This window comes from Amycolatopsis viridis, assembly GCF_011758765.1.
GTDB classification, from domain to species: Bacteria; Actinomycetota; Actinomycetes; order Mycobacteriales; family Pseudonocardiaceae; genus Amycolatopsis_E; species Amycolatopsis_E viridis.
Genome location: NZ_JAANOU010000001.1, coordinates 1 through 55,249 on the forward strand (window position 1 = coordinate 1; position 55,249 = coordinate 55,249).

General features: G+C 72.0%; 60 protein-coding genes (1 of these 60 cut by a window edge). 22 read left to right on the forward strand and 38 right to left on the reverse strand.

What is annotated here, in order from left to right:
* Both FHX46_RS00005 and FHX46_RS00010 read left to right on the forward strand, forming a co-directional pair.
* Positions 1-631, forward strand: a 631-nt coding sequence (locus FHX46_RS00005) for an aminoacyl--tRNA ligase-related protein (protein WP_167109616.1), incomplete at its 5' end; no start/stop codon positions are given.
* Between the two features lie 135 nt (positions 632-766).
* Complete coding sequence (locus tag FHX46_RS00010; RefSeq protein ID WP_167109617.1) at positions 767-1,534, forward strand: DUF2382 domain-containing protein; 768 nt, start codon at positions 767-769, stop codon at positions 1,532-1,534.
* A 147-nt stretch (positions 1,535-1,681) separates the two neighbouring features.
* Here the strand turns inward: FHX46_RS00010 and FHX46_RS28330 are convergent, their stop codons facing one another.
* Complete coding sequence (locus FHX46_RS28330; protein ID WP_313885968.1) at positions 1,682-2,176, reverse strand: SDR family NAD(P)-dependent oxidoreductase; 495 nt, start codon at positions 2,174-2,176, stop codon at positions 1,682-1,684.
* Between the two features lie 199 nt (positions 2,177-2,375).
* On the opposite strand from FHX46_RS28330, the gene FHX46_RS00020 reads away from it, so the two are divergent.
* Positions 2,376-2,882, forward strand: a complete 507-nt coding sequence (locus FHX46_RS00020; RefSeq protein ID WP_313885969.1) for a MarR family winged helix-turn-helix transcriptional regulator — start codon at positions 2,376-2,378, stop codon at positions 2,880-2,882.
* Between the two features lie 8 nt (positions 2,883-2,890).
* Here FHX46_RS00020 and FHX46_RS00025 read toward each other — a convergent pair whose 3' ends face one another.
* From FHX46_RS00025 to FHX46_RS00040, 4 genes are read right to left on the reverse strand one after another with little or no spacing between them, the layout of a single operon-like run.
* On the reverse strand, positions 2,891-3,796 hold the full coding sequence (locus FHX46_RS00025) for a haloalkane dehalogenase (protein WP_167109618.1): 906 nt from the start codon (positions 3,794-3,796) through the stop codon (positions 2,891-2,893).
* A gap of 23 nt (positions 3,797-3,819) precedes the next feature.
* Positions 3,820-4,272 (reverse strand): DUF350 domain-containing protein, encoded by a 453-nt coding sequence (locus FHX46_RS00030; protein ID WP_167109619.1) that lies wholly within the window; start codon positions 4,270-4,272, stop codon positions 3,820-3,822.
* Between the two features lie 43 nt (positions 4,273-4,315).
* Positions 4,316-5,482 carry a glutathionylspermidine synthase family protein gene (locus tag FHX46_RS00035; protein ID WP_167109620.1) on the reverse strand — a complete coding sequence of 389 codons (1,167 nt, stop codon included), beginning with the start codon at positions 5,480-5,482 and terminating at the stop codon, positions 4,316-4,318.
* Positions 5,483-6,103: a hypothetical protein gene (locus FHX46_RS00040; protein ID WP_243871197.1), complete on the reverse strand. Its 621-nt coding sequence runs from the start codon at positions 6,101-6,103 to the stop codon at positions 5,483-5,485.
* A 62-nt stretch (positions 6,104-6,165) separates the two neighbouring features.
* Here FHX46_RS00040 and FHX46_RS00045 point away from each other — a divergent pair, with 62 nt between their 5' ends.
* The 3 genes from FHX46_RS00045 (at position 6,166) to FHX46_RS00055 (ending at position 8,769) form a co-directional block, all read left to right on the forward strand.
* Positions 6,166-7,101 (forward strand): septum formation family protein, encoded by a 936-nt coding sequence (locus tag FHX46_RS00045; RefSeq protein ID WP_208399937.1) that lies wholly within the window; start codon positions 6,166-6,168, stop codon positions 7,099-7,101.
* Between the two features lie 4 nt (positions 7,102-7,105).
* Positions 7,106-7,456 (forward strand): metallopeptidase family protein, encoded by a 351-nt coding sequence (locus FHX46_RS00050; protein WP_167109621.1) that lies wholly within the window; start codon positions 7,106-7,108, stop codon positions 7,454-7,456.
* A 101-nt stretch (positions 7,457-7,557) separates the two neighbouring features.
* Positions 7,558-8,769, forward strand: a complete 1,212-nt coding sequence (locus tag FHX46_RS00055; protein ID WP_167109622.1) for an MFS transporter — start codon at positions 7,558-7,560, stop codon at positions 8,767-8,769.
* Here FHX46_RS00055 and FHX46_RS00060 read toward each other — a convergent pair.
* Positions 8,756-10,330 carry an AMP-binding protein gene (locus FHX46_RS00060; RefSeq protein ID WP_167109623.1) on the reverse strand — a complete coding sequence of 525 codons (1,575 nt, stop codon included), beginning with the start codon at positions 10,328-10,330 and terminating at the stop codon, positions 8,756-8,758. The genes FHX46_RS00055 and FHX46_RS00060 overlap by 14 nt on opposite strands.
* Positions 10,331-10,425: 95 nt before the next feature.
* On the opposite strand from FHX46_RS00060, the gene FHX46_RS00065 reads away from it, so the two are divergent.
* Entirely contained in the window at positions 10,426-10,824 is a 399-nt protein-coding gene (locus tag FHX46_RS00065) for a hypothetical protein (protein WP_167109624.1), read from the forward strand.
* 8 nt (positions 10,825-10,832) lie between these two features.
* Here FHX46_RS00065 and FHX46_RS00070 read toward each other — a convergent pair whose 3' ends face one another.
* The 3 genes from FHX46_RS00070 to pheA all read right to left on the reverse strand — a co-directional run bounded on the left by FHX46_RS00070 (position 10,833) and on the right by pheA (position 13,162).
* On the reverse strand, positions 10,833-11,483 hold the full coding sequence (locus tag FHX46_RS00070) for a DUF4232 domain-containing protein (RefSeq protein ID WP_313885970.1): 651 nt from the start codon (positions 11,481-11,483) through the stop codon (positions 10,833-10,835).
* Positions 11,484-11,636: 153 nt separating this feature from the next.
* Positions 11,637-12,254, reverse strand: a complete 618-nt coding sequence (locus FHX46_RS00075) for a histidine phosphatase family protein (RefSeq protein ID WP_167109625.1) — start codon at positions 12,252-12,254, stop codon at positions 11,637-11,639.
* The gene (gene pheA / locus FHX46_RS00080) at positions 12,251-13,162 is read right to left on the reverse strand and encodes a prephenate dehydratase (protein WP_167109626.1); all 912 of its coding nucleotides are present in this window, start codon (positions 13,160-13,162) and stop codon (positions 12,251-12,253) included. The genes FHX46_RS00075 and pheA overlap by 4 nt, the downstream gene beginning before the upstream one ends.
* A 97-nt stretch (positions 13,163-13,259) precedes the next feature.
* Between pheA and FHX46_RS00085 the strand changes: the two genes are divergently transcribed.
* The 3 genes from FHX46_RS00085 (at position 13,260) to FHX46_RS00095 (ending at position 15,262) form a co-directional block, all read left to right on the forward strand.
* On the forward strand, positions 13,260-13,874 hold the full coding sequence (locus FHX46_RS00085; protein WP_167109627.1) for a macro domain-containing protein: 615 nt from the start codon (positions 13,260-13,262) through the stop codon (positions 13,872-13,874).
* 162 nt (positions 13,875-14,036) lie between these two features.
* Complete coding sequence (coaA, locus tag FHX46_RS00090; RefSeq protein WP_167101623.1) at positions 14,037-14,969, forward strand: type I pantothenate kinase; 933 nt, start codon at positions 14,037-14,039, stop codon at positions 14,967-14,969.
* Positions 14,970-15,109: 140 nt separating this feature from the next.
* Positions 15,110-15,262, forward strand: a complete 153-nt coding sequence (locus tag FHX46_RS00095; RefSeq protein ID WP_208399938.1) for a hypothetical protein — start codon at positions 15,110-15,112, stop codon at positions 15,260-15,262.
* Here the strand turns inward: FHX46_RS00095 and FHX46_RS00100 are convergent.
* The 4 genes from FHX46_RS00100 to FHX46_RS00115 all read right to left on the reverse strand — a co-directional run bounded on the left by FHX46_RS00100 (position 15,259) and on the right by FHX46_RS00115 (position 19,299).
* Positions 15,259-16,734 carry a hypothetical protein gene (locus FHX46_RS00100; RefSeq protein ID WP_167109629.1) on the reverse strand — a complete coding sequence of 492 codons (1,476 nt, stop codon included), beginning with the start codon at positions 16,732-16,734 and terminating at the stop codon, positions 15,259-15,261. The genes FHX46_RS00095 and FHX46_RS00100 overlap by 4 nt on opposite strands.
* Positions 16,735-16,786: 52 nt before the next feature.
* Positions 16,787-17,791: a hypothetical protein gene (locus FHX46_RS00105; protein WP_167109630.1), complete on the reverse strand. Its 1,005-nt coding sequence runs from the start codon at positions 17,789-17,791 to the stop codon at positions 16,787-16,789.
* 33 nt (positions 17,792-17,824) lie between these two features.
* The gene (locus FHX46_RS00110; RefSeq protein ID WP_167109631.1) at positions 17,825-18,868 is read right to left on the reverse strand and encodes a hypothetical protein; all 1,044 of its coding nucleotides are present in this window, start codon (positions 18,866-18,868) and stop codon (positions 17,825-17,827) included.
* A gap of 83 nt (positions 18,869-18,951) precedes the next feature.
* On the reverse strand, positions 18,952-19,299 hold the full coding sequence (locus FHX46_RS00115; RefSeq protein WP_167109632.1) for a DUF3024 domain-containing protein: 348 nt from the start codon (positions 19,297-19,299) through the stop codon (positions 18,952-18,954).
* A gap of 55 nt (positions 19,300-19,354) precedes the next feature.
* On the opposite strand from FHX46_RS00115, the gene FHX46_RS00120 reads away from it, so the two are divergent.
* From FHX46_RS00120 to FHX46_RS00135, 4 genes are all read left to right on the forward strand, one after another.
* Complete coding sequence (locus FHX46_RS00120) at positions 19,355-19,678, forward strand: nucleotide pyrophosphohydrolase (RefSeq protein ID WP_167101641.1); 324 nt, start codon at positions 19,355-19,357, stop codon at positions 19,676-19,678.
* Positions 19,679-19,771: 93 nt separating this feature from the next.
* On the forward strand, positions 19,772-21,655 hold the full coding sequence (locus FHX46_RS00125) for a DNA/RNA helicase domain-containing protein (RefSeq protein WP_313885971.1): 1,884 nt from the start codon (positions 19,772-19,774) through the stop codon (positions 21,653-21,655).
* A gap of 48 nt (positions 21,656-21,703) precedes the next feature.
* Positions 21,704-22,330 carry a response regulator gene (locus tag FHX46_RS00130; RefSeq protein WP_167109633.1) on the forward strand — a complete coding sequence of 209 codons (627 nt, stop codon included), beginning with the start codon at positions 21,704-21,706 and terminating at the stop codon, positions 22,328-22,330.
* Between the two features lie 429 nt (positions 22,331-22,759).
* A complete protein-coding gene (locus FHX46_RS00135; protein WP_167109634.1) occupies positions 22,760-23,077 on the forward strand; it encodes a hypothetical protein in 318 nt (105 codons plus the stop codon).
* Here the strand turns inward: FHX46_RS00135 and FHX46_RS00140 are convergent.
* From FHX46_RS00140 to FHX46_RS00155, 4 genes are read right to left on the reverse strand one after another with little or no spacing between them, the layout of a single operon-like run.
* Positions 23,064-24,233, reverse strand: a complete 1,170-nt coding sequence (locus FHX46_RS00140) for a GAF domain-containing sensor histidine kinase (RefSeq protein WP_167120925.1) — start codon at positions 24,231-24,233, stop codon at positions 23,064-23,066. The two genes, FHX46_RS00135 and FHX46_RS00140, sit on opposite strands and share 14 nt — an antisense overlap.
* Before the next feature lie 8 nt (positions 24,234-24,241).
* The gene (gene cydD / locus FHX46_RS00145) at positions 24,242-27,490 is read right to left on the reverse strand and encodes a thiol reductant ABC exporter subunit CydD (RefSeq protein ID WP_167109635.1); all 3,249 of its coding nucleotides are present in this window, start codon (positions 27,488-27,490) and stop codon (positions 24,242-24,244) included.
* Positions 27,487-28,494 carry a cytochrome d ubiquinol oxidase subunit II gene (gene cydB / locus FHX46_RS00150; protein ID WP_167109636.1) on the reverse strand — a complete coding sequence of 336 codons (1,008 nt, stop codon included), beginning with the start codon at positions 28,492-28,494 and terminating at the stop codon, positions 27,487-27,489. The genes cydD and cydB overlap by 4 nt, the downstream gene beginning before the upstream one ends.
* A gap of 9 nt (positions 28,495-28,503) precedes the next feature.
* Complete coding sequence (locus tag FHX46_RS00155; RefSeq protein ID WP_167109637.1) at positions 28,504-29,982, reverse strand: cytochrome ubiquinol oxidase subunit I; 1,479 nt, start codon at positions 29,980-29,982, stop codon at positions 28,504-28,506.
* A gap of 154 nt (positions 29,983-30,136) precedes the next feature.
* Between FHX46_RS00155 and FHX46_RS00160 the strand changes: the two genes are divergently transcribed.
* Together FHX46_RS00160 and FHX46_RS00165 are read left to right on the forward strand one after the other, a co-directional pair.
* A complete protein-coding gene (locus FHX46_RS00160; RefSeq protein ID WP_167109638.1) occupies positions 30,137-31,009 on the forward strand; it encodes an NmrA/HSCARG family protein in 873 nt (290 codons plus the stop codon).
* A 99-nt stretch (positions 31,010-31,108) separates the two neighbouring features.
* Complete coding sequence (locus tag FHX46_RS00165; RefSeq protein ID WP_313885972.1) at positions 31,109-31,711, forward strand: TMEM165/GDT1 family protein; 603 nt, start codon at positions 31,109-31,111, stop codon at positions 31,709-31,711.
* A gap of 4 nt (positions 31,712-31,715) precedes the next feature.
* Here the strand turns inward: FHX46_RS00165 and FHX46_RS00170 are convergent, their stop codons facing one another.
* Positions 31,716-32,306 (reverse strand): TetR family transcriptional regulator, encoded by a 591-nt coding sequence (locus FHX46_RS00170; protein WP_167109639.1) that lies wholly within the window; start codon positions 32,304-32,306, stop codon positions 31,716-31,718.
* Between the two features lie 88 nt (positions 32,307-32,394).
* Here FHX46_RS00170 and FHX46_RS00175 point away from each other — a divergent pair, with 88 nt between their 5' ends.
* The gene (locus FHX46_RS00175) at positions 32,395-33,579 is read left to right on the forward strand and encodes an FAD-dependent oxidoreductase (RefSeq protein WP_313885973.1); all 1,185 of its coding nucleotides are present in this window, start codon (positions 32,395-32,397) and stop codon (positions 33,577-33,579) included.
* A gap of 10 nt (positions 33,580-33,589) precedes the next feature.
* Here the strand turns inward: FHX46_RS00175 and FHX46_RS00180 are convergent, their stop codons facing one another.
* The 3 genes from FHX46_RS00180 to FHX46_RS00190 all read right to left on the reverse strand — a co-directional run bounded on the left by FHX46_RS00180 (position 33,590) and on the right by FHX46_RS00190 (position 36,207).
* Positions 33,590-34,225, reverse strand: a complete 636-nt coding sequence (locus FHX46_RS00180; RefSeq protein WP_167109641.1) for a helix-turn-helix domain-containing protein — start codon at positions 34,223-34,225, stop codon at positions 33,590-33,592.
* A complete protein-coding gene (locus FHX46_RS00185; RefSeq protein ID WP_313886269.1) occupies positions 34,225-35,079 on the reverse strand; it encodes a hypothetical protein in 855 nt (284 codons plus the stop codon). The genes FHX46_RS00180 and FHX46_RS00185 overlap by 1 nt, the downstream gene beginning before the upstream one ends.
* Positions 35,080-35,148: 69 nt before the next feature.
* Positions 35,149-36,207: a hypothetical protein gene (locus FHX46_RS00190; RefSeq protein WP_167109643.1), complete on the reverse strand. Its 1,059-nt coding sequence runs from the start codon at positions 36,205-36,207 to the stop codon at positions 35,149-35,151.
* A 91-nt stretch (positions 36,208-36,298) separates the two neighbouring features.
* Here FHX46_RS00190 and FHX46_RS00195 point away from each other — a divergent pair, with 91 nt between their 5' ends.
* On the forward strand, positions 36,299-37,075 hold the full coding sequence (locus FHX46_RS00195; protein WP_167109644.1) for a DUF2470 domain-containing protein: 777 nt from the start codon (positions 36,299-36,301) through the stop codon (positions 37,073-37,075).
* 16 nt (positions 37,076-37,091) lie between these two features.
* Here FHX46_RS00195 and FHX46_RS00200 read toward each other — a convergent pair whose 3' ends face one another.
* Positions 37,092-37,550 (reverse strand): PPOX class F420-dependent oxidoreductase, encoded by a 459-nt coding sequence (locus tag FHX46_RS00200; RefSeq protein WP_167109645.1) that lies wholly within the window; start codon positions 37,548-37,550, stop codon positions 37,092-37,094.
* Positions 37,551-37,621: 71 nt separating this feature from the next.
* Here FHX46_RS00200 and FHX46_RS00205 point away from each other — a divergent pair, with 71 nt between their 5' ends.
* From FHX46_RS00205 to FHX46_RS00215, 3 genes are all read left to right on the forward strand, one after another.
* Positions 37,622-38,374, forward strand: a complete 753-nt coding sequence (locus FHX46_RS00205; protein ID WP_167120929.1) for a CPBP family intramembrane glutamic endopeptidase — start codon at positions 37,622-37,624, stop codon at positions 38,372-38,374.
* Between the two features lie 50 nt (positions 38,375-38,424).
* Positions 38,425-39,615, forward strand: coding sequence for an arginine deiminase (locus FHX46_RS00210; protein ID WP_167120931.1), 1,191 nt, complete (start codon positions 38,425-38,427; stop codon positions 39,613-39,615).
* A gap of 112 nt (positions 39,616-39,727) precedes the next feature.
* Complete coding sequence (locus FHX46_RS00215; protein ID WP_167109646.1) at positions 39,728-40,279, forward strand: ferritin; 552 nt, start codon at positions 39,728-39,730, stop codon at positions 40,277-40,279.
* 74 nt (positions 40,280-40,353) lie between these two features.
* On the opposite strand, the gene FHX46_RS00220 is transcribed toward FHX46_RS00215, so the two are convergent.
* From FHX46_RS00220 to FHX46_RS00235, 4 genes are all read right to left on the reverse strand, one after another.
* On the reverse strand, positions 40,354-41,172 hold the full coding sequence (locus FHX46_RS00220) for a hypothetical protein (RefSeq protein WP_167109647.1): 819 nt from the start codon (positions 41,170-41,172) through the stop codon (positions 40,354-40,356).
* On the reverse strand, positions 41,169-41,672 hold the full coding sequence (locus FHX46_RS00225; RefSeq protein WP_167109648.1) for a SigE family RNA polymerase sigma factor: 504 nt from the start codon (positions 41,670-41,672) through the stop codon (positions 41,169-41,171). Before FHX46_RS00225 ends, FHX46_RS00220 begins: the two co-directional genes overlap by 4 nt.
* 141 nt (positions 41,673-41,813) lie before the next feature.
* On the reverse strand, positions 41,814-42,164 hold the full coding sequence (locus tag FHX46_RS00230; RefSeq protein ID WP_167109649.1) for a DUF952 domain-containing protein: 351 nt from the start codon (positions 42,162-42,164) through the stop codon (positions 41,814-41,816).
* Positions 42,164-43,039 carry a DUF5926 family protein gene (locus FHX46_RS00235; RefSeq protein ID WP_167109650.1) on the reverse strand — a complete coding sequence of 292 codons (876 nt, stop codon included), beginning with the start codon at positions 43,037-43,039 and terminating at the stop codon, positions 42,164-42,166. Before FHX46_RS00235 ends, FHX46_RS00230 begins: the two co-directional genes overlap by 1 nt.
* 184 nt (positions 43,040-43,223) lie before the next feature.
* On the opposite strand from FHX46_RS00235, the gene FHX46_RS00240 reads away from it, so the two are divergent.
* On the forward strand, positions 43,224-44,390 hold the full coding sequence (locus tag FHX46_RS00240; RefSeq protein ID WP_167109651.1) for a cytochrome P450: 1,167 nt from the start codon (positions 43,224-43,226) through the stop codon (positions 44,388-44,390).
* Here the strand turns inward: FHX46_RS00240 and FHX46_RS00245 are convergent.
* The 12 genes from FHX46_RS00245 to FHX46_RS00300 all read right to left on the reverse strand — a co-directional run.
* Positions 44,387-45,259 carry a DUF4328 domain-containing protein gene (locus tag FHX46_RS00245; protein WP_167109652.1) on the reverse strand — a complete coding sequence of 291 codons (873 nt, stop codon included), beginning with the start codon at positions 45,257-45,259 and terminating at the stop codon, positions 44,387-44,389. The two genes, FHX46_RS00240 and FHX46_RS00245, sit on opposite strands and share 4 nt — an antisense overlap.
* 47 nt (positions 45,260-45,306) lie before the next feature.
* On the reverse strand, positions 45,307-45,657 hold the full coding sequence (locus FHX46_RS00250; protein WP_167109653.1) for a rhodanese-like domain-containing protein: 351 nt from the start codon (positions 45,655-45,657) through the stop codon (positions 45,307-45,309).
* Between the two features lie 99 nt (positions 45,658-45,756).
* Entirely contained in the window at positions 45,757-47,367 is a 1,611-nt protein-coding gene (locus tag FHX46_RS00255; RefSeq protein WP_167109654.1) for a solute symporter family protein, read from the reverse strand.
* Positions 47,364-47,714: a DUF485 domain-containing protein gene (locus tag FHX46_RS00260; RefSeq protein ID WP_167109655.1), complete on the reverse strand. Its 351-nt coding sequence runs from the start codon at positions 47,712-47,714 to the stop codon at positions 47,364-47,366. Before FHX46_RS00260 ends, FHX46_RS00255 begins: the two co-directional genes overlap by 4 nt.
* 277 nt (positions 47,715-47,991) lie before the next feature.
* On the reverse strand, positions 47,992-49,773 hold the full coding sequence (locus FHX46_RS00265; protein ID WP_167109656.1) for a sodium/solute symporter: 1,782 nt from the start codon (positions 49,771-49,773) through the stop codon (positions 47,992-47,994).
* 43 nt (positions 49,774-49,816) lie between these two features.
* Complete coding sequence (locus tag FHX46_RS00270) at positions 49,817-50,314, reverse strand: hypothetical protein (protein WP_167109657.1); 498 nt, start codon at positions 50,312-50,314, stop codon at positions 49,817-49,819.
* Positions 50,311-51,135 carry a LytR/AlgR family response regulator transcription factor gene (locus tag FHX46_RS00275; protein WP_167109658.1) on the reverse strand — a complete coding sequence of 275 codons (825 nt, stop codon included), beginning with the start codon at positions 51,133-51,135 and terminating at the stop codon, positions 50,311-50,313. Before FHX46_RS00275 ends, FHX46_RS00270 begins: the two co-directional genes overlap by 4 nt.
* 95 nt (positions 51,136-51,230) lie before the next feature.
* Positions 51,231-52,082, reverse strand: coding sequence for a S49 family peptidase (locus FHX46_RS00280; protein ID WP_167109659.1), 852 nt, complete (start codon positions 52,080-52,082; stop codon positions 51,231-51,233).
* Entirely contained in the window at positions 52,079-53,353 is a 1,275-nt protein-coding gene (locus tag FHX46_RS00285) for a sensor histidine kinase (protein WP_167109660.1), read from the reverse strand. Before FHX46_RS00285 ends, FHX46_RS00280 begins: the two co-directional genes overlap by 4 nt.
* A gap of 86 nt (positions 53,354-53,439) precedes the next feature.
* Positions 53,440-54,291 (reverse strand): Fpg/Nei family DNA glycosylase, encoded by an 852-nt coding sequence (locus tag FHX46_RS00290; RefSeq protein ID WP_167109661.1) that lies wholly within the window; start codon positions 54,289-54,291, stop codon positions 53,440-53,442.
* 2 nt (positions 54,292-54,293) lie between these two features.
* Complete coding sequence (locus FHX46_RS00295; RefSeq protein ID WP_167109662.1) at positions 54,294-54,734, reverse strand: DUF983 domain-containing protein; 441 nt, start codon at positions 54,732-54,734, stop codon at positions 54,294-54,296.
* A gap of 85 nt (positions 54,735-54,819) precedes the next feature.
* Positions 54,820-55,249: the final stretch of a sigma-70 family RNA polymerase sigma factor gene (locus tag FHX46_RS00300; protein ID WP_167109663.1), read on the reverse strand. It continues 1,043 nt past the right edge of the window; only the last 430 of its 1,473 coding nucleotides appear in the window; its start codon lies off the right edge, out of view; the stop codon is at positions 54,820-54,822.

A 55,249-nucleotide genomic window follows, 5' to 3' on the forward strand; every position in this document is an offset into this window, starting at 1 on the left:
CGGTGTGGCCGACCGGGAACTGTTCCTCATCCCGACCGCCGAGGTGCCGCTGGTCAACCTGCACGCCGGGGAGATCCTGCCGCTGGAGGACCTGCCGCTGCGGTACACCGCGCACACCCCGTGCTTCCGCTCCGAGGCCGGTTCGTACGGCAAGGACACCCGCGGCCTGATCCGGCAGCACGAGTTCTCCAAGGTCGAGCTGGTGCAGTTCGTCGAGGAGGAACGTTCCCGCGCGGCGCTGGACGAGATCCTGTCGCACGCCGAGGCACCGTTGCAGCGGCTCGGGCTGCCGTACCGGGTCATCAAGCTCGCGGCGGGCGACACCGGCTTCTCCGCGCAGATCACGTTCGACGTCGAGGTGTGGCTGCCGAGCCAGGGCACCTACCGGGAGATCTCCAGCGCGTCGGACACCGGCACCTTCCAGGCGCGCCGGGCCGGCATCCGCGGCAAGGGCAAGGACGGCAAGCGTGCGCAGATCGCCACGCTGAACGCATCCGGCCTGCCGATCGGCCGCACCCTGGTGGCCGTGCTGGAGAACAACCAGCAGGCCGACGGGTCGATCCGGATTCCGGAGGCGCTGGTGCCCTACACCCGGTTCGAGGTCATCAACCCGGACGGCACCACCGCCTGAACCGGGTCAGCCGTCCACGTTGGACAACATGACCGACGGCCCCTCACGTGAGTGACGCCCGATGGTGTCAGTTTCGCACCCCCGTCCGACCGTCTACACCCATGGCGGCTCTAAAAAACGCGGAAGGAGCGAGCCATGACTGGCACCATGCGTCCGGAAGAGCTCATGGAGAACGCGGTGGTGGACTCCCACGGCCGCAAGATCGGCAAGGTCGGCACGGTCTACGTCGCCGACGACACGCAGCAGCCGGAGTGGGTCACCGTCCGCACCGGCATGTTCGGGCACAAGGAGAGCTTCGTGCCGCTCCAGGGCGCGACGATGCACCGCGACGGGCTGCACGTGCAGGTCACCAAGGAAAAGGTCTCCGAGGCGCCACAGACGGAAGGCGACCGGCACCTGTCCGAGCAGGAGAGCGCCGAGCTGTACCGGTTCTACGACATGCCGGCGCCGCGCGGCAGCCAGGAGAACCGCGGCCGGGGTGAACGCACCAAGCCACCGCAGCCACAGCAGCAGCAGACGGCGACGACCCGCGGCGGCGAGTCGATGACGCGCTCGGAGGAGCGGCTCAACGTCGGTACGGAGCGCGTCGAAACCGGCCGGGTGCGGCTGCGCAAGTACACCGTTACCGAGGAGCAGCACGTCAAGGTTCCGGTGACGCACGAAGAGGTGCGGGTGGAGCGCGAGCCGATCACCGAAGGCGACCGCACCGGCGCGCGGATCGCCGACGAGGAGCAGGAGGTCACCCTGCACGAGGAGCGGCCGAAGGTGGAGAAGGAGACCGTGCCGGTCGAAAAGGTGCGGCTGGCCAAGGAAACCGTGCGCGACGAGCAGACCGTCGCCGGCGAGGTGCGCAAGGAGCGCGTCGAGGTGGAAGACGACACCAAGCGGCGCAAGAACCGCTGACCCGCCCCCCGGTGTGGCGTCGCGCGGACGCCACACCGGGGCACGCCGGTCACGCGAACCGGGTGTCGAGGGAGATCGCCTCCCAGCGGTCGAGGTCGGCGAGCTGAGCGGTGAGTTTTTCGCGGATGTGCGGGTGACCGCCTCCGGTCACAGCGGCAGCCGCAGGGGCGAATCCACGTCCTGCACCGCCCGGATGATCGCCTCCGCGGCGCGCGCCGGGTCGTTCGGCTGCTTGCCGTCCTGCTCGGCGAAGCGCGCTCGCAGCGCACCGGCCGGTGTCCCGGCGTAGTCGTCGATCGGGTCGGCGTAGCGCATCGAGCGGCCCGCGAAGTCCGTGCGGAACGGGCCGGGTTCCACGATCGTGACCCGGATGCCCAGTGGTGCGACCTCACCGGCGAGCGCCTCGGACATCCCTTCCAGCGCGAACTTCGAGGTCGCGTACGCCGTGTGGCCGGGGTTGCCGACCACCCCGCCCACCGACGAGAGCTGCACGATGTGTCCGGAGCGCCGTGCCCGCATGTGCGGCAGCACCGCCCTGGTCACCGCGGCCGCCCCGAACAGGTTCGTCTCCAGCACGGCGCGGAACTGCTCTTCCGACAGTTCCTCCAGTGCGCCGACCAGCCCGTGCCCGGCGTTGTTCACCAGACGTCGATCCGGCCGAACTCGGCCACCGCGGTGTCCACCGCCGCGTCGATCGACGCGCGGTCGCCACCACCCGGTCACCCCGGTCGAGCACCGCTTCGGCGAGCACCCGCCCGAACCCGCTGCTCGCCCCCGTGATCATCCACACCTGATAGTTTGACATACAAATCAAACTAGCTTGAGCATCAAGGGGTGTCGAGTGGATTCGGTGACGCGCGAGCTGGCCGGGTGGATCGGGCAGATGCCCGCGGGCGTGGACCCGGAGGTGGAGGCGGCGCGGCAGCGGATCGGCCGGCTGTCCCGCCAGTTCCGGCAGGTGCTGGACCAGGCGGCGGCCGAGCACGGCATGACCGTCGGCGACTGGGAGGCGCTGTCGGTGCTGCGCCGGACCAGCCCGGTGTGCACCCCGAAACAGCTGGCCGCAGCGTTGAACCTGACTTCGGGCACGGTCAGCGTGCGGCTCGACCGGCTGATGCGCGCCGGGCTGATCGAGCAGGTCGCCGCCGACGACGGCCGCAGCCGCCCGGTGCGGCTCACCCGCAAGGGCCACGCCCGCTGGCGCGCCGCGACGGCCGCCCGCACCCGCTACGAGCGGGAGCTGTTCGACGGCGTGGACCTCGCCGCCCTGAACTCGCTGCTGGCGCCGCTCCTGGCTCGCTTCGAGACCGAGTTCGGCCTCGTCTCCGGGCACGACCAGGTGGGGTAGCGGACCCCTCAGCCCGTGACGAACTCGGCGATGACGCGGCCCAGTTCCGCGCCCTGGTCCTCCTGCAGGAAGTGCCCGGCGTTCGACAGGGTCCGGTGGTCCTGGCCGGCGGCGCCTCGCATGGCGCGTTGCAGGACCGGCGCCATCGGGCCGGTGATCGGGTCGCTGTCACCGAACGCGCACAGGAACGGGATGTCCAGTTCGGACAGTGTGGCCCAGGCGCGGCGGTTGGCCTCGCTCGCCGGGTCGTCGGGCCGCGTCGGCACCAGCCCGGGCATCGCGCGTGGACCGGCCTTGTACGTCTCGTTCGGGAACGGCGCGTCGTAGGCGGCGCGTTCGGCGTCGCTCAGCGTGGTCCGGCAACCGGACTGCACGAAACGGCCGATGTCGAGCACCGGCGCTTTCCGGACCGCGTCGTGGAAGGCCCACCACTCGCGCGGCATGTCCTGGTCGCCGGTGGGCAGTCCGGTGTTGGCCGCGACCACGCGCGCGAACCGGTCCGGGTTCTCGGCGACCACGCGCAACCCGATCAGGCCGCCCCAGTCCTGCCCGACCACGGTGATGTCCCGCAGGTCGAGCGCGTCGAGGGCGAACGCGCGGATCCACTCGACGTGCCGCGCGTAGGTGTGGTCGGCGACGTCGACCGGCTTGTCGGAGCGGCCGAAGCCGATCAGGTCCGGTGCGATCGCCCGGATGCCGGCGGCCGCCAGCACGGGCAGCACCTTGCGGTACAGGAACGACCAGCTGGGCTCGCCGTGCAGGAGCAGCACGACGGGGCCGTCGAACGGGCCGGCCTCGACGTAGGAGATCCGGACGATGCCGTCGTGCTCGCTCTCCAGGTCGGCGTAGAGCGGCGGGTGGTCGAAGTCGGGGAGGTCGGTGAACCGGTCTTCGGGAGTCCTCAGCAGGCGCACACACCCACCCTAGGGGCTGGCCGTCAGCTGATCGAGACCGCGACGACCAGGCCCAGCGCGAGGTGTGCGGCCGCGACCACGATGCTGGCCGGGGCGAACACCTCGCTCTCGATCGTGCCGCGCACGTCGATCCGGGTCGACCACTCCAGCAGCCGCACCGCGAGCACCTGCACGACGATGCCGAGCAGGCCGTAGACCAGCGACGTGATCAGGCCCTCGGTCAGGTCGCTGGCCGAGTTGAAGATCGCGACGACCACGATGAACGCCATCGACAGCATCCCGGACGCGGTGACGACCACCGCGTTCGGCAGCCCGCGCCGCACCAGGTCGGACAGCTTGCCGGGGGTGGTCCAGTCGATCGCGTAGAAGCCGACCAGCATCAGCAGCAGGCCGATGACGCCGTACAGCAGGATCGCGCCGATCCCGCGCACGAGTTCGGATCCGAACGTGCCGGACAGCGCGAGGGTCGAGGTCACGGGGTCTCCCAGTTCAGTGGCGGATTTGCTCGCGGGTGGTTTATCACGTTTGCGGGATGCGGTGTGGGACGAACGCGGCACCGTCGTCGGTGACGAGACCGGCGGTTTCCCGGATTCCCAGGCCGGCCGCGTTGTCCCCGACGATCCACGCGCCCAGCGCCGGGCGGAACCCGTCGAACTCGGGCAGCGGGTCGAACGCCTGGTAGACGTAGCCCTCGGCGCCGTAGACGCCGCCCGTCTCGGTCTCGTAGCCGGGCGCGACGATCTGCACGTTCGCGCCCTCGCGGCCCAGCTTCGGCTTGCGCACGTACTCGGTGAGGATGCCGGGCTGGTCGGCGAACGCGGGCAGCAGGTTCGGGTGACCCGGGTAGTTCTCCCACAGGATCGCCAGCAGCGTCTTGTTGGACAGCAGCATCTTCCACAGCGGCTCGATCCACAGCGTCCGCGGCAGCGACTCGGCGGCGAAACGGCCGAACTCCTCCTCGACCACCCATTCCCACGGGTAGAGCTTGACCACGGTGTTCATCGGCGCCTCTTCGAGGTCGACGAACCGCTGGAGCACCGGGTCCCAGCCGATCTCCTCGATCGCCAGCCCCACCGTGTCCAGGCCGGCCTCGGCGGCGGTCTCCTGCAGGTAGGACGTCGTGATGTGGTCCTCACCGGTGGGGTCGGCGCTGGACCAGGTGAAGTACAGCTCGTTGGTGGGCAGCTGCCCGCGGATCTCCTGCCAGCGTTCGACCAGCCGCTCGTGCACCGAGTTCCACTGGTCGTCGTCCGGGAACACCGCGGTCTTCCAGTGCCACTGCAACACCGACGCCTCCAGCAGCGAGGTCGGCGTGTCGGCGTTGTACTCCAGCAGCTTCGCCGGGCCGCGGCCGTCGTAGCGCAGGTCGAACCGGCCGTAGACGTGCGGGTCGCGGCGCTTCCACGACTCCGCGATGTGCGGCCACACCCATTCCGGGATGCCGAACTCGCGGTAGCGCTCGGTCAGCACCACGTTGTCGACGGCCTCCAGGCACATCGAGTGCAGCAGCTCGACGTCGGCCTCCAGGCTGAGCACCTCGTCCATCTCCAGGACGTAGTGCACCGACTCGTCCCAGTACGGCCGCTCGTGGCCGGAGCCGTAGCGGGCCGGGGTGCCGAACACCAGGCCCTGCTCCTCGACGATGCGCTGCCAGTCCCGCCGAGGCTGGGCGGTCCCCCTTCGCACCTAGGATCCCCCGCTCTTCCCGCCACCACCGCTGGTCTTGCCGCTGATGCCGAAACCGCCGCGCTGGACGGTCTTGCCGGAGCTGGTCTTGACCGTGGTGTTGCCGGACGGCTTGGTGTAGGTGCCGCCGGACACGGGCTGGCCGATCGCGCCGGTGCCGCCGTAGTTGTAGCGGTACTGCCTGTAACCGCCGCCGTTGGGGAGCGGGATGAACCAGAACCCGGTGGCCGAGTTGTAGTACCCGCCGTGGCTGGTGGCGTAGCTGTCGTCGCAGTACTCGTCGGGCTGGACCGTGTTGCTGCCGTCGGTGCAGACGGCGTTGACCGTCTCCCCGGTGCCCGCGACGTACCAGGTCGCCACCACGGCGACCAGGCCGACCGCCACGCCACTGCCGATCAGCACCTTGCGGCGCGTGGCGGCCTTGCGCGTCGCCTCGGCGTGCGCCTGCTTCGCGGCGGCCACCCTGCGGTTGTGTTCCTCCTCCGCCTTGCGCCGGGCGCGTTGCTCGGCCAGCGTCGGTTCGCGTGGTGTGGTCGTCGACGGGTCCTGGAACCGCATCGAGCCACGCGGGGGCTGTTCTTCCGGGGGCTCTGCGGCGCCCGGCGCACCGTCTTCTGTCATCGCGCTAACCCTAACCACCCGAGGGGTGTCCCGTCCCGCAGACGCAGGCATTATGGGACCCGATGCTGGGACATGGAGTGGAAAAGATCACGCTGCGCACCCGCCTGATCATGGCGGGTGCGTTTCTGGGCGCGATCGTGGCGCTGTCGCTCGACGTCGCCTTCTCGTGGGGCGGCCCGGTCAGCGGCGGCGGGAAGCCCGACGAGTCCCCGGAGGCGAAGGCGGCGTTCACCGCGGCGCCCGGCAGTTGCGTCACCTGGGCCGCCCAAGACATCTCGGACATCCGCGTCGTCCCGTGCGCCCAGCCGCACCTGTACGAGGTGACGGGCGTGGTGAACATCGGCGACAAGTACCCGCCGAACGCGCCCGCGCCGACGGTGGACCAGTGGCGGGACATCGCGCTGGAGCGGTGCACCGCGGGGGTGGAGAACTACCTGCACCAGCCCCTCGACCCGTTCGGCCGGTTCACGGTGAGCGCGTTGCGGCCCGGCAACGACGAATGGGCCGACGGCGACCGCGAGATGCGGTGCGTGCTGCAGTGGGCCGCTCCGGGCGGCAAGCTGGAGCCGATCACCGGCGCGGCGGCGGGCCAGTCGCAGTCGGCGGTGTGGGAGCCCGGCACCTGCCTGGCGCTGGCCGACAAGACGGTCGGCAACCCGATCGACTGCGCGCAGCCGCACTCGTACGAGATCGTCGCGACGCTGGACCTGAAGACGAAGTTCACCGGTGGCTATCCGGCCCAGAACGACCAGAAGACCTGGCTGGACACCGCGTGCAACAAGGCGGTTCAGGACTACGCGGGACAGGTCGACCTGGCCGCGCAGAAGCTGATCCTCACCTGGGACATCCGGGAGCAGGAGAGCTGGGCCGCCGGGTCGACGCTGGTGAACTGCAAGGTTGGCGCGAAGCTCCCGGACGCGAGCGGTCTCGCGCCGGTGACCGGCAGCATCCGCAAGGCGGGCACGTCCGCCACCCCGTCGTCGCGCCCGGGCGGGTAGCGGCATGCCGGTCGAGATGTCGCAGGCCCGGTTCGAGGAACTGGTCGCCGACGCGCTGGACGCGGTGCCGGAGGAACTGGCCGGCGCGATGGACAACGTGGTCGTGCTGGTGGAGGACCACAACGAGGAGGCGCCGGACATCCTGGGCCTGTACCACGGTGTCGCGCTGACCGAGCGCACCAGCGACTACGGCGGTGTGCTGCCCGACCGGATCTCCATCTACCGCACGCCGATCCTGCGGATGTGCGACAGCGAGGAGCAGGTGGTGGAGGAGGTGCTGATCACCGTGGTGCACGAGATCGCCCACCACTTCGGCATCGACGACAGCCGGCTGCACGACCTGGGCTGGGGCTGACCCGGCGGACGCCGTCGGGGATACTGATCAACTCGCTTTCCGCGGTCCTTCCGTGGCAGCATCGGAAGCACTGGGGAATCGGAACACCACCGAGGGTGATCATGGCGGACCGGCGGCTGACTTGGCTGCTGTCGGCCAACGCGGTGGGCAACCTCGCCGACGGCATCGGCAAGGTGGCCTTCCCGCTGCTGGCCGCGGCGCTCACGCGCGATCCGGTGCTGATCGGCGCCCTGTCGGCGACCCAGTTCCTGCCGTGGCTGCTCTTCGGCGTGTTCGCCGGCACCCTCGCCGACCGGGTGGACCGCAGGAACGCGGTGCTCCTCGCCAACGCGTCGCGCGCGGTGGTCGTCGGCCTGACCGCCCTGTCCGTGGCCACCGGGACGATGTCGATCTGGCTGATCTACGTCGCCGCGTTGCTGCTGGGCGTGGCGGAGACCGTCGCGGAGAGCGCGGGCAACGCGATGATCCCCGCGCTGGCCCCGCCGGCCCAGCTGGAGAGCGCGAACAGCAAGTTCCAGGCCGCGGAGATCCTCGGCCAGACGTTCCTCGGCGGGCCGGTCGGCAGCCTCACCTTCGCGGTGTTCGCCGCGTTCCCGTTCCTGCTGAACTCGGCGGGGTTCGCGATCGCCGCCGCGCTCCTGATCGGACTGGCCGGCAGCTTCCGGCCGAAGGCGCCCGCCGAACCCACCCGGTTGCGCACCGATCTGCTCAGCGGGCTGAAATGGCTGGTCCGTCACCCGGTGCTGGGCCGGCTGGTGATCATCGCCGGGCTGATCAGCTTCACGAGCGAGATGGCACAGGCCCAGCTGGTGCTGTACGCGCTCCAGGACCTGCACCTGAGCGACGCCGCGTTCGGGTTGTTCACCTTCGTCGGCGGCATCGGCGGGCTCCTCGGCGCCGCCGGCGCGGCGCGGCTGGTGCGGCGGACCGGGCGGCGGCCGGTGCTGGTGGCCGGCATCTTCGCGGGTGGCCTCGGGTTCGGCGCCATGGGCTTCGTGCACCAGCCGATCGCCTCGGCCGCCCTGTTCGGCCTGTTCGCGGCGGCGGTGGTGACGGTCAACGTGGTCCTGGCGACCGCCCGCCACACGCTCGTGCCCAGCGAGCTGCTGGGCCGTGTGCTCGGTGTGTGGCGGACGGTCGTCTGGGGCTCGATCCCCCTCGGCGCCGTGGTCGGCGGCGCGTTCACCCAGCTGCTCGGCAGCGCGAGCGCCACGTTCGCGCTGTCCGGGGCCACGCAGGTCGCGCTGGCCGTGCTCGCCGCGCTGATGCTGCGGCGGTTCTCGATCGACCGGGAGGCGGTCAGTTCTTCCTGAGCAGGAACCGTTGCAGCTTGCCGCTCGGGGTCTTCGGCAGCTCGTCGACGAAGTGCACCTGCCGCGGGTAGGCGTGCGCCGCGAACTTCGTCTTCACCAGCTGCTGCAACTCGGTGACCAGCGCCTCGCCCGGTTCCGCGCCCGGCCGGAGGACGACGAACGCGGCCAGCACCTCGCCGCGCAGCTCGTCCGGCAGGCCCACCACGGCCGCCTCGGCGACGGCGTCGTGCTGCAGCAGCACGCTCTCCACCTCGAACGGCCCGATCCGGTAGCCGGCCATCAGGATGACGTCGTCATCGCGCGACGCGAAGGTGAAGTAGCCGTCCGGCGACTTCGTGGCGACGTCACCGGTCAGGTACCAGCGGCCGTCGGCGGAGAACCGCTCCGCGGTGCGGTCGGGCGCGTCACGGTAGCCGGTGAACCACATCAGCGGGCTCTCGTGCAGGTCGATCGCCACCCGGCCCTGCTCGCCGGGCGCGGCGATCTCGTCGGCGTCCGGGCGCAGCACCTCGGCCTGCCACCCGGGCAGCGCCCGGCCCATCGAACCGGGCCGCAGCTCGCCGTAGACGTCCGGGTGCCAGCCGTTCGCGATCACCATGCCGAGCTCGGTCTGGCCGTAGTGGTCCCGGATCGGCACCCCGAACGCCTTCTCGGCCCACTCGATGACGTCCGGGTTCAGCGGCTCCCCGGCCGACGAGCAGTGCCGCAGCCGCAACCCGTCCGGCACGGGCGCGTCCGCGTTGCGCAGGGCCCGGTACACCGTGGGGCCGGCGGTGAAGTTGGTGACGCCGAACCGCTCCAGCACCGCGTACGTCAGTTCCGGCGCGAACCCGGCGTGCAGGAGCAGACTGCGCTGCCCGAGCGCGAGCGGGCCGATCACCGCGTAGTAGAGGCCGTAGGCCCAGCCGGGGTCGGCCGCGTTCCAGAACACGTCCTCGGGCCGCTGGTCCAGGCCGTACTCCTGGTACATGCGGATCGCCGCGAGCGCGCGGGCCCGGATCGGCACGCCCTTGGGCGCCCCGGTGGTCCCGGACGTGAACAGCTCGACGATCGTCCCGTCGCCGCCGACGGCCACCGGCTCCGGCTGCGGGTCCGCACGCAGCAGGTCGGCGAAGGCCAGGTCGTTGCCGCTCGCCTCGCCGGTGACGATCACCCGCCGCTCGCCGGGCACCTGGTCGAGCTTCGCGCGCTGGTTCGGGTCGGTGATCACGACCCGCACGCCACCGACGCGCGTCTCGATCGCGGGCGGCGCGAACGCGGTGAACAGCGGCACCTGTACCGCGCCGAGCCGCCAGATGCCCAGGACCGCGACGACGAAGTCCGCCGACTTCGCCATCAGCGTGGCGACCCGGTCGCCACGCCCGACACCCAGCTCCGCCAGGGCGGTGGCGAAGCGGGCGGAGGCGTCCCGGAGCTCGCCGAAGGTGAGGTCCCGGCTGGTCAGGTCGGATTCGACGACGGTGAACGCCACGTCGCCGTCCGGGTGGTCGTCGCACAGCAGCCGCGCCACGCAGGCGTCCGGCCGGTCGTAGCGGGACAGCAGGTCCGCGATGCTCGTCATGCCCGTATGTTTCCCTCCGGGCGGCGCGGCTGCCACCCCCGGATGGGGGCCGATCGGCGTCTGGTGCGCGCGCCCGGTCGGTGCTGGAATGTCCTATGCGGATCAGCGAGGAGCCGCTGGCGGGGCGCCGCCGCCTGGTGCTGGCGGCCGTCGCCGGGTTCGCGTTGGGCGCCGGGCTGATCGGGGTGCTGTGGGCGTCGGCGACCGCGGTGAGCGACCCGACCGCGGACGCGAAGGCCGCGTGCGCCGCCCTGGACCGGGCGCAGCCGTTGCCCGAGGGCCGGGTGGACCGGGGCTCGCTCAACCCCGCCGTGCTGCAGCACGTCATGGCGGCCGACGACCTCGCCGCGGCCGCCGCCGAGCTCAGCGCCACCTACCACGACCTCGCCGACCACATCGACGGCGTGCGCCGGATGGTGCTCAGCCTCAACTTCGCCGACCCCAACGGCCGGCACCACCTCGCGCAGGCGCAGGCCATCTGCGGCACGATCTGAGCGGCGCGCTACTGCCCGCCGCTGCCCTTCTGGATGGTCTTGACGGTCAGCTGGTCGCCGGGGATCTTGTCGCTCGCGCAGCCGGTCGTCTGCAACGGGACGAACACCGACGCCGTCTCCTGTGGCGGGTACACCCGCAGGCCGCGCACCGCCTGCGGCTGGCAGGTCACCGTGTCGTAGTTCTGCACGTTGACGAATCCGACCTCGGCGTAGCCGCTGTCCCCGTTGTTCAACGTGAAAGCGCCGCCCTTGTCGCCCTGCCGGACCGCGGCCGGGCCGACCTGGTGCCCGTCCTCGCCGGCGACGTACGAGACGCCCGGGAAGCCCTGGATGACGCACGGGTGGTTGCTGACGTTGGTGAAGATCAGCGGGCGGTACACCGTGCCGGCGCCGGCGTCACCGTGTCCCAGGCTCAGCTTGAGCTCACTCGACTTGCACAGCGTCTCGCCGGTCTTCGTGCTGGTCGCCGAATCCGGCGGGGTGGTCGCGGCCGGAGCCGAGGAGGACGGGCTGCTCGACGAGGTGGGATCGGACGTGGTGGGCGGAGACGGCTGCGGCTGGGCGTTGTCCGTTCCGGTGGTCCCGCACCCGGCGAGAACCGCCACCAGCGCCGCCGTCGTCACCCCCAGCCCGATGCGTGGGGAAGTCGCTCGAACCACGGTCTATCGCCTCCCTGTGCCGATCGGAGCACTACCCGGAAGACGTGCGGCGCACACCCGCGGTTGCGCCCCGTCACGCCCTGTCCCGACCATCCGCCGCCACATGGGGTGAAACTACAACAACACAGCGTCCGCGACCGGGTGTCACGTCCCCTACATGGGCATTCCCACCCAGCTCAGGCACTGCCAGCAGCCGTCCGCGGTGGGCTCCAGTTCCACGATGCCGGTGTTCGGAATCAGCCCCTGGTCAGCGAGCTGGGGCCGCACGTTCGGCGCCAGCCATTCGGCGCCGAGCCGGATCAGGCCACCGTGCGAGACCAGCACCACGACTCCCGCCGATCGGGTGAAATCGTGCCGCTCGGCGAGCCGGGCGATGGCGGTGGTGAACCGCTCCCGGGCCTGCTCACCGCTCTCCCCGCCGGGCATCGCGACCTGCAGCTCACCCCGCGTCCAGCTGCGCGCCACGCTGAGGTACTGCTCGAGCGCGGCCGGGTCGTTGCGGCCCTCCAGGTCGCCGACCACGATCTCGTGCACGCCGGCGACCGGCTCGACCTGGAGGCCGAGCGCCTGCGCGAGCGGGGCGGCGGTCTGCTGCGCGCGGGTGGCGTACGAGGCGTAGACGGCCTCCACCGGCTCGGTGGCGAGCTTCTCCGCCAGTTGCCGGGCCTGCTCGTGGCCCAGCTCGGTCAGGGACGGCCCGGGCAGGGCCGTGTCCAGCTTCTTGGCGATGTTGGCCGGGGTCTGCCCGTGCCGGACCAGGTACAGCTTCACGCCGTTTCCCCTCTCTGCACCGCGGCGACCCACGCGGCGGCCTCGGTGAAGTCCTCGTTGCGGGCGACCGGGTCGATCGTCGCCGGAACCCCGTCGGCGCGGGCGAACGAGCCGAGGAACCGGACGTCGCAACGGCGGCGCAGCGCGGCGAGCGCGTCGGCGATGCGCGGCTCGGCTGCATGCCCCTCGAAGTCGATGAAGAACCGGTACTCGCCGAAGTTCTGCTTGTTCGGCCGGGCGTCCAGGCGCGTCAGGTTGATGCCGCGCGTCGCGAGTTCGGTGAGCAGCTCGGCCAGCGCGCCGGTGCGGTTCACCGCCGCGGCCACGAGCGAGGTCCGGTCGGCACCCGTCGGTTCCGGCACCGCCACCGGGGGTTTGCGCATCAGCAGGAAACGCGTGCGGGCGTCGGGGACGTCGGCAACCCCGGTCGCGAGCACCTTGAGCGGGTAGTGCTCGACGGCCACCGGCGCGGTCACGGCCGCGTCGAATTCCCCGGCCTGCACCGCGACCGCGGCCGCGGCGGTGGAACCGGCGGCCACCGCGCGGGCGCCGGGGAGGTTCTCCGCCAGCCACTGCTGCACCTGCGCGAGCGCGTGCGGATGGCTCGCTACGGTGCGGATTTCCGTCACGTCGTCACGCGTGAGGATGCTGAAGTGCACTGGCAGCAACGCTTCCGCGACACCGATCAGCGGTTCGCCGACGGCGAGGCTGTCCAGCGTCGCGGGAACCGCGCCCTCCACGGAGTTCTCCACCGGCACGCACGCGGCGTCCGCGGCACCCCGCCGGACGGCGTTCAACGCCTGCGGGATCGTGTCGGCGGCGACGAGTTCGTCCTGCGCCGTGGTGAAAGTGCGGGCTGCCTGCTCGGTGAACGTCCCGACCGGCCCGAAATATGCGATCCGTGACACGCCGACAGGCTACGCACCGCGCGAGATCCTGGTCTGTTCAGGCATTCGAGTGGGGCACCCGGTTACGCGGGTACCGGATTTTTGGCATGGTGTAGGGGTGACTGCCGAATCGGGCACCCAACCCACCGGCAAGCGAACGGAGGACCAGGTCCCACCCGCCACTCCCGGCCTGGTGCTGTGTGCCGTCGACGAACCACTCGCCCGCGCGTGGCGATCCGTTGTGGACACCATGACCGGCTCCGTGCGCGTGCACCGGGGTTCGGTGCTGGACGTCGTCGCCGACGCCGTGGTGAGCCCGGCGAACTCGTTCGGCTGGATGCGCGGCGGGATCGACGCGGTGTACGCCCGGGCCTTCCCGTACGCCGAGCAGAACGTGCGCAGCACGATCCTGGCCTACCACGGCGGCGAACTCCCCGTCGGCAGCGCGGTCGTGGTCCCGACCGGCGAGCCGGCCCCGGCGTGGCTGATCAGCGCCCCCACGATGCGGGAACCGGGCGAACGGCTGCCCGCCGACACGGTCCACCCCTACCTCGCGGCGCGGGCGGTGTTCCTGCAGTGGCGCGACGCCGTGCTCGAACAGGGCGTGCCGGTGCGCTCGGTCGTGGAGACCATCGCGATGCCCGGGCTGGGCACCGGCGTCGGCGGGGTCGACCCGCGCACCTGCGCCCGTCAAGTCGCGGCCGCCTGGGACGAGGTCTTCCGGCGGAACTGATGCTCCCGCCCTGGTCAGGGGCGGGAAACCGGCCCCGTTGGGGATGCGTGTAGAAGGTCACAGCGCATTCACGGGCGGTAAGCCCTACCGTTGAGGCTGCGTTACCGGGATGTCGGGGATGCCGACGCCAGCCCAGCCCACCGACGGGCAAGGAGTGTGGGAATGCCACGGGTACGTGAGCTCAGCCCGTACGTCGAGCTCCACCGCGAGCAGTGGCGGGAGCTGCGCCGCAGCACCCCGTTGCCGCTGACCGCCGAGGAGCTGCGCGGTCTGCGGGGACTCGGCGAGCAAATCGATCTCACCGAGGTCGCCGAGGTCTACCTGCCGCTGTCCCGGCTGATCAACCTGCAGGTCGCAGCCCGGCAACGGCTGTACGAGGCCACCACGACGTTCCTCGGCGAGGACTGCCGCGGCACGAAGGTGCCGTTCGTGATCGGCATCGCCGGCAGCGTCGCGGTCGGCAAGTCGACCACCGCGCGCATCCTGCGCACGCTCCTCGCCCGCTGGCCGGACCACCCGCGCGTCGACCTGGTGACCACCGACGGCTTCCTCTACCCGAAGGCCGAGCTGGTCCGCCGCGGGATCATGCACCGCAAGGGCTTCCCGGAGAGCTACGACCGCCGCGCGCTGCTGCGGTTCGTCTCCGACGTCAAGTCCGGCGCCGAGTCGGTCAGCGCGCCGGTGTACTCGCACCTGGCCTACGACATCCTGCCCGGCGAGGAGCAGGTGGTGCGGCGCCCGGACATCCTCATCATCGAGGGCCTGAACGTGCTGCAGCCCGGCCCGAGCCTGACCGTGTCGGACCTGTTCGACTTCTCCATCTACGTCGACGCGCACATCGAGGACATCGAGCGCTGGTACGTGGAGCGGTTCCTCAAGCTGCGCGGCACGGCGTTCGCGGACCCGGCCTCGCACTTCCACCACTTCGCCACGCTGGACGACGTCGAGGCCCGCGCCGAGGCGCGGCACCTGTGGCGCACCATCAACGAGCCGAACCTGGTGGAGAACATCCTGCCGACACGCCCGCGCGCCACGCTGGTGCTCCGGAAGGACCCCGACCACAGCATCAACCGCGTGCGCCTGCGCAAACTGTAGGCGCCCTCGGCCGAACGGCTGATCCGGTGAACGCGGTGGTAACCGGTTGGCCGATACCGCCGGCACCTCGCAAAGCCCACCCTGGAAGTCAGGAAATACGCCCTGACCAGGGAGGAGGCAGGCCGGTGTTCACAATCATCATGACCTGGATCGGTGCCATGCTCGGTATCGCGGTGCTGTTGGTGATGGCCTTCGGTGCGTTCGTCGTCGATTTCGAGGACGCCCTCGCCGACCGCCGCCGCAACCGGCCCGTCAAGCCGGCCGCCGCGCACGGCCCAGCGGCCGGGCTCTAGTCCTCCGGTTCCACGTCCAGCTCGTCGAGGGCGGCGACGTAGTCGTCGAGGTCGAACTCGAGGTCGCCGTCCTCGCCGGCGACCAGCCGGTCCTCCAGGACCGCCGTCAGCTCGGCCAGCACCTCGTCGCGTTCCAGGCCGGCCGCGGTGAGGCGCTGGGCGGCCGCCCAGGTCTCGGCGGGCTCGCCGTCCCACAGCTGGTCGACCACGGTGGTCAGCGCCACCGCGCGCAGGTCGGGCTCGTCGTCGTCGAACTCCGCGGCGAACTCGCTCAGCACCAGCACGCGGCGCTGGCCGGGGTCGGACGGGTCGAGCTCGACCTCGTCGTCCTCGGTCTCCACGGTCAGCGACGGGAGGGCGAACTGGCGGCGTTCGAGCAGGTCCTGGACCTCGTCCGGGGGCAGGCCCTCGGATCCGGCGAGGTAGACGTCCAATGCGGACTCGGCCTCCGGCTCGCGGTCGTCCAACCGGTCCTCGACCGCCTCGACCAGGGCCGTCAGCGCGTCCTCGGGAAGCCCGTCGCGCTCGCCGAACACCCGCGCCCAGACCGGCAGCAGGGCGGCCATCGCGGCGTCCTGCTCGTCGGTGAGCTCGATCTGCCCGTCGTCCACGAAGTCCACAAAGGACTCCAGCTTGGCTGGCCCGGCCCGCAGCGGCCGGCGGGGGTCGTGCTCCATGCCGAACTCGATCAGCCGCAGGGCCACCACCCGGGCGTCCTCGCTGTCGCCGAGCTCGCCGGCCGCGGCGGCGAAGAACGAGTCGATGATCTCAGCCTGCTCCTCGACGGTCAGCGGCTCCGGCGCGTCCGCCTCCGGCGGCTCGGGCAAGGTGCGCAGCCGGGCCAGCGCCAGCGCCCGGAACCGCACGAAGTCCTCGCCCACCTCGGGCTCGGCCTGCCACTCGGTGCCGGCGAAGGCGTCCGCGATCACCTCGTACGCCTGCTCCTGGCTGATCTCCTCGCTGGTCACGGACTCGTCCACGGCCCGCAGGTCCGCCAGCACCTCCCGCGGCGACTCGACGATCGCGGCGTCGCTGACCCACCCGCCGAAGCTGCCGTAGTTGATCGACACGACCAGGCCGTGGTCGCCGAAGGAGACCACCACCGAGCTCTCGTCCCCGTAGACGTCGGTGGTGCGCCAGCACTCGCCGGGCGTCACCTGGTTCAGCCGCGCCGCCCAGGCCGGCTCGGGCAGCCCGAACTTCTCCAGCGCCAGTGCCGCGGCTTCCCGCTGGCCGGCGTCGGTGGCCAGGACGCGCAGCGCGGCCAGCGGCGCCACCAGGCGCTCCGGCCGCGCGGTGCGCTCGGCGAGGTCGATCAGGCCGGCCGCGAGGTCGTCGTCGGCCTCCCACCACTCGCCGAGGATCTCCGAGGTGACCAGCTCGACGCGGGTCGGATCGGCGTCGTCCCCCAGCTCGGCGAAGGCGTTCAGGACCTCGTCGAAGGGCGTCTCCAGCTGCGGCACCTCGGTCATGGCGGACATGGTCGCACCAGCGGCGCCCGTTGCGGCGCGCGGGACCGGCGTTTCACTCCTTGGGCAACGCGATCCGGGCATTCCGGATCTCGGTGAGCAACCGGGCCTTGCGCCGGTGGGTGGCGACCAGATCGGCGAGGTAAGGCGCGAAGTCCGCCGGGCGGCCGACGGTGCGGTGGAGCGTGCGCAGGCGGCGCAGGACGCGGGCCGCCTCGCGGTAGTGCTCGACGGTCCGGCGGGCGATCAGCTCCGCGACCCGGCGGCGGTGGACCTCCAGCAGCGCGGCCGCCTCGTCGCGCCGGCCTGCCGCGACCAGGGCGTCGATCAGCGCCTCGGCGTGCTCGGGGGTCGGCGCGGCCTCGAACTCCGCGCGGCGCAGGCCCAGCACGTCGTCGGCCAGCGCGGCCTCCGCCGGGTCCTGCTTGAGCGCCCTGGCCGCGTAGCCGATCGCCTCCCCGGTCCGGCCGGCCGCACGCAGGACGCGGACGATCCGCAGGCTCGCCTCCATCCGCGGCAGCTGCTTCGCCAAGATCGCGACCAGGCCGTCCACGTCGCCGGAGACCTCCACGAGCTGCTCGTGCAGGCGCTCCGCGACCGGATCCGGGCGGGCCTTGTCCACGTGCGAGCGCAGCCGGGCCAGCCCGGCCTCGCCGAGCGGGCCGGCGAACTCGGCCAGGTCGATCTCGGCCCGCCCGTCCATCGCGATGCCACCCAGCCAGTCGGCGAGCTCCACCGGGTCCGGTGGGCGGGCGGCGCAGGCGCGGGCGTACAGGCCGAGCGCCCGCCGCAGCTCCGCGCCGTCACCCTCGCGGCGGATGCGTTCCACGGTGCGGCGGGCCAGCGGGGCGACGTCGGCGCGGGTGCCGGAGTCGAGCAGGCGCTGCACGGTGTCCAGGACCGGGCCGACCGTGCTCGGTTCCGGCTCGCGGACCCCGGCTCGCGCCGTCAGCGACCTCCGCAGCTCCGGATCGCGTTCGGCCTGGTCGTGCAGCAGCCCGGCCAGCGTCTCGGGATCCAGGGATGTCAGGTAGGCGCGGAGGTCGGTCACGCCGCACATCCTGGCCTACCGGTCGCGCCCACGGCCGGGCGCTCACGCCCCCACGGTGGTCGCTTTCCGTGGGGGCCCCTGTTTCGGCACGGCGATCCGCGCGTTGCGGACCTCGACCAGCAGCCGCGTCTTGCGCTTGTGCGTCTCCACCAGGCCGGCCAGGTACTCACCGAACTCCGGCACCCGGTCCGCGCGCTTGTGCAGGGCACGCAGCTCGCGCAGCCGCTGGGCCGCCTCGCGGTAGCCGTCCGGGTCCCGCAGCTCGATGAGCTCCTCGACGTGCAGCCGGTAGACGGGGATCGCCGCGGCCGGATCGCGCTCGGCGAGCTGGGCGAGAGCCTGGGCGCGTTCGGCCGGCCAGCGGTTCAGCTCCTCGGCAGCGGCCCGCAGCGCGCGATAGGTGTCCGGGGACGGGTTGCGGCGGAACTCGGCCCGGCGCAGGGCGAGCACACCCTCCCGGGGGTGCACGACGGTGCGCGCGGCGTGCGCGATCGCCTCGCCGTGCCGGCCCGCGGAGCGGAGCAGCCGGACGATGCGCAGCGTGGTGGCCGGGGTGGGCGGCTGCTCGGCCAGGATCGCCAGCAGGGTGTCGACGTCGCCGGTCACCTCGGCGATCTGTTCGACCAGGCGGCGGGCGGCCCCACTGCTCGGTTTGCCGTCCAGCGCGGCGCGGAGGTGCTGCAGGCCCTCGTCGCCGAGCGCGACGGCGAAATCGGCGAGGTTGATCTCGGGCCAGCCGGGGCGTTCGAGCTGGGTGTCCAGGATCCAGTCGGCCAGCTCACGCGGATCCGGCCGGTGGGCGGCGCAAGCGCGGGCGTAGAGGCCGATGGCGCGGCGCAGCTCGGCGCCGGTGGCGTCGCTGTCGGCCATCCGGCGGGCGAGCGGGGTCAGGTCGGCCTGGGTGCCCGCGTCCAGGAGCCGCTGCAGGGTGTCCAGGATCGGGCCGACCTTGCCGTGCGCGACCGCGCGCAGCTCCAGCTCGTGCCGCAACCGCGGGTCGCGGCCGGCCTGCTCGAGGAGCAGGTCGGCGAGGGTCTCCGCGTCGAGAGTGCGCAGGTAGCCACGCAGATCCGGGGCGGAGGTCATGCGCTCATCCTGCCGTACCCGATGGGAGGAGAACGTCACCCGACAGCGTCAATTTCCCGGACCGCACTGACGCTGCGTGAGCATCAGCAGGGGCTGAGCCACTGGAAGAAGTACCCGGTGGACGCTTCCCGATCGAGGTCGTCCAGGAGCGGAACGGGCGAGATCTCCGGCACGCTGCGCGGGTACGGGCGCCAGCGGCCCGCATCGGCGAGGTAGTACAGCGACCACATCTCGTCCAGGCCGTAGCGGAGCTGGGCGAAGGGCCGCTCGGCCGGCCCGTCACCGGCCCACGCGGCCCGCCGCTCGACGAGGGTCACGATCCGCCCGCGCCACCGGGACAGCACCGTGTACTCGCCGCGCTGATCAGCCGGAACCCGCCGCTCACACCAACGATCGATCTGGCGTTGCTGCAGCTCGGGAATCGGCGACATACCCACAGTGATACCGCAACTCGACGGGATCGGGTGGCACCGGATACTGCCCCCTGTGACACTCGACGATCTGCGACGGCGGCTGGCCGAGTTCGCCGCCGCCCGGGACTGGCAGCGGTTCCACACCCCGAAGAACCTGGTGATGGCCCTGTCCGGCGAGGTCGGCGAGCTGACCGCGCTCTTCCAGTGGCTCACCCCGGAGGAGTCCGCGCGGATCCTCGACGACCCCGCCTCCCGCGCCGCCGTGCTCGACGAACTCGCCGACGTCACGCTCTACCTCACCCGCCTGGCCGACGTGCTCGGCGTCGACCTCCTCGAAGCCGCCCAGGCGAAGATCGATCGCAACGAGTCCCGCTTCCCGGCTGATCGTTTCGACTAACCTGGCAGGCGCGGCCCGACGGGCACCGAAGCAGCCGCTTCGTCGCTGCCCCCACCCGCACGTGGATGACGCGTGCCCAGTGGGGGAATCGAAGTGGCTCTTGTCCGGCACAGTGCCGCACACCTGCTCGCGGAGGCGAACACCGGCCAGTTGCCCAGGACCCTGAACGACCAGGCCGGTTTCCAGTGGGGACACCGGGTCGCCGCGAGCGAGGTGCGCTCGTGGGCAGGCAGCCTGCCGCCCTTCCTGGCCGACGTGGTGGACGCCGGGCTGGGCCGGGTCGAGGTGCTGCTGGAACACCGCTTGCCGCACAGCCCGAAGCGGGTGGACGTGGTGCTGTGCGGGGTGCACCCGAGGACGGGTGCGGCCAGCTACGTCCTCGTCGAGCTGAAGCAGTGGTCGAAGGCGGAACTGCTGGCGGCGGACCTCGTGCTGATCGACTCGCGCCGGGAACCGGTGCTGCACCCGGTCGAACAGGTCCGGCGGTACTGCGAGTACCTCGTCGATTCGACGCCCGCACTGGCCGAGGCGCCGCACGCGGTGCACGGCATCGCCTACCTGCACAACGCGGAGTCGGCGGGGGTGCCGACGCTGCACCAGTACCAGCCGAGCGAGTTCGGCTCGCTGTTCACCATGGACGACAAGGCGAAGCTGGCCGACCGCCTGCGGGCGGTCCTCGACCCCGCCGCCGACCGCGACGCGGCCCGCCGGGCGGCCGACGAGTTCCTCGGCTTCGCGCACGCCCCCACCAAGCCGCTGCTCGACCTCGCCGCCCGGGAGATCCAGGAACGGGAGCAGTTCGTCCTGCTCGACGAACAGCAGGTCGCGGTCGAACTCGTCCGGCAGGCGGTCGAGCGGGCCCGCGCCGCCCAGACCCGCACGGTGGTCGTCGTCCTGGGTGGCCCAGGCTCGGGCAAGAGCGTCATCGCGCTGAGCCTCCTCGGTGAGCTGGCCCGAGCCGGCCGCCGGGTGCACCACGCCACCGGGTCCAGCGCGTTCACCAACACGATGCGCCGTATCGCCGGGCGGCGGAACCGCCGGGTCCAGACGCTGTTCAAGTACTTCAACGACTACCTGGAGTCCGCACCGCGCGAGCTGGACGTGCTGATCTGCGACGAGGCCCACCGGATCCGGGGAACGAGCGTCAAGCGCTACACCAAGCGGCACGTGCGGGAGAAGGCCGGGCGGCAGATCGACGAGCTGATCGGCGTCGCGTCGGTGCCGGTGTTCCTGCTCGACGAGAACCAGACCGTCCGGCCCGGTGAGATGGGCTCGCTCGCGGAGATCACCGCCGCCGCCGAAGCGCTCGGGTGCCGCCTGGAGGTCGTCCGGCTCAACGGCCAGTTCCGCTGCGGCGGGTCGGACGCGTTCGACACCTGGGTGGCCCGGCTGCTCGGCCTGGACCGGTTGCCGCCGGTCCCGTGGAGCAAGCTGGCCGGGGACGACGAGTTCGTGGTCACCGCGGCATCGAACCCGCCCGGTCTGGAGGCGTGGCTGCGTCAGCGCATGGACGACCTCGGCGGCACCGGCCGGTTGTCCGCGGGGTACTGCTGGCGGTGGAGCGATCCGGAGTCCACTCCGGACGGTCGCCGGCTGGTGGACGACGTGACGATCGGCGGGTGGGCCCGGCCGTGGAACGCCAAGCCGGGCCAGCGGGTCCCGGACGCGCCGGAGTCGTACTACTGGGCCTCCGACGAGCGCGGCTTCGGGCAGGTCGGGTGCATCTACACCGCGCAGGGCTTCGAGTACGACTGGTCCGGGGTGATCTTCGGACCGGACCTCGTCCGCCGCGACGGGCGCTGGGTGGCCCGCCGCGAGCACTCCCACGACCCGGCCGCGCGCAGGGCGGACGATCTGGAGTTCGGCCGGCTCGTGCGGAACACCTACAAGGTGCTGCTCACCCGCGGGATGCGGGGGACCTGCGTGTACTCGACCGATCCGGAGACCCAGGCGTTCCTGGCGGAGATGGCCGGGTAGCGCGGCGAGCGGCGGATCTCCGGCCGCTGGGGTGGTTAGGCTGGTGGCATGGCCATCGAAGTGCTGCTCGTCGACGATCACGAGGTCGTGCGGCGCGGCCTGCGGGAGATGCTCAGCGACGAGCCGGACATCGAGGTCGTCGCCGAGGCGGGCAGCGCCGACGAGGCACTCGCCGTGGCCATGCACGTCGAACCGGACGTGGCGGTCGTCGACGTGCGGCTCGGCGGAACCGACGGCGTGGCGCTGTGCCGGGAGTTGCGGGCGCGGCCGAACCCGCCGTACTGCCTGGTCCTCACCGCCTTCGACGACGAGGAAGCCATGGTCGGCGCGATCATGGCCGGGGCGTCGGGGTACCTGCTGAAGCAGGTCCGCGGGCAGGACGTGGTCAACGCCGTCCGGGAGGTCGCCGCCGGCCGGTCGCTGCTCGACCCGGTCACCACCGCGCGCGTGCTGGACAAGCTGCGGCACCCGGCCGACGACGAGCTGGCGCGGCTCACCGAGCGGGAACGCACGGTGCTGGAGCTGATCGGCGAGGGCCTGTCCAACCGGGAGATCGCCGAGCGCCTGTTCCTCGCCGAGAAGACGGTGAAGAACCACGTCACGTCCGTGCTGTCCAAGCTGGGCATGCAGCGCCGCACGCAAGCCGTGGCGTGGGTGGCGCGCCGCAGCAAGTAGTCCGGCCGACTGCTCCCCGCACCGTGTTCGCCACTCCGCGCGCCGTGTTCGCCACTCCCCGCGCCGTGTTCGCCCCTCCGCGCGCCGTGTTTGCCGCTGCGGGCGCCGTGTTTGCCGCTCCGCGTCGCCATCGCCGATGCTGACTGGCCGGCCCGTGCCCGGAACAACCAACACGAGGGCCGGGATGGCGAACACGCTGCCCGGAACGGCGAACACGCGGACCGGAGCGACCAACACGCGGACCGGAACGGCCAACACGCGGACCGGGATGGTGAACACGCTGCCCGGGGCGGTGAACACGCCGGCGGGGGCGGGGGACGCGGGGGCGCGCGGTGGAGTTGCGGTCCCGTACCGGTCCCGTAGTGGTCCAGTCCCGCGGCCTGTCCGGTGCCAGCGTCGGGTCACCGGTGACCGATAGCATCCCGCGGCATGAAGTTCCGCAAAACCGCCACCGTCCTCATCGGACTCACCCTGGTGAGCGCCGCCTTCCCGGCGACCGCATCCGCCGCCACGCCGAAGCTGAGCTGCGTCAAGGCGAAGGATCACGGCTGGCCCAGCTACGAGGCGACCGCCACCAACAAGTGCGCCGGCAGCGTGCAGGTCAAGTTCATCATCAACAACGACTTCGACTCCGGCTGGCGCACCGTCAAGCCCGGCAAGAGCAACACCTACGGGCACGCCCCGTGGGCCGGGCTGGACGGGCTGCGGATCAAGTACCGGGGCAAGGAGTACTTCAACCCGGGCTGATCGGCGCTCGGCCGGCGCGCTCGTCCAGCGGCAGCTCGAACGCGACGAGCGTGCCCAGGCTCGGCGAGGAGTTGAGGTAGAACTTCCCGCCCGCGCGTTTGGCCCGTTCCTCCAGGTGCCGCAGGCCGCGGGTCTGCACGTCCTGCGGCACCCCGGCACCGTTGTCGCGAACCCGCAGACGGACCTCGTTCCGGTCGCGCACCAGCGTCACCCTGGTCTCGCTCGCCCCGGAATGGCGCACCACATTGGACAGTGCTTCCCGCAGCGCCGCGCGGATGTGATCGGCCCGCTCGGCCGGGATGTCGGCCAGCTCGCCGGACAGCTCCAGCGTGGGCGGGAAGCCGAGCAGCTCCCCCGCGATCCGCACCTCGGCCCGCGCCGACTCCGCCAGGTCGGTGGCCGGCGGTTGCTCCGCCTCGGGCTCCGGCGAGCGCAGCTCGCGCACGGTGTGCCGGATCTCCTCGATCGTCTCGTCGAGCTGGTCGATCGCCTCGCCGAGCCGGCTCGCGTCCGTTCCGGCGAACCGTTTCCGCATGCGGCGGCGCACCCGGTCCAGCTGCATGCCGGCCGCGTAGAGCCGCTGCACGATCACGTCGTGCAGCTCGCGGGCGATGCGCTCGCGCTCCTGGTAGAGCGTGATCCGGTGCCGGTCGTTCGCCGCCTCGGCCAGCGCCAGCACCACGCCGACCTGCGCGGCGAACGCGGTGAGCACCTCGACGGTGGCCTGGTCGAACGGCCGTCCGCCCCGTTCCCGGTACACCGCGAGCGCGCCCAGCACCCGGCCGCCTGCCCCGAAGGGCGCGGCCGCGAACGGGCCGAACCGGCGCAGCTCGGCCGGCACGTACGGGGCCGTGCGCGGATCAGTGGTCATGTCGTCCGCGACGACCGTTACACCGCCGCGGGCGACCTGCCCGGCCGCGGACTCGGCGGGCAGCACCACACCTCGCGGGTCGTCGCTGTGCGTGCCGTGGGCGGCTTCGACGGACACCGTGCCGTCCTCGGCGCGGACCATCACCACGCACAGGTCGGCGCCGGCCAGTTCGGCGGCCTGGTGCACCACCGAGTCCAGAACCATGGCCGGGTCGCCGCCGGACAGGGCGGCGGTGGTGATTTCCGTGGCCGCGGACAGCGCGCTGGCGGCGAGGGTCGGTTCCATGAGCAGTGTCAAGCGTAGCCGCCTTCCAACGCCGGGATTCGCGGGCGGACCCGCCCGTCCTGCACCTCCACGACGAGGTCGGCCTCGGCCGCCTCGTCCGCGCGGTGGGTGACGTGGACGACGGTCCGGCCGGCCAGTGCGGTGCGCAGGTTCGCGCGCAGCCGCCGGGCGGTGGACTCGTCGAGGTGCGCGGTCGGCTCGTCGAGCAGGACGAGATCCGCGTGCGGTGCCGCGACGAGCGCCCGCGCGACCGCGAGCCGTTGTGCCTGCCCGCCGGACAAGCCGCTCCCGGCGCCATCGAGGACCGTGTCCAGCGGCAGCTCCAGGCAGGCCAGCCGCAGGGCTTCCCGTAGCCGGTCGTCGTCGGCGTGCGGGTCGGCCAGGCGCAGGTTCTCCGCGACCGTGGTCGAGACGAGCTGCGGTTCCTGGGGTGCCCAGGCCACTGCCGCGGCCGTGGTCAGGCACCCGCGCTGGGCGGGCAGGAAACCCAGCAGGGCGGCCAGCAGGGTCGACTTGCCGGCTCCGGACGGCCCCACCACGGCGACGTGCGCGCCGTCCGGGATCCGCAGGTCGACGTCTCGCAGGACCGGGGTGGTCCAGCCGATGTCAGCGTGCTCGATGGCGATCGGGCCGGTCGGCACCGGCGGCTGCGCCCGCGCGTTCTCGACCTCGGCGATGCGGGCCGTGGCGGCGCGCAACGGATCCCAGTGCTGGGCGACCGGTGGCAGCGTGGCGAGCACCTCGGCGAGCGCCAGCGGCACCAGCGCCAGGACGGGCGCGAGCACCGGGTCGATGCCGGACCCGGCGGCGAGACCGATCCCGGCGACCGCGGCGGCCCCGGTGACCAGCGTGATCAGCGCGTCGGCCGCACCGGCGCCGAACGCCTGCCGCCGGGCCTGGTGCGCCAGCCGCCCGTCGGCGTCTGCGAGTTCGGCGCGGCGGCGCCGGTGGGCGCCGAACGCGATCAGCTCGGCGGCGGCCTCGAACAGCCCGAGGACCTGGGCGCTCACCGTCCGGCGGCCGCTCGCGAGGGTTGCGGTCGCCCGGCGCTCCAGCCGCAGGGCGAGCGCCGGTGCGGCGAGGCCGCCGATCAGCACCGCGACGCCGAGCACGAACCCGGCCACCGGCAGCAGGATCGTCTGCACGGCGATCGCCCCGGCCAGCACGAGCACGGCGATCAGCGGCGGGGTGACCACGCGGGGCAGCAGGTCGCGGACGGCGTCGACGTCGGCGACGAGCCGCCGCTGCCCCTCGCCGGACCGCAGGCCGAGCGCGCGGGCGGGTCCGAGCCGGACCAGGCCGCGCCACAGCCGGACCCGCAAGCGGCCGGCGATCCGCAACGCGGCGTCGTGCGTGATCAGCCGCTCCAGGTACCGCAGGGCCGCGCGCCCCAGCCCGAAGGCACGCACCCCGACGACGGCGACGGTCAGCGTCAGGATCGGCGGCTGCTGTGAGGCCTTGGCGATGAGCCAGCCGGACGTCGCGGTCAGCGCCACCCCGGCGAGCAACGCCAGCGCCCCGGCCACGGCACCGGCGCCGAACCGGCGGCTCACCACGCCCCGGAGCGGCTGCGAAGCCGTGGTGCCGGCGGCCGGGACGTGCGGCGTGGCCGCCGTCGCTGGGACGGCCACCGCCTGGCTATCCCGGTGGTGCGCGGCGACGAGCACCGCGGTGCCCAGCGGCAGTGTGGACGCGATGGCCGCCTCGACCAGGGCGGCGTGCGTGGCGTCCTGGTGTGCGGTGGGCTCGTCGAGCAGCAGGAGCCAGGCACCGTGCCGGACCCGCAGCACCGCCCGCGCGACCGCGACCCGTTGCCGTTGACCGGTGGACAGCTCGTGGACCGGCGCGTCGGCCAGCCCGGTCAGGTTGAGCTCCCGGAGCAGCGCGCCGACCTCGACCGGGTCCGGCGGTGCGCCGAGGGCCAGCTCCAGCTCGGCCCGCACGGTGCCGCCGGTGAAGGCCGGGTTCTGCGGTACCCACGCGATACCCCGACGAAAAGCCGACATGTCGACTTCATTCAAGGGTCGGCCGTCGACCAGCACCGTGCCCGCGGACGGCCGCACGAACCCCAGCAGCACCGCCAGCGTGGTCGACTTGCCGGCGCCACTGGGCGAATCGAGCCGGGTCACGGTGCCCGGCCGCACCGTGAACGTCTCGCCGTCCGGCGCGAACCCGCCGCGCCGCGCGACCCGCAGGCCCTCGACCCGCACCTCGCCGCGGCCGGGGACCGCGGTCCCCTCGGGCGCGGCCGGCACGGCCAGCACGTCGGTCACCCGGCGGACCGCCTCCACCCCGTCCTCGCTGGCGTGGAAGGCGGCGCCCACCGCGCGCAGCGGCTGGTAGCACTCCGGTGCGAGGATCAGCACGCCGAGCCCGATCGCGAGCGGCAGGTCCCCGCCGACCAGCCGCACCCCGATGACCACGGCGACCAGCGCGACCGACAGGGTGGCGGCCAGCTCCAGCACGAACGCCGAGGAGAACGCCACCTTGAGCGTCTTCAGGGTCGCCCGCCGGTGGTTCTCGGACACCCGCCGCACCGTCTCGGCCTGCGCCTCGGCGCGGCGGAACGCGGCCAGCACCGGCAGCGCGCGCACGAGTTCGAGCAGGTGACCGGACATCCGCTGCAGCGCGTCGGCGGCGGCCGCCGACCGGTCCGCGGTGTACTTGCCGACCAGGATCGCGAACAGCGGCAGCAACGGCACGGTCAGCGCGATGATCACTGCCGACGGCCAGTCGGCGAACAGCACGGCCGCACCCGCGGCCGGCGGCACCACCGCGGCGGTGACCAGCGCGGGCAGGTAGTCGGTGAAGTAGGCGTCGAGCGCGTCCAGGCCACGGGTGGTCAGCGCGGTCAGCTCACCCGGCCCGCGCCGCGCGATCCACTCCGGACCGAGCCGCAGCGCGTGGTCCACCGCCCTGGCCCGCAGCTCCTCCTTCGCCCCGGCCGCGGCGCGCGCGGCAACCACCCGCAGCGCCCACGCGATCAGGGCCCGCGCGGCGACCACACCGGCGAGGGCGATCAGCGCACCGGTCCCGATCCCCTGCCCGGCGACCACGGCGGCGCACACCGCGGCGAGCAGGAAGGCCTGCGCGACCAGCGCCGCCGCGTTGCCGAGCGCGAGCAGGCCGGAGAGGGCGAGCGCCCGGCGCGCGGCCGCGGACAACAGGGGCAGCGCGCCGAGCGGACCCTTTCCCGGACGCGTGGTGTCCGCTGTGGACACCGGTGCGGGAAGGACGGAACGTCCGGGAAAGTTCATGGGGTGTGCACCGGCGGGACGTGGGCGGTGCTGATCCGCTTGCGGAACACCCAGTACGTCCAGCCCTGGTAGACCAGCACGGCGGGGGCACCGAACGCGCCGACCCAGGTCATCACGGTCAGGGTGTACGGGCTGGACGCGGTGTTCGCGACCGTCAGCGAGTTCGCCGCGCCGAGCGTCGAAGGCAGCACGTCCGGGTAGAGCGCGCCGAACAGCGTGACCACGGCCGCCGCGATGGTGACCCCGAGTGCGGCGAACGCCTGCCCGTCCCGGTCGGCCACCAGCTTGCGCCACGCGGTCACCGCCGCCACCGCGGCGACCACCAGCGCGACGAGCGTCCACAGTGCACCCGCACCCCACTGGACGACCACCAGCAGCCCGAACAGCGGCAGCAACGCGACCGGCAGCGCGCGGACGGCGAACGTCCGCGCCCGCTCCCGAAGCTCACCCGCCGTCTTCAGCGCGAGGAACGCGGCGCCGTGCACGAGCGCGAACCCGACGACCGCGAGCGCACCGAGCAGCGTGTCCCACCGCACCGCCTCGAACGCGCCGCCGACGCGGTTTCCGTGCGCGTCCAGCGGCAGGCCGAGGACGGTGGTGGTCAGCAGCAGGCCGACGCCCAGCGGCGGGATCCACGAGCCGATCACGATGACCCGGTCCCAGTTGCGCCGCCAGCGGACCGAGTCGACCTTGCCGCGGTACTCGAACGCGACACCGCGGCCGATCAACGCGAGCAACACCAGCAGCAACGGCAGGTAGGCGGCCGAGAACAGCGACGCGTACCAGCTGGGGAAGGCCGCGAACATGGCGCCGGCCGCGACGATCAGCCAGACCTCGTTGCCGTCCCACACCGGGCCGATCGTGTTGATCAGCACCCGTCGCTCGGTGTCGTCCCGGCCGAGAACCGGCAGCAGCATGCCGACGCCGAAGTCGAAGCCCTCCAGGAACAGGTATCCCAGCCAGAAGAGCACGATGACGCAGAACCAGATCGTTTCCAGGCTCATGGCTGTTCCCTAGTAGGCGAAGGCAAGTGCCTGCTTGCCCTCTTCGTCGTTGTGCTCCGGAGGGATGACACCGTCGATCCCGCCGCGGACGTACTTGCGCATCAGGAAGACCTCGACCACGCCCAGTACGGCGTAGAGGCTGGTCAGCGCGAGCAGCGAGGTCCACACCTCGCCGGTGGAGAGCCGGGACACGGCCTGCGCGGTGAACATCCACACTCCGTCCACACCGGACGGGTTGGGCACCACGACGAACGGCTGCCGTCCCATCTCGGTGAAGATCCAGCCCGCGCTGTTGCCGATGAACGGTGTGGCGATGCTCAGCAGGGCCAGGCGCGGGAACCACCTCCCCTCCGGTATCCGCCCCCGGCGCGTCAGCCACAGCGCCAGCAGGCCGGTACCGGCCGAGATCGCCCCGAAGCCGATCATGATGCGGAAGCCCCAGTAGGTCACCGCCAGGTTCGGCACGTAGTCGATCGGTTTGCCGGCCAGTTCGCCGAGCGCCGGGTCGTCCGGGTAGTTCGTGCCGTAGTGGGCCTGGTACTGGGTCACCAGGTCCTCCACGCCCTTGACCTCGGTGCGGAAGTCGTTGTGCGCGAGGAAGGACAGCAGCGCCGGCACGGTGAACGTCTTGACGTCCTCGCAGTTCTGCGCGGTCACGTCGCCGATCGCGACGATCGAGAAGCTGGCGGGCTGCTCGGTGTGGCACAGCGCCTCGGCCGAGGCCATCTTCATCGGCTGCTGCTCGAACATCAGCTTGCCCTGGGTGTCGCCGGTGATGGCGAGCACGGCGAACGCGACGATCCCGGTCCAGCCGCCGAGCCGGATCGACGAGCGCCACACCGACCGGTGCTCGTCGTCGCTCCGGCGCTTGCGCCACAGGTGCCAGGCGCCGATCCCGACGAGGAAGGCCGCGGCGACCGAGAAGGCGCCGGCGATGGTGTGCGGGATCGCGGCCAGCGCGGTGTTGTTGGTCAGCACCGCCCAGATGGACCGCAACGTGGGCTTGCCGTTGACGATCTCGGCGCCGACCGGGTGCTGCATCCACGAGTTGGCGGCCAGGATGAAGTACGCGGAGGCGATCGTGGCCAGCGAGAACGCCCAGGCGCAGGCCAGGTGGACCTTCTTCGGCAGCCGGTCCCAGCCGAAGATCCACAGGCCGAGGAACGTGGATTCGACGAAGAACGCGACCAGTCCCTCCATCGCGAGCGGCGCGCCGAACACGTCGCCGACGAAGCGGGAGTAGGCGTTCCAGTTCATGCCGAACTGGAACTCCTGCACGATGCCGGTCACGACACCCATCGCGAAGTTGACCAGCAGCAGCTTCCCCCAGAACTTGGTCATCTTGTAGTAGCGCTGCTCACCGGTGCGGACCCAGGCGGTCTGCATTCCCGCGACGAGGACCGACAGTCCGATGGTGAGCGGGACCATGAGGAAGTGGTAGACGGTGGTGATCCCGAACTGCCACCGCGCCAGCTGGAGCACGTCCACGTCATTCAGCCTGCTCCGCCGGGGGGTCCGCCATCAGGTCCCGCGGTCCCGATCTTGCCGGGACCAAGGTCCCGGTGAGCTTTGACAAGCGGGGCGATCGTTCCGTATCTTCGCGTTATCCGGGTCGAGCGCCCCGGTTAATTGGAGGTCGAACATGAGTGAGCTGGTCCTGGTCACCGGAGCCACCGGACAGCAGGGTGGAGCCGTGGCCCGGCGGTTGCTGGCGGAGGGCCGCCGGGTCCGTGCACTGACGCGCGATCCGACGCGGGCCGGTGCGCTGGCGGAGGCCGGCGCCGAGGTGGTGCGCGGCGACCTGGCGGACGAGGCGTCGCTGGCCGCCGCGATGACCGGCGCGACCGCGGTGTTCAGCGTGCACCCCGGCCCGCTCGCACCGGGCCAGGACGAGGTCCGCGACGGCAAGCTGGTGGTCGACACCGCGCGCGCCGCGGGCGTCCGGCACGTGGTCTACAGCTCGGCGCTGGCCGCCGACATCGTCCAGCCGGGGAAATGGGAGCTCGAGCAGTACCTGGCAGCGAGCGGCCTGCCGTACACGATCCTGCGGCCCTCGTCGTTCATGGAGAACTACCTGAACCCGCTGTTCGGCCTCCGGGACGGCGCACTGCGCACCGCGCTCGCACCGCACGTCCGGCAGCAGCTGATCGCACTCGACGACATCGCCGCCCTGGCCGTCGCCGGCTTCGACGGGCGGCTCGACGGCCGCACGCTGGCCCTGGCCGGGGACGCGCGCACCCCCGGCGAACTGGCCGCCGCGATCAGCGCGGCTCTCGGGGTCACCGTGCCGTACGAGCAGCTGCCCATCGAGGAACTGCGGAAGATCAACGCGCGCTTCGCGCGGGGATACGAATACCTCAACAACAATCCGGAACCCACCGTGGACATCGCCGCGCTGCGCGCCCTGCACCCCGGGCTGATGACCTTCGCGGACTGGCTGGACCGGGCCGGTGCCGCGCAGCTCAACGCAATCTTCGGCGCGGCGAAACAGAATGTGAGCCCGGCCCAGAAATAGTTCTGGATAGCCGAAAACCGGCAATTCGCGAAACCGATTCGCTAGAAATGCCGGCCACTCCCCTTTATCGTTGCAGAGGAAAGGGGAGTGGAAACCACCGTGAGTACCGCACTGCTGGCACTGCTCAGCGCGTACGTGCTCGTCCTGGCCGTCGAACTGCCGGACAAGACGATGATCGCCACGCTGGTGCTGACCACGCGGTTCCGCGCGTGGCCGGTCCTGGCCGGGGTGTCGCTGGCGTTCGCCGTGCAGTCCACGATCGCGGTGCTGTTCGGCAAGGCGCTGACGCTGCTGCCGGAGAGCCTGGTCGCGACCGTCGTCGCCGCGCTGTTCGCGATCGGGGCGGTCCTGCTGCTGCGCGAGGGCTTCTCGACACCGGACGAAAGCGGTGAGGACGCGGCGCGCCAGGGCGTGCGGCCGGTGTCGTTCCTGCGCGCCGCGGCCACCTCGTTCGGCGTGTTGTTCGCCGCGGAGTGGGGTGACGCGTCGCAGCTGGCCACGGCCGGGCTGACCGCCCGGTACGGCCACCCGCTGATGGTGTTCACCGGCTCGCTGCTCGCGTTGCTCACGGTCGCGGCGATCGCGGTGTTCGTCGGGCACAAGGTGCGCGGCCGGCTCAAGCCGAAGCTGCTGCAGCGCGTCGCCGGTTTCGTCTTCGTCGCGTTCGCCCTGGTGGCGGCGTGGCAGGCGGTCACCGCCTGACCGGTCAGCCGGCTGTCGCCGGCGCGAAGGCGCTGATCAGTCCGGTGAACGCACGCCTGATCCGCCCGGGTTCGGCGTCACCGGTGAGCACCAGGCGGTGGAGCACGCCGACCAGCGCGAGGGCCAGCGCCGCCGGATCGGCGGCCGCGGTGACCCGGCCCGCCCGCTGTTCGCCGGCGAGGTAGGCGGCGGCAGCGTTTTCGATCGCGTCGAAGCCGGCGGTGTTGTCCCCGAGCACGGCCTGGACGCGTTCGGCCAGTTCCGGGCGCGAGACGAGCAGCCGCGCCAGAGCCAGGACTGAAGCGGGCGACGCCGAGAGCACGGCCTCACACAGGTTGCCGGCGACATCGCCCGTGCCGACCCGCCCCGGCAGGCTCGCGGCACCGGCGGAGACCAGGAACGCGCGATCGACCGCGTAGGCGGCGAGGAAGTCGTCGACATCGGCGAAGTGCGCGTACAGCAGTCCGGTCGCGACTCCGGCTTCGCCGGTGACCGCACGGCCGCTGAGCCGGCCCGCCCCGTCCCGGGCGATCACCCGCTCAAGCGCGGCGAACAGCTGCTGCCGGAGCTCCGGGATGGCGACACCTCTGGGCACGACGGCCAGCCTACCCGCTTGCACCGAGTTTGAGCACGTGTTCATAATAGATTTGAACACTTGCTCAAACTTGACTGGAGGAGCCAGCGTGGCTGAGGGCTTGGGACATCACAACCGGGCAGTCGTGGCCGGTGCCGGCATCGCCGGATTGGCGACCGCGCTGCGACTGCACCGGGCTGGGTGGCAGGTGCTCGTCGTGGAGCGGGCCCCGGCGCGCCGCAGCAGCGGCTACCTGGTGAACCTGCTGGGACAGGGTTACGACGCCGCGGACCGGCTCGGCGTGCTGCCCGCGCTGGCGGACCGGGACCTCGGGGTGTTCACCTCGATCCTCGTCCGGGCCGACGGCCGGCCGAAGTTCACGATCCCGGCGGCGCTCGCGCAGGCCGCGCTGGGCCCCCGCGCGATGACCGTGTTCCGGGGCGACCTGGAGTCCGCGTTGTACGAGGCCGCGCGCGACGCCGTCACGATCCGCTTCGGCACCGCGGTGCGGTCGGTCGCCCAGGACCGGGACGGGGTGGACGTCACGCTGAGCGACGGCACCACGGAGCGTGCCGAACTCCTCGTCGGCGCGGACGGGGTGCACTCCGGTGTCCGCGAGCTCGTCTTCGGCCCCGAGGCGGGCTTCCGCGTCGATCTGCGGCACCTGGTCGCCGCGTTCCCCCTCGACCGGGTGCCGCAGAACGTGCCGGACGGTGCGGGAGCGACCTTCATCGGTCCACGCCGGACGGCCGCGCTGATCAACCTCGGACCGGGCCGGTCGTCGGCGTTCTTCACCTACCGAGTTGATGATCCCTCCGCCGAACTGGCCCGCGGACCGGTAGCCGCTCTCGGTTCCGCCTTCGGGGATCTGGGCGGCGGTGTGCCCGACGCGCTGCGCCGGCTGGCGGCCGCGCCGGAAACTGCCTACTTCGATTCCGTCAGCCAGGTGGTGATGGACGAGTGGCACCGCGGCCGGGTCGTGTTGCTCGGCGACGCGGCCTGGTGCGTCTCGCTGTTCGCGGGGTACGGCGCCGCCCTCGCGCTCGCCGGGGCGGACCAGCTCGGCACCGCACTGGGCGAACACCCCGGCGACGTCGCGGCGGCGCTGGCGCAGTGGGAGGCACAACTGCGTCCGGAGATCCGGACGCGGCAGGCGCTGGCCCGCAAGGGCACGAGCCAGTACGCGCCGCCCAGCAGGGCCCATGTGTGGGCGCGTGACCTGATGATCCGCGCCATCCAGCTTCCGGGGATCCGCGGTCTCGTGCAGCGCTCCGTCCGGCGCGACCACGGCTGACCCGCCGGCGTCAGCGCCCGCGCAGCACCTCGGCGACCGCGGCGGCCGCCTCGGCCACCCGCGGCCCCACGGTCTCGGTGTCGACCGGGCCGAGCGCGATCACCCCGACCGCGGCGCGCAGGCCCGGCACCCCACGCACCGGCGCGGCCACGCCCGAGGTCCCACGCTGGGGTTCGCCGGTGACCACCACCCAGCCGCGGCCGCCGCGGCGCAGCGCCATCGCCTTGCCGGCCGCGCCGACGCCGATCGGGTGGCGAGCGCCGACCCGGTAGGCGACGTGGAAGTCGGTCCCGGACGGCTCGACGGTGACCAGCGGCTCGACCAGATCGCCTTCGGCGATCGACAGGTGCGCGGTCGCACCGCAGGCCTCGGCCAGCTCCCGCAGCACCGGGCGGGCCGCCTCACGCAGCTGCGGGACAACCTGACCGGCCAGCCGCAGCAACCCGGCACCCAGCCGGACCTTGCTGCCGTCGCGCCACACCAGCCCGCGCTCGGTCAGCGGCACCAGCAGCCGGTAGACGGCGGCGCGGCTCGCGCCGATCGCGGCGGCCAGTTCGGAGATGGTCGCCGCGTCACCGTCGGCGTCGGCCACGGCCTGCAGCAGCGCCAGGCCGCGGTCGAGGGTCAGCGAGCCTTCCGCGGTCACTACAGCAGGCCGAGCGCCTCGAGGTCGGCGGCCGGCGCCTCGAAGCTGTCGCAGGCGTAGGACCCGAACAGCGCGCGCACGGCCTTCGCGGCGGGCTCGGACAGCGCGCGCGCCTCCTCGGCGAGGGAATCCCCGTCGGTCGAGGCGAGCGCGGCGCGGACGTCGCCGCCGGAGAGGCTGCGCGCCACCGCGACGAGCAGGTTGAGGAAACCGTGGTGGGCGATGCCGTTGTCCGGGTCCTCGTGGCGGACCGCGCGGTGCAGGCTGTTGGTGGCCTTGAAGGATGCGCCGGGCGAGCCGCTGACGACCGCGAGGAAGTCGGCGACCTGGTCGATGCTGGGGAAGTTCTCGCTGGACTGGCCCCCGCAGCGGATCTTGGGCCAGCTCCCGTGCTCGATCACGCGCCGCACGCCGTCGAGCCAGCCGACACCCCGCCGCGGCTCGACCACGCGGATCACGTCCTCCGGCACGAACTCCGAGACCCGCTCCAGCCACACCTCGTCGACGTCCGAGGGCGCCGGCATCTCCACCATGCGCAGCGACAGCAGCTCACTGCGGGACTCGACGATCGAGATCGCCTTCGGCACGCCGCCCAATCCCGTGTCGATGATCAGCGACAGCGGCAACGGTTGCTTGGGCTTGATCTTGATCAGCTCGGTGATCAGCTCCGGCAGGCGGGACGCCTGGCACAGGAAGACGCCGAGCAGGCCCGCGCGGTCCCCCTCGCGACCGGCGAGGTAGTTCCGCAACGCATCGGGCATCGTCGCCGTACCGGGCGGGAAGAGCGCCGAGTCGTCTACGAGCCGCGCGAAGAGGGGCGGAATCCCGCGGGGGCCGGGGGGCGTGAGTTCCACAGCGCTTGACACAGGGCACACGCTAGTAGCGTACGGGTATCGGACAAACGTGTACGACTCCCGGACAGTTCACCTCAGGTTCACCAACCCGAGCACCGGGTGACCGGGCAGTCCGGCGACCACCTTCTTCCCCTGCCGGGGCGCGCCCAGGACCCAGAGCCGCCCGGTGTCCCGGACGTTGACCAGCAGATCCAGCGGCACCCGCTGGAAGCGGACGGGCGCTTCGCCGTCGGCGAGCAGGACGCGACCCTCGGCCTTGCCGAGACCGCCGGAAGCACCGAGCTGGATGTCGGTGTCGAGCGTCCCGTACAGCTCCTGCCAGGGCCCGCGCTGCACGGCTGCGGACAGCCCGGCCATGCGGACCAGCGCCAGCAGTCCGAGCACCGCGTAGAGAACAGCCAGGACGGTCGTCACGGCGCTTGCCGCCGACAGCTCCACGACGGCCGCGCCCGTTGTCCAGATGACGGCCGCCAGCAGCACGAAGGACACCGCGATCCCCCAGGACCGGCGCCACAACTCACGCAGGAACGCGGTCACCACCGGATCGTGCCGCGCCTCCACCAGGTCGCGCGACGGCGCCGCCGGCTCCACCGCGCCCGGCGCGGGCTCCGGCCGGATCCGGCCGAACCGGCCGAACCGGCCGATGATCGCACCCGGGAGACCGACCAGCACCCGGCCGCGCGGATCCGGGCCGACCAGGAACACCCGGCGGTCGCCTGCCAGCAGCAGGCGCCTCGACTCCGGCAGCCGCACCACCAGCCAGCGCGGCTCGGCGCCGGGCAGCGCGACGCTCACCCGCGACCCGGCCACCAGCAGCTCCCCCGGGCCGGGCGCGACCAGCGCCGTCGGGTGGGCGAGCAGCTTCCGGCAGGGCAGCACCCGGAAGAAGAGCAGGTACATCTGCGGCACCACGACCGCACCGAGCACACCGGCCAGGGTGAGCGTGAACGCTTCGGGGACCAGCAGGCCGGCCGCCGCCGCCAGCACCACGTAGAGGATCGACGAGTTGACGAGGCGACGGCGTTGTTTCTCGACGACCGCGACCTCGAGCGGGTCCGCCGCGGGCGGCTGCTGGGAGCGCGGTTCGTAGGCGAGCACGCGGGGCCGGGTGAAGTCCGCATCGTCCACAACATCCCGTCGACGGAACGGCGGGTGGTGTTACCGGCGACTTCCCTTCGCTTCGATCTCAGGTTAGGCTCACCTAAGTAGGAGGTGGCCCGTGGCCCAGATCAGACGCCCGCCCGCACCGAGCCCCGCCGAGCGCGCGAAGACCATCGCCGCGCGCAACGGCCCCGGCGCGCTGCTCACCGCAGGCGACCCGGTCGGCAGCGACCGCGTGGTGCCCGAACTGCACCACGTCCACCCGTCCGGCAGCGTCAGCATCCTGCTGCGGGACGACCACCCGCTGCTGGAGCGAACCCGGCGGGCCGAGCGGAGTGAGCTGGCCGTCGTGTTCGAACTCGCCGACCACGCCCCCGTGGACCTGCGCGAACCGATCCGCGGACTGCTGTGGATCACCGGCCGGCTGCGGTGCTCGAGCCCGGAATCGGCCCGCGCCCGCGCCCTGTCGATCGCCGGGACGCGCCCGGATCCACGCCTGCTCGACCTCGGCCACGGGCTGAGCCTGCTGCGGCTCACCCCGGCCTCGCTCGTCCTCGCCGACGCCGAAGGCACCCACTCGCTGCGCCCGCACGCGGTCAACTCAGTCCCGCCGGACCCGTTCACCGCCTACGAGTCCGGGTGGCTCGCGCACCTGGAAACCGATCACCCGGACGTGCTCGGCCGGCTCGCCCGGCACCTTCCGGACAACCTGCGCGGCGGCCGGATCCGGCCACTCGGCCTGGACCGGTTCGGCCTGCGGCTGCGGGTGGAGTCCCCCGGCGGCGACCACGACGTGCGGCTCGCCTTCACCCAGCCGGTGCACAGCCCGGCGCAGCTCGGCGTCGAGCTGCGCCGCCTGGTCGGCTGCCCGTTCCTGGCGCGCGTGCAGCCCTGACCGCAGACGTCGCAGGTCAGGCGAGTTCGGGCGGGAAACCGCCGGTGGCGATGGGACCCCAGCGCTCGATGGTGACCCGGATGAGGGCCTTGTTCTGCCGGACCATCGCCTCGCGGTACTCGTCCCAGTCCGGGTGCTCACCGGAGATGCTGCGGAAGTACTCGACCAGCGGTTCGACCGCCTCGGGCACGTCCAGCACCTCGGCACGGCCGTCGAACTGGACCCACGGCCCGTTCCAGTCGTCGGAGAGCACGCACGCCGACACCGCCGGGGTGCGCCGCGCGTTGCGCGTCTTGGCGCGCTGCGGGTAGGTGGCCACGACGAACCGGCCCTCCGGGTCGATCCCGGCCGTCACCGGGGACAGCTGCGGGGTGCCGTTGGCGCGGGTGGTCATCAGGACGGCGCGGTGCCGGGTGCGGAGGAAGTCCAGCAGCTCGGCGCGGTCCACGGGGTCAGCAGTCGCAATCCTGGGCATGCCTGGCACGGTAGCGTGCGGACGTGCTCCGTTCCTGGCTCCGCCCCGAACGTCCCGGCCTGCCCGAACCCATGGACGCCGGGACCGCGCGACGGCTGCGGATCGAGGTGGTCGTCGTCTTCTCGATCACCCTGGGCCTGTCCGGCGCGCGCAGCCTGCTGTCGCTGATCGACTCGCTGTTGCAGCCGCAACCGCTGTCCGACCAGCACGTCGCGCTGAACGTTCCGCAGCGCGCGGCCGACCTGCTCGACCTGCTCGCGCAGCTGCTCTCCGCCGTGCAGCTGGCCGGGTGGGGTGCACTCGGCGCATACCTGCTGTGGCGCGGCGGGACGAAGCTCGCCGACGTCGGCCTGGACCGCACCCGCCCGGGCCGGGACGCGCTGTGGGGCGCCGGGCTGGCCGCACTGATCGGCATCCCCGGCCTGGTGCTGTACTTCGCCGGCTGGAAGCTCGGGATCAACCTGGCCGTCGTCCCGTCCCGGCTGAACGACACGTGGTGGCGGCCGATCGCGCTGACGCTGTCCGCGTTCGGCAACGCCTTCGCCGAGGAAGTGCTGGTCGTCGGCTACCTGCTGACCCGGCTGCGGCAGCTGGGGTGGCGGGAGAACACCGCGCTGTTCGCCGCGGCCGTGCTGCGCGGCTCCTACCACCTCTACCAGGGCTTCGGCGGGTTCGTCGGCAACCTGGTGATGGGCCTGGTGTTCGGCCGGGTGTGGCAGCGCACGAACCGGCTGGTGCCGCTGGTGGTCGCGCACACGCTGCTCGACGTGGTCTCGTTCGTGGGGTACTCGCTACTGCGCGGACACGTCAGCTGGCTGCCCTGAACTGGCACGCAGCGCACTACGCTCAGCGCGTGACCCACGAAACCCCCAGGGTGGACAGCGAGGTCGGCCCGCTGCGTGCCGTCCTGCTGCACCGGCCGGGCAACGAGCTCACGAGGCTCACCCCGCGCAACAACGACAAGCTGCTGTTCGACTCGATCCCGTGGGTCGGCCGGGCGCAGGAGGAGCACGACGCGTTCGCCGAGGTGCTGCGCGGGCGCGGCGTCGAGGTGCTCCTGCTGGCCGACGTCCTGCGGGAGGCGCTGGCCGATCCGCGGGCGCACGCCGCCGGCGTGCTCGCGGCGGTGGACGACCGGCGGCTGGGCGAGGACCTGGGGGACGCGCTGCGCGCGCACCTGTCCGGTGTGGACGCGGTGACGCTGGCCGAGGTGCTGATGGCCGGGCTGACGTTCGAAGAGCTGCCCGCCGCGGCGGGTGCCTCGCTGGTCCGCAAGATCCACCACCCGCACGACTTCGCCGTCGATCCGCTGCCGAACCTGTTGTTCACCCGCGATTCCTCGGTCTGGATCGCCGACCGGGTGGCGATCTCGTCGCTGGCCATGCCGGCGCGGCGGCGGGAGACCGCCCTGCTCGACCTCGTCTACGCCTACCACCCGCGCTTCTCGCACGCCGCGCGCGCGTACGGGGCGCACTCCGCGCCGATCGAGGGCGGGGACGTGCTGCTGCTCGCGCCGGGGGTGCTGGCCGTCGGCATCGGGGAACGCACCACCGCCGCCGGTGCGGAGTCGCTGGCCCGGTCGTTGTTCGCCGACGACATCGCGCACACCGTGCTCGCGGTGCCGATCGCGCAGGCCCGCGCCACGATGCACCTGGACACCGTCTGCACCATGGTCGCCCCGGACGCGGTGGTGATGTACCCGCTGGCGCGGGACGAGCTGGTGGCCTTCACCCTGCGCCCGGACGGGGACGGTTCGCTGCGCGTGAGCGGGCCGGAGCCGTTCCTGCACGCCGCGGCCGAGGCGATGGGCATCGAGAAGCTGCGCGTGATCGACACCGGTCTGGACCCGGTGACCGCGGAACGCGAGCAGTGGGACGACGGCAACAACACCCTGGCGCTCGCGCCCGGCGTGGTGGTGGGCTACGAGCGCAACGTGGAAACCAACGCGCGGCTGGCCGACGCCGGTATCGAGGTGCTGGCCATCGCCGGTTCCGAGCTGGGATCCGGCCGCGGCGGACCGCGCTGCATGTCGTGCCCGGTGGTCCGGGATCCCATTCAGGAATAAGGAAAGGCTAACCTGAATGAGTATTTCCTCATCTCGGTAAGGCTATCCAAACGAAACGGGAATCACCAGGGTTGGCCGCATGATGATCATCGAAATGGCCTATTCTGGGCGCATGGCGATGTTGAAGAAGGAACCGCGCTCGAAGTTCTACGAGCTCCTGCAGCAGCAGGTGCACAACGAGTTCAACGCGTCCCAGCAGTACCTGGCGCTGGCGGTCTGGTTCGACGACGCGGACCTGCCCCAGCTGGCCCGGCACTTCTACCGCCAGGCGGTGGAGGAGCGCAACCACGCGCTCGCGATCGTGCAGTACATGATGGACACCGACCACCACGTGGAGATCCCGCCGACCGGCGAGGTGCGCAACGACTTCGCCGACCCGGTCGAGCTGGTCGAGCTCGCGCTGGAGCAGGAGAAGGAGGTCACGGCCGACTTCCGCACCCTGGTCAAGGCCGCCCGCGCCGAGGACGACTACCTGGGCGAGCAGTTCCTCCAGTGGTTCCTCAAGGAACAGGTCGAGGAGGTGTCGCAGATGTCCACCCTGCTCACCGTGGTCAAGCGCGCCGCCGGGAACATGTTCGAGGTGGAGAACTGGCTGGCCCGCGAGTCCGTGGGCGACAGCGGCGGCGACCCGGACATGCCGCCGGTCGCCGGAGGCGCCTTGTAAGAGCCCCCGGTAAGACCGCCATACTGTGGAGCGCGTACGGAGCCCGGGCCCGAGCGGCCCGGGCTCTTCGCGTGTCAGCAGTCCGGCGAGCCGGCCAGTTCCCAGTTCACGACGGTCCCGCCGGAATCGACGGAGAACCGGTATTCGCCGCCCGATCTGGTGGTGGTGCGGTAATCGCCCGCGTCGGCCGTCAAATCGGGATAGGCGGCCTGCAATTCCGCTACCGTGGAACCGGCGCCCACGTTTTCCGGGGTGCGGGCACCGGTCGCGGTGAACACCACCACTCCCCGGTCCGGCGAAATGGTCACCGTCGCGATGTTCGCGGTGCCCTCGCTGAGCGGGTAGCTCACGCATCCGGTCGGCGGGGTGTCGTCGTGGGCGAGCACGCCGGTCGCCTTGGCCTCGTCGAAGCTCATGCCGAGCCGCAGCTTTCCGTAACCCGCCGGGCCGAGCACGGCGGCGGCGGGCGCCGGGCGGCTCGTCGTCCGGCTGGTGCTCGGCGGCGGTGACGGCCGCGTCGTGACGACCGGCGGCCGGGCCGGCGGGCTCGTCGCCGGGGGCGGGGCCGGGGATGGCGTGACCTCCGGGAACGACGGCGGCACCACGACCGGCCCCGGCACCGGCCCTGCCGTCGTCGTCTGGACGGGCGGGACGACCGGCGGCGGGGCCGCCTGTTGCCTGCCCGGCTCCTGCCTGGCCACGGTGAGCCCGCCGGCGACCAGGACGGCCGCGGTGAGCACCCCGGCGGAGGCGGCCACCGCGGTGCGCCGCCGCCGTCGACGGCGGGCACCGGCCACGATCGCGTTCCCGGCCCCGGCGGCGGGCGGGATGTCGAGCCGCTCGTCGTCGAACAGCCGCCGCAACTCGGCGCCGAGCTCGTCGTCGGGGTTCACCAGTCGTCCCTCCCCCCGGACATCGAGCCGATCTTGGTCCGCAGGGTCGCGATGGCCTTGCTGGCCTGGCTCTTCACCGTGCCCGTGCTGACGCCCAGCGAGGCGGCGATCTCGGCCTCGGACAGGCCCTCGTAGTAGCGGAGCACGATGACGGCGCGCTGGCGCGGCGGCAGTTCGCGCAGCGCCTGCCACAGCGGTTCGTGCTCGAACGGGTCCACCGGGTCGGCGGTGCGCTGCTCGGGCGGATCGGCGACCAGGCTCTCCCGCTTCAGCCGGCGCCACCGGCTGATGTGCGCGTTGGCCATGGCGCGGCGGACGTAGGCCAGCGGATCGGCCGTCTTGCGCCGCACGTGGCTCCAGCGTGAGCCGATCTTCTCCAGCACCGTCTGCACGAGGTCGGCGGCGTCGTGCGGGTTGCCGGTCAGGGCGTGACCGTAGCGGAGCAGTCCGGGCAGGCTGGCCTGCACGAACTCACCGAAGTCCGCCAGCTCGTCGCTCACCGCCGACTCCCTCCCCGCCGCGAGACCACCTCCCCAGGTGCCGCAGCAGAGCCACCGTATCGCCTCCTGCAACGGAGAGTGGAGCCCCGCCACCGGGTCCAGGCGCGGCCGCACCGGCGGTTGCCCCGGAAAGGGGACGCGTCAGGCGGGGTCGCGTTGCGCGATGCGGTCCGGGAGGCGGAACCGGCCGTCCGCGCCGGGCGGGAACGGGTGCACAGCCACCACCGCCTCCGCCGGGATGCGGCCGTACACGTGCGGGAACAGCACGCCGTCCGGGTGGGGTGGGTCACCCTCTTCCCAGCGCAGCGGGACGTCCAGCCGGGACGGGTCGATCTCCAGCAGCACCAGGTCGCGGCGGCCGGTGAACCGGGCGTTCGCCGGGATCACCACCGTGCCCGGGTCGGCGCAGTGGATGAAGCCGACCGTGTCGAGGGACGGGGCGCGGTAGTCCGCGCCCGTCCACTCGCTCGCGGCGCAGACGTGCAGGATCACTACCGCAGCGTCAGCTGACGGCCGACGAGCCCGTCGCGTGCCCGGCGCTCGGCCGCGGTCAGCGGTTCGTCCGCGACGGACTTCAGCGCCTCGTCCAGGCGGGCGCCCAGCTGCTCGGCCGGCTCGGCCCACTCGCGGGCGTGCGCCTCGGGGTCGAGGTCCCACACCGGCACCAGCAGACCGTGCGCCCGGAAGGACCCGGCGTACCGGGAGCCCTCGCCCAACGACAGCTCACCGGCCGCGGACAGCCGGGCCAGCGCCTGCATCAGGCGGCCCTCCGGCTCGCGCCGCACCCAGCGCAGGTGCGCCTTCTCCCCGGCCAGGACCCAGTACGAACCGGTGCCGAGGCGCTCGGTCGGCATGATCGCCTCGTTGGCCCGCTCCAGCGACACCTTGACCTCGCCGCTGGGGTCGGTGTCCTCGGGCAGCCACCAGTCGAAGTTGGTGTGCAGCGTGACGTCCAGCTCCGCATCCGCCACCAGCAGGTCCTGCAGGCGCTCACCGTCCTGCGGGGCGCTCGTGGTGTCCGGCACCGGCAGCACGTCACCGGGCTCGGCCGTCAGCGCCCAGCGGACCGCGCGGCCCAGGTCGCGGCTGATGTCGCTGGACCGGGTCTGCACCTGGAGCCCGACGAACACCTCGCCGTCGGTGCGCACGAACGCGGCCGCGGCCATCGGCAGCACGGTCGCCAGCGTGATCCTCCGCTCGCCCGCGTCCACAAGGGACAGCGGCGCGGTGGCCGACGGCACGAACTCGCGCAGCGCGATCAGCTCCGGTTCCGCGGCCAGCCCCTCGAACGGCTGCGCCACGAACACGTCCCGGATCTTCGGTGCCTTGTCCTTCTTCGGACCCCGCTTGCGCGCACCCTTGCCCATGTCGCCTCCTCGAACGCCAGGCCGCAGACGCTACCGAACCGGGCACACCCCGAGGGAGCGGGGACTGGGTTCTGTTCCTGAGCGGCGGAGCCGCGTGCCGTGGGCTGTCAACCGGCACCGCCGCAGGTTCTGCTACCCGCACCGCCACGCAAGCCAGGTCTGCCACAAGTCTTAGGCTCGGATCATGTTCGATCCGCGTGACCCCGCGTTCCTCGACGATCCGTACCCGGAGTTCGCCCGGCTGCGTGCGCAGGCCCCGGTGCACCGGCACGACGGCCTCGGCCTGGCGATCGCGGTGTCGCACGCGGCGGCCTCGGCGGTGCTGCGGCACCGCGGGCTGGGCCGGATCTGGACCGACGCGAGCCCGGCCGAGCAGTTCGTGTCGTTCAACCTCCTGCACCGCAACTCCTTGCTGGAGAACGAACCCCCGGTGCACACCCGCCTGCGCCGCTCGATCTCGTCGGCGTTCGGACGCGGGCACGTGGAGCGGCTCCGGCCGACGGTCGCGAAGCTCGCCGACGAGCTGGTCGCGGGCCTGGCGAACGACATCACCGCGCACGGCTCGGCGGACCTGCTCGAGGCGCTCGCCCAGCCGCTGCCGGTCGCGGTGATCTCGGAACTGCTCGACGTCCCGGAGGCCGACCGCCCGCGGCTGGTGCCGTGGTCGAACGCGATCGTGAAGATGTACGAGTACGGCCTGCCCGAGTCCGGCCGGGTGGCGGCCGAGCACGCGGCGACCGAGTTCGTGGCGTTCCTGCGGGACCTGGCCGGACGGCGCCGGCGGGAACCGGGCGCGGACCTGATCACCGACCTGCTGCACGCCGACCTCAGCGAGGACGAGGTGGTGGCGACCGCCGTGCTGCTGCTGATGGCCGGTCACGAGGCGACGGTCAACGTGATCGGCAACGGGGTCTGGGCGCTGATGCGGTACCCGGACCAGTGGCACCGGCTGCGCGAGGACCCCGGCCTGATGCCGACCGCGGTCGAGGAGCTGATCCGGTTCGACGCGCCGCTCCAGTTGTTCGAGCGCACCGCGACCGAGGACGTCGAGATCGCCGGGTTCCGGGTGGCCCGCGGCCAGAAGATCGCCGCGCTGCTCGGCGCGGCGGCCCGTGACCCCGCGGTGTTCGCCGACCCGGACACACTCGACGTCGGCCGCACCGACGGCACGCACCTGGGCTTCGGTGCCGGCATCCACTACTGCATCGGCGCGCCGCTGGCCCGGATCGAGATCGCCGCCGCGCTGTCGGCGCTGGTGCGGCGGCTGCCGGAGCTGCGGCTGGCCGCGGAGCCGCAGCGGCGGCCCGAGTTCGTGATCCGCGGACTGCGGAACCTGCCGGTGACGGCCTAACGAGCGGCGCCGGCCGGACGGACCGGGCGCAGCGGCGGCGCGGGCGCACCCTTGACCGACCGCACCTGCCACCGCCGCAACCGGTCGGTGCGGGCCGGGGCGAGCAGTGTCGTCAGGCGGTAGACCAGCACCGCGGTCAGCGCGGCCAGCCCGGCCGCGGAGACGTTCAGCAACCCGGCGAGCAGCACGCTGTCCGCCATCGCCTGGACGCCGTCCTTGAACCGCCACCCGATGACCAGCAGCATCAGCACCTCGTTGGCGATCCAGGCCGCCCACCAGGCGAGCACCACCCGGGACGGGCGGGGACGCCCCACGGGCGCGCGGCCGAGCACGAGGTGCTCCAGTTCGGCGAGGATCGACCCGGCCATCACCAGGTTCACCCCCGGCACCAGGACCCCCGCGATCACCTCGCGCGTGGAGCGGGCCGGCTCCTGCCCGGCGGCCTCCGCGGCGGCGGCACGTGCGATGAGCAGCCACCACAGCGTCGCGCCCAGGCCGAGCAGGCCGAACACGACGGTCAGCAGTGACGCGATGATCTCCAGCGCATCGGAGAACGCCACGGTCGCCGCGTGCAGCGCGGTGGTGCGGCTGGCCACGAGCAGGGCGTAGCGCCAGAACTCGGCGCCCGCCGCGACGACCGCGAGACCGGTGAGGAACCACAGGATGGTCACCGCGTTGCGGTGCAGCACCCGCACGCGCTCGACCGGGCTGGGCCAGCTCGACGGCGTGCCGGGCACGGCCGTCGGGACGCGCCAGGCCAGGTGCGGAAAGCCCCAGCGCGGCGGCACGTGGTACGACGGCGGGCCGTCGTACCGCTCGGCGGGCCGGACCGGTCGTGGCGGGATCGCCCCCGGTGGCGAGCTGGCCACCCAGCGGACGCGCGGGCGGTGGGGCCTGGGGGTCGGGTGCACGGCGACTACAGGACCTGCGGCGGCCCGTCGTGCTCGCCGACGACCGGGCGGCCTTCGGCCTCCCACGACTTCATGCCGCCGGCCACGTTGATCGCGTCCCAGCCGCTCGCGTTGAGCCACGCCGCGGCCCGCGCCGAGCGGCCACCGGTGCGGCACACCACGTAGAGGGGTTGGTCGTCGGGCAGCTGGGCCAGTTCGTCGGTGCGCGCCGGCAGCTCACCGAGCGGGATGTGCACTGCGCCCGGGGCGTGGCCGGCGTCCCACTCGTCCTGCTCGCGCACGTCGAGCAGCACCAGCCCGTCGGCGGGCAGCTCGGACACGGATGCGGTCGGAATGTCACCTGGGTGCACGTTCACATCCTGACACGCGACCGCATGAACTGCACGTGAGCCCGGAAAAGGGCCACCCCCGGCACCGGAGGTGGCCCTTCTCCCAGACAGTGCAGCGCCGTCGGCTCAGTGCGCGCTCGCCTTCTCGGCGTGGGCGCCGGTGAGCGAACGGACCTCCATTTCGGCGTACTTCTTGTCGTTGCGTTCCCTGGACAGGACCGTGCCGAGGAAGCCGAGCAGGAACGACGCCGGAATGGACACCAGGCCCGGGTTCTCCAGCGGGAACCAGTGGAAGTCCACGCCCTTGATCATCGGCTTCGCGCCACCGGACACGGCGGGCGAGAAGACGATCAGCACGATCGTGATGACCAGTCCGCCGTACATGCTCCACAGCGCGCCCGCGGTGTTGAAGCGCTTCCAGAACAGCGAGTACAGCAGGGTCGGCAGGTTCGCCGAGGCCGCCACCGCGAAGGCCAGCGCAACCAGGAAGGCCACGTTCTGGTTCTTCGCGAGGATCCCGCCGACGATGGCCAGCGCACCGATCACCAGCGCGGTGATGCGGGCCACCCGCACCTCGGCGTGCTTGCTGTCCACCCGGCCCTTCTTGATCACGTTGGCGTACACGTCGTGTGCGAACGACGCCGACGCGGTGATGGTCAGGCCGGCGACGACCGCGAGGATCGTGGCGAACGCGACCGCGGAGATGAACCCGAGCAGCACCGGGCCGCCCAGTTCGAGCGCCAGCAGGGGGGCCGCCGAGTTCGTCGTGCCGGGCGCCTTGCTGATCTTCTCCGGCCCGACCAGCGCGCCGGCACCGTAGCCGAGCACGAGCGTGAACAGGTAGAAGATGCCGATCAGGACGATCGCCCAGACGACGGACTTCCGCGCGTCCTTGGCCGTCGGCACCGTGTAGAAGCGCATCAGCACGTGCGGCAGACCGGCCGTGCCCAGCACCAGCGCGATGCCCAGGGACAAGAAGTCGAGCTTGCTGGTCCCGGTCTTGCCGTACTGCTTGCCCGGGTCGAGCAGCGCCGCACCGGTCTTGCCGCCCTTGTCCACGGCGCCCTGGAGCAGGTGCGAGAAGTTGAACCCGAACTTGCCGAGCACCCACAGGGTCATCGCCAGCGCGCCGAGGATCAGCAGCACCGCCTTGATGATCTGCACCCAGGTGGTGCCCTTCATGCCCCCGATCAGCACGTACACGATCATCAGCACGCCGACGACCGCGATCACCAGGTTCTGGCCCCACTCGCCGGTGATGCCGAGCAGCAGGTTCACCAGTCCACCGGCACCCGCCATCTGCGCGAGCAGGTAGAAGAACGACACCGCGAGCGTGGACACCGCCGCGGCCGCCCGGATCGGCCGCTGCCGCATGCGGAACGCCACCACGTCGCCCAGGGTGAACTTGCCGGTGTTGCGCAGCAGCTCGGCGACCAGCAGCAGCGCGACGAGCCACGCGACGAGGAACCCGATGGAGTAGAGGAACCCGTCGTAACCGTTGACCGCGATGGCACCCGCGATGCCGAGGAACGACGCCGCGGACAGGTAGTCGCCGGAGATCGCGATGCCGTTCTGCGGGCCGGTGAACGAGCGGCCCGCGGCGTAGTAGTCGGAGGCGGTCCGCGTGTTGCGGCTGGCGCGGAACACGATCACGAGCGTGATCGCCACGAAGATCGCGAAGATGATGATGTTCAGCGTCGGGTTGCTGCCCTCGACGCCGGCCGCCAGTGCCGTCACCGGGCGCCTCCTTCGATTTCGCCGCGGATCTTGTCGGCGACCGGGTCGAGCTTGCGGTTGGCGTACCGCACGTAGAGGCCGGTGATGAGGAACGTCGACACGAACTGCAGCAAACCGATGAGCAGACCGACGTTGAAGTTGCCGGCCAGCTTCGTCGACATGAAGCCGTGGGCGTAGTCGGCGAGCAGGACGTAGACGAGGTACCAGACGAGGAAGAGGACGGTCATCGGGAAGACGAAGGTCCGCAACCTCTTGCGGAGCTCGGCGAACTCGGGGCTCGCCTGCACCTTCTGCCAGGTGTCACCCGGACCCGTCTCGTCGACGAGGTCCTGGTCGCTGGTGCTCACGGGACAACCTCCCTGTCCATGGTCTCTACCTCTTCCGATGTGTGGTGCGGGTAGATCTTGCCGTGAAACGTGAGACTTGTTGTTAATCCTTTTGGATGAATGATCTTACGCAGAGTTGAAGATCTTACGCCGGTTTAACCGGGAAATGTCCAGTTTCCGGCAGACCAAAGGGGAACAGCGCACGGAATAGGCCAACGGAAGGTAAAGGCAACCGCCGAAAAGGCCAAACTCGTGGGTGACGCGGCACCACCCGGGTGGGCGGCTGCGGGAGGACCAGCTACTTGCGGTGCCTGCCCCGGCCCATCCGCACCCGCTCCTCGGCCTGCCCGAACCGCGCGACGGCGCGGTCCCGCATGAAACCCAGCCGGTCCGGGGCGTGCAGGCGCAACATGATCGGGTTGACGTCCGCCGGTTTGCCGTTCGGCGTGGCGAGGCTGACCAGGATCGTCACGGCGAACGCCACCGGCACGGTGATCAGCGCCGGCTGGTCGGCGAACCACGGCGCGGGGTCGCCGGTGAACCGGCTCACCATCTCGACGCCCAGCGCACCGAGCACCAGACCGCCGCCGAAGATCATCCCGGCCATCGCGCCCGGCCAGGTCAGCCCGCGCCACCACACACCGAGCAGCAGCAGGGGCGAGAACGTCGACGCCGCGAGCGCGAACGACATCCCCACGCTCAGCGACAGGTCGTTCGGCCGCAACACCAGCGCCAGCGCGAACGGCACCAGCCCGACCACACCGGCGGCGATGCGGAAGTCCAGCACCCGGCCCTTCGACAGGTCCGTGGACACCACCCCGGCGAGGCTCACCAGCAGCCCCGACGACGTGGACAGGAACGCCGCGAACGCCCCGGCCAGCACGACCGCGCCGATCACCTGCCCGGCCACCCCCGGCACCATCGCCGACGGCAGCCGCAGCACCGCCGCGTCGGTCTGGCCGGTCACCAGCAGCTCCGGCACGTACATCCGGGACAACGCACCGAGGATGATCGGGAACAGGTAGAACAGCCCGAGCAGCAACAGGACGTGCAGCGTGGTCCGGCGCGCCGACCGGCCGTCCGGGTTGGTGTAGAAGCGGACCAGCACGTGCGGCAACCCCATCGTGCCGAGGAACGTCGCGAAGATCAGCGAGTACGTCTGGAGCAGGTCCGCGAGGCCACCCGACCCCGGCCGCAGCCAGTCGCTGTTGGCGGCCTTCGCGTCGGTGACGGTCGGCACCGCTGTGCCCGCCGGGAACCGCACCTGCGTGCCCTGGCTCAGCCGCTGCGCCGAACCCTGCACCCAGATCTCCGCGTGCTCGGTCGCCGCGCCCGCGGGCCGCACCGCCACCTGCGTCAGCGTACCGACCTCGAACGTGACGTCGGTGCGGATGTCCACAGTGGTCTCGGCGCCGAACACGGGCGGCGCTGGCGAGCCGAGCGAACCCGCCGGGCCGGGTTTGCCGCCGGCCAGGAACACCGCGCACAACGCGAACGCCGGCAGCGCGATCGCGAACAGCTTGAGCCAGTACTGGAAGGCCTGCACCACGGTGATCGCCCGCATGCCGCCCGCGATGACGTTGATGCCGACCAGCGCGAACACCGTGACCGCGCCGACCCAGCCGGGCACCGACAGCACCGTCGTCAGGGCCAGCCCGGCGCCCTGCAACTGCGGGACCATGTAGAGGATCCCGATGAACACCACGAAGAACGTGCCGCACCGGCGCAACGCGACCGACCCGAGGCGCGCCTCCAGGAAATCCGGCAACGTGTAGGCACCCGAGCGGCGCAACGGCGCCGCCACGAACAACATCAGTGCCAGGTAGCCCGCGGCGAAACCGATCGGGAACCACAACCCGTCGGCGCCCTCCTTGAGGATGATCCCCGCGATACCGAGGAACGACGCGGCCGACAGGTACTCACCGGAGATCGCGGCGGCGTTGCGGCGCGACCGGACGGTGCGGCGGGCGACCAGGAAGTCGTGCGTGGTGTTGGCGAACCGGGACGAGCGGTGACCCAGGTAGAAGGTCATCGCGGCGACGGTCGCGATGCCGCTCAGCGCCCACGGGTTCAGCTGCACGATCCGGATTGTCCCCTGCTCCGCGACCGGGCCGGCAGGCCGGTCACGACTCGATCATGTCCACGAAGTCCCGCTCGTGCCGCTCGGCCAGCTGGTTGTGGACCAGGCCCGCGAGCAGCAGCAACGGGAACGGCAGCAGCCCGAGCAACAGCCACGCCAGCGGCACCCCGACCACGCGCAACGCGGCGAAGTCCGGCCACACGTAGAAGGCGACCGGCAGCGCACCGAGCACCACCAGCACCAGCACGCTCAGCCCGATCGCGGTCCGCAGCTGGTGCTTGACCAGGTCGCGGATCAGCACCTCGTCCCAGCTGGTCTGCTGCTCCAGCTCCAGGCGCGCCCGCAGCGTCGGCGTGCTCCGCCGCGACCGCGGATCGGCCAGCACCACCCGCTGGCGCTTCGGCGGTTTCGACGGCTCGGACGGCGGCTCCGGCGGCGGCACCGCCGGGACCGGCTCCACCGACGCCGGCTGGTAGCTCTTGCCCAGCGTCGGATCCGGTTCGCGCACCCCGTCGACGCGGCGGTAGAAGTCCTCGGTCATCGACCACCCGTGAGGCGGTCCTTGAGCTCACGGGTGTGCCGGCGGGAGACCGGGAGCAGCTTCTCCTCGTTGCCGATCACGACCTGGTAGCCGCCCTGGCCCATGCGCAGCTCGGTGATCAGGTTCAGCGCGACGAGGAAGGACCGGTGGATCCGCACGAAACCGGCCTTCGCCCAGCGCTCCTCGAGCTGGGTCAGCGGGATGCGCACCAGGTGGCTGCTGCCGTCCTTGGTGAACAGGCGCGCGTAGTCGCCCTGCGCCTCGACCCACCGAACCGACGAGCGCGGCACCAGCTTCGTGGTCCCGGCGAGCTCGACCGGGATCACCTCGTCGTCGTCGGACGCGTCGGGCGCCGCGGCACCCGGACCCGGTGGCGCGACCGTCTTCAGCTTCTCCAGGACCCGGTCGACCGCCCGGTCCAGCCGGTGCTGGTTGCACGGCTTGAGCAGGTAGTCGACGGCACCCAGGTCGAACGCGTTGACGGCCTCGTGGGCGTGCCCGGTGACGAACACCAGCACCGGCGCGGGGTTGAGCGCGGAGAACACGCGCGCCATCTCCATCCCGGACAACCCGGGCATCTGCAGGTCGGCGAACACCGCGTCGATCGCGGGCAGTCCCCGGTCCTTGCGCTCACGCAGCTCCGGATCGTCCGACGCGAGCAGCCGCAGCGCCTCGGCCGCGTCCACCGCCTTGAACACCCGGCCGATGTGCGGGTTGTTCCGCAGCGTGTCGACCAGCAGGTTCAACCCGTGCGGCTCGTCGTCCACGGCCAGGACGAGGAGTCTTCTGGTGTCTTGTTGCGCACTCACAGTGACTCGCATCCTGCCCACTACCGGGTGCGATGTCCATACCGCGAATGAATGTCGAACCGGGCCTGGCGGCGGTGCGCGTTGCCGTCGGGACGACGCGCACGGCGTCAGATCCCGTAGCGGGACCAGGCCACGCGCTGTGCCACCGCGTCCAGGAGCGCGTGGGCGGCCGCCGGCGCGCCGAGGCCCAGCCGCGCGAGCAGCGGCTTCTTCGGCTCGGCGACGGTGATCTCGGCGTCCGGGTAGCGCTGCCCGACGATCTCCCGCAGGTTGCCGATCCCGTCGACCAGGCCGAGATCGACAGCCTTCGCGCCCAGCCACACGTCACCGGAGAACAGCTCCTCGGTGTCGGTCAGCCGGTCACCGCGGCGCTCCCGCACCCAATCCACGAACATCTCGTGCAGCTGGGCGTGCATCTTCTTCAGCCACTCGACGTCCTCCGGCTTCTCCGGGGCGAACGGGTCGAGCCGCTTCTTGTTCTCCCCCGCCGTGTGCACGCGCCGCTCGATGCCGAATCGCTCCAGCAGGCCGGTGAACCCGAACCCGCCGCTGATCACCCCGATCGAGCCGACCATCGACGTGCGGTGGGCGTAGATCTCGTCCGCCGCGCAGGCCAGCCAGTAGCCGCCGGACGCCGCGACGTCCTCGCAGAACGCCAGCACCGGCACGCCCGGCTTCGTCGCCGCGAGCTGGCGGATCCGCTCGGCGACCAGCCCGGACTGGGTCGGCGCCCCGCCCGGCGAGTTGATCAGCAACGCGACCGCCTTGAGCCGGTCGTGGTCGAACGCCCGCGTCAGCGCCGACTCGACGGCTGCGAGGTTTATGGTGCCGCGCGCCAGCGGCGAGGGCGTCGGCGTGATCACGCCGTGCAGCTTGACGACCGCCACCACGTCCTTGCGGTCGCCCCGGTCGCCGATGCGCGGGATCCTGCTGGTCAGCCTGTCGGTCACGCTGGTCATGGCGCCAGGTTACGGACTCCCTCGGATTTGTGCAGACGGCCGTTGCGGGCCGGCTCCGGCGGGCCACCGGCGTAGTCCGGCAGGTCGGTGCGCACCCCGGGCGCGAACTTCGGCACCCGCAGCGTCACCTTCATCCCCGCGCCCGGTGCGGTCTCCACCATCAGCGCGTACTCGTCACCGAACAGCTGACGCATCCGCGCGTTGATGTTGCCCAGTCCCACGTGCGCACCGGTGCGGTGCGAGTTGCGGAGATCGGCCAGCCGCGCCGGGTCCATGCCGATGCCGTCGTCCTCGACGCTGATCAACGCCTCGGTGCCGTGGTCGGAGGCGATCACGGTGACCATGCCGCCGGTCGGTTTGTTCGCCAGGCCGTGCTGAACCGCGTTCTCCACCAGGGGCTGGATGATCAGGAACGGCACCACGACCGACAGCACCTCGGGCGCGATCTTCAGCCGCACCTCGAGGCGGCCACCGAAGCGGGCCCGCTCGATCGTCAGGTACCGGTCGATGTTGCGCAGCTCGTCGGCGAGCGTGGTGAACATGCCGGAGGTGCGGAACGAGTAGCGCGTGAAGTCGGCGAACTCCTGCAGCAGCTCACGCGCCTCCTCCGGGTCCGTGCGGATCAGCGCGGAAATCGTGTTCAGCGCGTTGTAGATGAAGTGCGGGGAGATCTGCGCCCGCAACGCCTTGATCTCGGCCTGCTGCAGCTGGTGCTTGGACTCCTCGAAGCGGGCCAGCTCGAACTGGGTGGTGACGAACTGGGCGACCGCGTCGGCCATCTGGATCAGGCGCTTGCCGGTGCTGCGGCCGACCACGATCAGCGCGGCCTCGACCTCTTCCTCGACGAGCAGCGGCACGATCACCGCGGTCTTCATCTTGCAGGTGCCCCGGTGGTCGCAGGGGACGTCGTCGTGCGACACGACCTCGCGGCGCGCCTTGCGGATCGACAACGCCACCGCGTCGGCCAGGTCGAGGTAGTGGTCGTTCGCCTCGCCGTCCCAGGAAACCAGCGTGCCTTCGTTGTCGGTGATGCCGACCGCGACGCACTTGAGCAGTTCGAGCAGCTGCGAGGTGATCCGGTCGGCACTGGCCTGGTCGAAGCCCTCCCGGAGGTCCGGGGTGGCGCGGGACATGTGGTAGACGGCTTCGAGGACCGCGTCCTCGATCGAGCTGCTCGGCTTACGCGTCCGCGCGAGGACCACGATCAGGACGATCAGCAGAACACCCGCGACGCTCCACGGAATGATTTGCGAGATCGGCAGATCGGACACGCGTCAATGCTCTGTGCTCATGACGCGGCGTGCAAGCACTTGATCGCACTTTCTGTGGTGGCGTCGCCACCCGGTGGGGTGATGCACTACTTCAGCAGCCGCGACAGGCGCCGGTCCGCCAGCGGTTTGCCGCCCGTCTGACACGTCGGACAGTACTGAAAGGACTTGTCGGCGAAGGACACCTCCCGCACGGTGTCCCCGCACACCGGGCACGGCAGGCCGGTCCGCGCGTGCACCCGCAGACCGGACCGCTTCTCGCCCTTGAGGCGCGCCGCGTCCTGACCCACGGACCGCTCGACCGCGCCGGTCAGGATCTCGTGCATCGCGGCGGCCAGGCGGTCCAGCGCATCGTCGGACAGCTTGCCCGCGGTGGCGAACGGCGACAGCCGCGCGGCGTGCAGGATCTCGTCGGAGTAGGCGTTGCCGATCCCCGCGATCACCGACTGGTCGGTGAGCACCCACTTGAGCCGCTCGGTCCGGCCCGCCAGCAGTCCGGCGAGCGCTTCCCGGTGCAGCTCCAGCGCGTCCGGGCCGAGCCGCGCGACGCTCGGCACGTCGTGCCGGTCCCGCACCACCCACACCGCGAGGCCCTTCTTCGTGCCCGCCTCGGTGAGGTCGAAACCGCGGTCCCCGAAGTGGACCCGCAACGCGATCGGTCCCTTGCCCGGCTTCGGCGGCGCGGGCGAGAGGTTGTCCGCCCAGCGGAGCCAGCCCGCGCGGGCCAGGTGCACCACCAGGTGCAGGCCGTCGCAGTCGAGGTCGAGGTGCTTGCCGAACCGGCCCGCGCCGGTCACCGCACGCCCGTGCAGGTCGGTGTAGGGCGGGTCGAACGTTTTCAGCACAGCCAGCGAGGCCACGTCGACCCGGCTGACCAACCGGCCCACCGCGTGCTCACGCAGGTGGTACGCCAGTGCTTCGACCTCGGGCAGCTCGGGCATGGTTACTCCATCGGCCGCAGCGGGCCGTCGAAGTCCGGGCCCGACTCCCGCTGGATCGTCTTGGCGAGCCTGGTGAGCTCACCCCGCACCCGGAACATGCCGGAGATGATCCCGACCCAGCGCTCCGGCGGGGGATCACCGGTGATGCCGCCGTCGGTCTCCGCGACGACCGTCCACGGCCGGTTCAGCACCCAGCGCAGCGGGAAGAACACCGCGATCAGCAACAACCCGTAGATCACCCACGGCGGCACCACCACGGTGTCGGGCAGCCAGGCGACCAGGATGACGGCCAGCAGGATGCACACGGCGAGCATCGCGATGCCCGAGGTGTGACTGCCGGAGATGTCCCGCTCGAAGTCCTCGGCGGTTGCCGGGCGGCGCCATTCCATCTGCGCCCGGACGACCCAGTCGCGGCCGTCGCTTCCCCGCACCACGCGGTTCATCTCTCGCTGCCTCCCGCCATGGTCGTACGCCCGTCCAACCGTAGCGTGGGTTCCGGGCGCCGCGCGAGGCGCGGACGAAGATCGACTACTTGGATGACCCCTTGCCGGAGCCGTTACCCGGTGGCGCGGACTGCGTCAGCCACCACGCCGACGACCACGACGGCGGCCCGGCCGACTCGGTCTGCGCCGGCTTGTCCTTGTCGCCGCTCTTGCCCCCACCCTTGTCACCGCCCTTGTCACGGCCCTTGCCCTTGCCCGGCTTGTCCGGTGACGGGGTCTGCGTGGACGAGTACGGCGTCTCGTCCGTGGCCGGCAGGTCGTCGCGCGCGCTGCCGGTCGACGAGGACTGGGTGGGCTCACCGGAATCCACGCGGCCCTCCGCCGCGCCCGTCTGCTCCACGCCCGCCGGCTGTTGCTGCGCGGGCGGCTGCACCGGCGCCCCCGGCCCGGCCGGTGACGCCGCGGCCCGGGGATCCTGCCCCGGGCGAACCGGCGCCCCGGGATAGGACAGCGTG

Excerpts from the sequence above, each read along its gene's own strand:
- FHX46_RS00010 (WP_167109617.1), top strand. The coding sequence starts at position 767 with ATGACTGGCACCATGCGTCCGGAAGAGCTCATGGAGAACGCGGTGGTG.
- FHX46_RS00040 (WP_243871197.1), bottom strand. The coding sequence starts at position 6,103 with ATGACAGAAGACGGTGCGCCGGGCGCCGCAGAGCCCCCGGAAGAACAG.
- FHX46_RS00045 (WP_208399937.1), top strand. The coding sequence starts at position 6,166 with ATGCTGGGACATGGAGTGGAAAAGATCACGCTGCGCACCCGCCTGATC.
- FHX46_RS00050 (WP_167109621.1), top strand. The coding sequence starts at position 7,106 with ATGCCGGTCGAGATGTCGCAGGCCCGGTTCGAGGAACTGGTCGCCGAC.
- FHX46_RS00055 (WP_167109622.1), top strand. The coding sequence starts at position 7,558 with ATGGCGGACCGGCGGCTGACTTGGCTGCTGTCGGCCAACGCGGTGGGC.
- FHX46_RS00060 (WP_167109623.1), bottom strand. The coding sequence starts at position 10,330 with ATGACGAGCATCGCGGACCTGCTGTCCCGCTACGACCGGCCGGACGCC.
- FHX46_RS00065 (WP_167109624.1), top strand. The coding sequence starts at position 10,426 with ATGCGGATCAGCGAGGAGCCGCTGGCGGGGCGCCGCCGCCTGGTGCTG.
- coaA (WP_167101623.1), top strand. The coding sequence starts at position 14,037 with ATGCCACGGGTACGTGAGCTCAGCCCGTACGTCGAGCTCCACCGCGAG.
- FHX46_RS00095 (WP_208399938.1), top strand. The coding sequence starts at position 15,110 with ATGACCTGGATCGGTGCCATGCTCGGTATCGCGGTGCTGTTGGTGATG.
- FHX46_RS00100 (WP_167109629.1), bottom strand. The coding sequence starts at position 16,734 with ATGACCGAGGTGCCGCAGCTGGAGACGCCCTTCGACGAGGTCCTGAAC.
- FHX46_RS00105 (WP_167109630.1), bottom strand. The coding sequence starts at position 17,791 with ATGTGCGGCGTGACCGACCTCCGCGCCTACCTGACATCCCTGGATCCC.
- FHX46_RS00110 (WP_167109631.1), bottom strand. The coding sequence starts at position 18,868 with ATGACCTCCGCCCCGGATCTGCGTGGCTACCTGCGCACTCTCGACGCG.
- FHX46_RS00115 (WP_167109632.1), bottom strand. The coding sequence starts at position 19,299 with ATGTCGCCGATTCCCGAGCTGCAGCAACGCCAGATCGATCGTTGGTGT.
- FHX46_RS00130 (WP_167109633.1), top strand. The coding sequence starts at position 21,704 with ATGGCCATCGAAGTGCTGCTCGTCGACGATCACGAGGTCGTGCGGCGC.
- FHX46_RS00135 (WP_167109634.1), top strand. The coding sequence starts at position 22,760 with ATGAAGTTCCGCAAAACCGCCACCGTCCTCATCGGACTCACCCTGGTG.
- FHX46_RS00140 (WP_167120925.1), bottom strand. The coding sequence starts at position 24,233 with ATGGAACCGACCCTCGCCGCCAGCGCGCTGTCCGCGGCCACGGAAATC.
- cydD (WP_167109635.1), bottom strand. The coding sequence starts at position 27,490 with ATGAACTTTCCCGGACGTTCCGTCCTTCCCGCACCGGTGTCCACAGCG.
- cydB (WP_167109636.1), bottom strand. The coding sequence starts at position 28,494 with ATGAGCCTGGAAACGATCTGGTTCTGCGTCATCGTGCTCTTCTGGCTG.
- FHX46_RS00160 (WP_167109638.1), top strand. The coding sequence starts at position 30,137 with ATGAGTGAGCTGGTCCTGGTCACCGGAGCCACCGGACAGCAGGGTGGA.
- FHX46_RS00200 (WP_167109645.1), bottom strand. The coding sequence starts at position 37,550 with ATGCCCAGGATTGCGACTGCTGACCCCGTGGACCGCGCCGAGCTGCTG.
- FHX46_RS00205 (WP_167120929.1), top strand. The coding sequence starts at position 37,622 with ATGGACGCCGGGACCGCGCGACGGCTGCGGATCGAGGTGGTCGTCGTC.
- FHX46_RS00215 (WP_167109646.1), top strand. The coding sequence starts at position 39,728 with ATGGCGATGTTGAAGAAGGAACCGCGCTCGAAGTTCTACGAGCTCCTG.
- FHX46_RS00235 (WP_167109650.1), bottom strand. The coding sequence starts at position 43,039 with ATGGGCAAGGGTGCGCGCAAGCGGGGTCCGAAGAAGGACAAGGCACCG.
- FHX46_RS00240 (WP_167109651.1), top strand. The coding sequence starts at position 43,224 with ATGTTCGATCCGCGTGACCCCGCGTTCCTCGACGATCCGTACCCGGAG.
- FHX46_RS00270 (WP_167109657.1), bottom strand. The coding sequence starts at position 50,314 with ATGACCGAGGACTTCTACCGCCGCGTCGACGGGGTGCGCGAACCGGAT.
- FHX46_RS00275 (WP_167109658.1), bottom strand. The coding sequence starts at position 51,135 with ATGCGAGTCACTGTGAGTGCGCAACAAGACACCAGAAGACTCCTCGTC.
- FHX46_RS00280 (WP_167109659.1), bottom strand. The coding sequence starts at position 52,082 with ATGACCAGCGTGACCGACAGGCTGACCAGCAGGATCCCGCGCATCGGC.
- FHX46_RS00290 (WP_167109661.1), bottom strand. The coding sequence starts at position 54,291 with ATGCCCGAGCTGCCCGAGGTCGAAGCACTGGCGTACCACCTGCGTGAG.
- FHX46_RS00295 (WP_167109662.1), bottom strand. The coding sequence starts at position 54,734 with ATGAACCGCGTGGTGCGGGGAAGCGACGGCCGCGACTGGGTCGTCCGG.